This is a genomic window from Alteromonas sp. ABE4_545 (assembly GCF_056161325.1).
In genome coordinates this window covers 114,399-172,069 of the sequence record NZ_JBSWYY010000005.1, presented here as the reverse complement: position 1 = coordinate 172,069, position 57,671 = coordinate 114,399, and the positions used below count along the sequence as shown (strand labels likewise).

Genomic DNA, 57,671 nt, shown 5'->3' with positions numbered 1-57,671 from the left:
GTTTGGCGGTGAAATGCGCGCTGGATCATTGGCAATATCACGAACATGTTTTTCTAGAGACAGGCGCAGAGAAAATGCTCGCTGAAGTGAATCGAGCTATTCGATTATTGCTTCAGAGTTTCTCCTTGTACTTGCCTGTGCTTCAGTGCCCAGAAATGCTGCGTACCCATAAGTCATTGCTCGATTTTATGGAAAGCTGGATGTGGCAAGACGACCTGCAAAGCTTGCGATATCTCTTGTCTAAAAAGAGCTTGTTTGCAAAGTGTTTGTCGAAACAGCCCGCATTACAGAGTTATTTGCAGGGAAGAAAGGCCGGTCTATTGCAAGCCCACGATCCTGAAGGGGTGTTTTTCAACTCGGAATCGACAGCGCTGAAGCTGGGGATTAGCCAAATACTCAATACACAGCCTTGGCGTAAGCAAGTGAAGGGGTATGACTCACCGGTCATGGAGCATGCTAAAGGATGGATGTCTCAAGGCTGGCAAACCGTACAAACCAGTATGCCGCACAAGAAAACCATGCACGCGAGCAATTACATTGCGGTAGAAATGATGCTTCGACAAACCTTGTTTAACGGCTTTTTACTCGGCGAATTATTTGCGTCAACGCGGGGGCAATTTCGTGCGCCTTGGCTGGATATTCTCACTGGTATTGACGAGCTACGCGCTCAGGTGATGCTCAAAGAAACTCTCCACGAAGCCGAGGTAGAAGAGCAGGAGTCCATGTTGGAATGGATCAATGAGAAAACCCAAAACCTGTTAAAAGTGATGGAGCGCAGCAGACAAGTCGCGATGAATGCCGACGTGTACTGGTAAGCCATGATGTCGGTAGAGATTATTCTGCTCTCGGTTGTGGGCTTGTGGTTGGTGTTATTGATTGCCCTTGTTTCACATTTCAAAGAGTTAAATTCGCCACAAACGTTGTTCATTGCCTGGTTGATCACCCCTTTGCTGTGTTTAGACGAGTGGTTGGCGTTTTCAGGAACTCCTAATTCTGTTTTACAAGGGCAGTGGCATTATGTCTTGCCTTTGCTGTTTCTACTGTATCAGCAAGTGCTATCTCGCATGGTCGTGGTGAATACTAAGGGGCGACGCCGTTGGTATGGCGTGGCGGTTGGGTTAGTTTTCGCGAGTCAGTTACCACGATTATTTTTTGCCGACGTGCCTACAGCCCCGATTGGTCAGCCATTGTTGTACTGGATGGTTTATGCGCCTTATTTTTTAAATGGCGTCGCCATGTTGGGCATGGCTATTTTTATGACAGATGAGGTGCAGCAATATCACAATACTCTGCCCGAACAAGTGGTAGATGTGGGCTTTTTTAAATTGAAAGGGCTCACTACCGTTATGGGGCTAAACGTAGGTATTGCCTTTGTTAATGTGTGTATGTTGATAATAGTCGGGCTAGGTATAGTGAATTTTGCCCAGTGGCCTGCGGTGTTTCACTTGAGTGTTGTTATCAGTACTTTGTTAATTTTGGCCGCGTTTGTCAGGGTGAAGCGGTTTTCTCCATCGCCACTCAATCCCGCAAGAATGAAAGAGTTGGAAGCCAAGGAAAAAGTGTTGCAGGCAACATTGGAGCAAGCCGAGCATGCAATGATAAAGCTGAAAGCGTACAAAGTTATTGGCCTGACACTCGCCGACTTTGCCAAGCGCGCTAACATTGACGCCACAACATTAGCGGTTGCGACGAAAAAGTTACGCAAACGCAATTTTCGGGCATTTGTTTATCACTACCGCTTAGAGTATGCGAAAAAAGTGCTGCTGCGCACAGACACTAAAGTGTCTAAAGTGGCCAAGCGATTGGGGTTTGGCTCTGAAAAGTTTTTAAGTGGTGCGTTTGTGCAATATATGAACCAGATGCAGCAACAAGAGCGTCGTTAACACAGCAGGTTAACGAGGCTTTATCACTAACCGTGTAAGGCGACGAATTTTTCGGCCAACTGGTCGACCGTTTCGACACAGGCGGGGTCAGGTTTAATGCAGTCGATAGGGCACACAGGTACACAACTCGGGGTGTCGTAGTGTCCAACGCATTCTGTACACAGCGACGATGCGATGGTGTAAATATTGCTGCCCATCGAAATGGCTTCATTAGGACATTCAGGCTCACACATATCGCAGTTGATACAGCTGTCTAATATCTTTAATGCCACAGTACTCCTCACTTTACATGATTAATAAGCGTGAAATGTAGAGGGCTTTGCTTCTGACAGCAAGGGCTGTCTAAGCGGTAGTTGATATAACGCAAATAAATTCTTTAGAAGCTACACATGTTGAGTGAGCTAGCCCAAAAACGCGCGGCGCAATATATTACCGGTAAAGCGCTTGCGTAAATAAAACCCTCTTGGTCGCGTGCGAATACGTTCACCATTAACGCCAAGTGCGTCAGTGAGTACACTGCCATTGGCTGCTTTAGGGCGAATGTGAAGTGCTTGGCCTTGCTTTGATGTGATTGACTCAACATGACCCAATTGAATCATTTCAGTGAGTTCTTCCCAATCAGCTGCGAGTTCTTCATCTTCTTCTGCACTTGGCGACCATAATACTGGGCTGGCCACACGACGCTCAGGAATAGGAATACTACGCTCACCTTCTACAGGCATCCACAGTACCTGTTGCAATTTATTGCGCACATTAGACGTATGCCAGGTTAACCCCGGCTTGTTGAGCAGTGGAGCGTAACACACGTAAGTGGTTTCCAACGGCATGCCGTGTTGGTCAATGGGCAACGACTTGAGTTCGATACCGAGTTCAGGAAAGTCTTGCTGAGGCTTAGACCCTGCAGTGGCTCCCAGCCAGGTTTCCAGCAGTTGACCAGTCCAACCTTTGTGGCGTTGAAAGTTGGCGGGTATGGCAACACCGGCAATATCGGCGAGCTCACCAAGGGAAAACCCCGCAATAGCCTGCGCTCGGTTTAGTAGTTGGTCTGCACTTTCTGGGGCATGTTGAGGAACACTTATCACAATACGACTTCGCTTATTGTTGTCCAATGAATAATAGTACTTTGAAAGGGCTATAGTTTATGGAAGAATGCAAAGACATAAAAGTTTATCGTGCCCGGGAGTCTATGTGATTGATGCCGATGGATTCCGCGCGAATGTGGGCATAGTGATTTGCAACAAAATGGGTCAAGTATTTTGGGCAAGGCGTTATGGTCAACATTCATGGCAGTTTCCTCAAGGCGGAATTGACGAAGGGGAAACTGCAGAGCAGGCCATGTATCGAGAGCTTCACGAAGAAGTGGGGTTGCGTCCTAAAGACGTCAGTATTTTGAGTGTAACTCGAAATTGGGTGAGATACAGGCTGCCAAAGCGGCTGATTCGTCAGGGGACAAATCCGGTGTGTATTGGGCAAAAACAAAAGTGGTTTTTGTTGCAGCTGGATTGTAAGGAACATGAAGTCAATGTATTGAAGTCGGGCCATCCCGAGTTTGATGATTGGCGATGGGTGAGTTACTGGTACCCTATACGAAATGTCGTGTCTTTTAAGCGAGATGTATACCGTCGTGTGATGAAAGAGTTTTCTGGCGTAGCATTGCCTGCGCAAGCAAAACCGAACCCGCAAGGAAAGCGGAACCGTCGTCGCCGTCGCAGTTAGAGTCTGCAAGTTAGAGTAGGAGAGTTTTTGTCGTGAGTGATATAGCTGTGGCAAAAGGGACCATGCTGACCACCCTGAAGAGTATTGTTCAGGAAGTTAGTCAAATCCCTGTGTTGTCGAAGGCACTGTTTCGACTTACGTCATTGGTAAAAGAGACCATGGCGGTCGACTCCTGCTCTATTTATCTTGCTGATTATGACAACCAGTGTTTTGTACTTAAAGCTACCGATGGTCTTGCACCAGATGCGGTTGAGCAAGTGCGCATTGGCTTTTCTGAAGGCTTGATTGGCCTAGTGGGCCAAAGGGAAGAACCGCTCAATATTGAAAACGCTCATCAGCATCCGCGTTTTAAACACTATCCCGAAGTAAAAGAAGAAAACTACAACGCCTTTATTGGTACGCCGCTTATTCACCAGCGCAAAGTGGTGGGCGTACTCACCATGCAGCAAGCCGATATGCGCCGCTTTAGCGAAGACGAAGAAGCGTTTTTAGTAACGCTCGCGGCGCAAATAGCTCTTGAAATCACCCACGCTGAAATACGCGGGGCGTTAAGCCACCAAATTCACATTAACCCTGCGGGTAAGCAAAAGAATGTCAAAGGCGTGCCGGGGTCGCCGGGGCTTGCTGTGGGTAAAGGCTTCACGCCGCACATTAAAATGACCTTGAAGAACTGGGTGGCAAGGCATTCGTCAGATACGCAAAAAGAAATTCAACACTATCGCACCGCAGTTGATGTTACGCGCGGTCAAGTGGAGCATTTGTCGGGTTCATTAAGCGGTGAAATACCCGATGATGTGCGTTCTATTTTTCAGCTCTATCATCAACTGCTCGACGCCAATAGTTTGGGCCGAGAAGTTGAAGCCAAAATCAAAGAAGGCTGGGATGCCGCCTCTTCATTAAAGTTAGTGGTAGAGGCGTACGCGTCGCGTTTTCGCAGCATGTCAGACCCATACATGCAAGAGCGAGCAATTGATATTGTTGATCTGTCAGACCGTATATTGGTCAACATTTTAACCGAAGTGAAAGGCGAGAGTGTATCGCAACCAACCGCAACCGAAGCCAGCATACTGGTAGCCGAAGAAGTGTCGGCTCCCATGTTGGCTGAGTTTCCTCGTGAGCACCTAAAAGGGATTATTTCAATTCTAGGGTCTAACAACTCTCATGCTGCTATTTTGGCGCGAGCAATGGGCGTGCCTGCGGTGATGGGGTGCCAAAATGTGTCGCCCACCTTGTTAGAAGGTCGAGAAATCCTGCTCGACGGCTACTCGGGTGAAGTAATTGTTTCGCCAGAAAAAATGATTCGCGACGAGTTTGTGCAGCTTATTGAAGAAGAAGTGCAACTGGTTGAGCGAATAGAGTCTGAAGCCGGCCAACCCTGCGAAACCGAAGATGCATGTGGCATTGCGCTGCTGATCAACGCGGGGTTGTCTGCTGAATTGGAAATGGCCGCTCACGCTAATGAATGCGGCATTGGTTTGTACCGTACCGAAATCCCCTTTATGTTGCGCGAGCGCTTCCCGTCAGAACAGGAGCAAGTCGCGATTTATCGGCAAATCCTGCACAGTGTGCCCGGGCGTGAAATTACCATTCGTACTCTTGATGTGGGTGGCGATAAGCCCCTGTCTTATTTTCCCATTAACGAAGAAAACCCATTTTTAGGTTGGCGCGGTATCCGTTTAACACTCGATCATCCTGAGATTTTCCTTGTACAAGTTCGCGCCATGCTACGCGCCAGTATTGGTGATACGAAATTGGGGATTATGCTCCCTATGGTTTCGTCGGTGGGCGAAGTGAATGAGGCTCGCCGTCTTATCGACCAAGCCTTCTATGAGATTTGCGACGAAATCAAACACGAAGCAGTGTCTATTGCTAAGCCCAAGTTGGGGATCATGCTTGAAGTACCGTCGGTGCTTTATCAAATTCCTCAGTTGGCTCAACGGGTAGACTTTTTCTCGGTGGGAAGTAACGACTTAACGCAGTATTTGTTGGCCGTTGACCGCAATAATAGCCGCGTGGCCAGCTTGTATAGTAGTTATCATCCTGCGGTGTTGTCGGCCTTGAAAGACATTGTCACCCAAGCAAACAAATACGACGTGCCGGTGACAGTGTGTGGCGAGATTGCCGGAGAGCCGGGCGGTGCTGTACTGTTGGTTGGTATGGGATATCGCAAACTCAGTATGAACGCATTTAACCTACGTAAAATTAACTGGGTCGTGCGCAATATTAACGTACACGAATGTGAAGCTATCTTAGAAAAGGCGCTCGCTGCTGAAAGTTATGAAGAAGTACACGGTTACCTCAATCACTACCTTGAAAAGAAAGGACTAGGTGGGTTGGTACGTGCAGGTGCATAACTAAAAATCGCCATCCTTGGCTCCAGTGGAAACAGGTGAATAAACAAGGGAGGCTTATTTACCTACTGGACGGTTGAGGTTAAAAGTCAAAGCGGAATCCCGCTTGTACCTGGGTAAAGTCTTCACCTGAAGAGGTGGTTGGTTTACGGCCTTCGTCATTGTTAAACGCTTCAACGGCGGTCCACATTTTAAACTTGGTCGTAAAATGGTGGGCATATTCCACTTTTACTGAGTTTACATCGCCCGACGTATCACAGGCATCCACGGCATAGCGCGCATGAATTTGGTGAGGCCCCGTGCGGTAGCTTGCGTAAATAGCAGAGCTGCTTCGCGACTCTGTTCTACAGTGGTTTAATGCGTTTTGATTGCCTTCAATAGCGGCGTCGCGCAAGCGCACCGTACCGGTTAGGCTGCCCGCATAAATATCGTATTGGTCATCGGCATAGTGGTAAAACGCAGACAGAGTGATTTTATCTGTGACTTTCCACCAACCTCTAACTCCGTAAAGGTTTCCGGTGTTGTCACCACGGTTGTCTTTCGACCACGCGGCTTGCAATTTTACCGGCCCTTCTACCCATTGAGCGCCTAATTGGAATTGGTCGAGGGAGTCACCATCTTGGCCTTCCATTAGTACACTCGCACCGAAAGAAAGCTGGCCATGGTTGTAGTAGTACTGCAGCAAATCATCATCGCGGACAGAGCCCTGACGAATACTGTCTAGACCATCTGAAAAGTACGATGTTCTGAGGTAGCGGTGAAATACATTGGTTTGCGAGCCATAATAAAGCTCACCCCAATCGCCTTTCAAACCCACATACGCTAGGCGCAACGTAGGACCTTCGTTTTGTGTGAAGTCGACGATGTTTTCTTCGCGAATACCGTACTCTATCACACCCACAACATCTAAGCCGGGTTGCACCTTAGCTTGCGCTTTAATACCAACTCGGCTTAGGAAATCACGGCCGTTGGCACCGTCATCTGCGGTGCCAGCGTCAATGTAATCGGCACCTAAGCGAAGTGAACCATACACATCTACATTCGTGACTTCTGGCATGTCTGCATATGCTGATGTGGCATAGCTGGTGGCCAAAACACTGGTCACGATAGAGGCAATCTTACGCATTTTTTTATTCATGATTAGATCTCTGCTTGGTAGAGAGGTTAGCTTTACTCGTTGGCTTCAACGGCTGCGTTAATGACGTCTTTACCAATTTGACGCTCGAACTTCTTCCATACAGGCTTCATTGCTTGAACCCATGCTTGACGTTGTTCATCGGTCAGTTCCATTACTTTGGTTACGCCCGAATCTTCAATTAACTTGCGATCTTCGTTGGCTTTGTTTTTAGACATTTCGTTGCCATAGGCAATGGCATCGTCAAGCGCGCGTTTGATTTCAGTACGCAATTCATCAGGCAAACCCAACCAAAACTCGGCTGAGGTTACAACGAGGTAATCTAAAACACCGTGGTTAGAGGCAGTGATAAAAGGTTGCACCTCATAAAACTTCTTGGAGTAGGTGTTCGACCATGTGTTTTCCTGACCATCAATGGCGCGTGTTTGCAGCAGAGTAAATACTTCAGAGAAAGGCTTTTTCAGTGGGATGGCATCAACTTGTTCAAACTGTGCTTGCAGCACGTCAGAGGTCATGATGCGGAACTTCTTACCTTTGATCTGTTCTGGCGTCACAATGGGATCGTTCGACGACAACTGCTTCATGCCGTTGTGTAAATAACCCAAGCCAATCAAGCCGCGATTTTCAATTGAGCGCAGTAATGATTTGCCCGTTTCACTTTGTTGAAAGCGGTCTACCGCATCAATATCACGGAACAAAAAGGGCAAATCGAAAACTTGCAGCTTTTTGGTAAAGCTTTGAAATTTAGACAGCGACGGCGCGGCCATTTGCACATCGCCAAGTAGCATGGCTTCAAGTACTTTGTTGTCGTTAAACAATTGAGAATTTGGGTAAACACTCACGGTGACTTGGCCCGGCAAGCGTTGTTCAACCAATTCTTTGAATTTCATCGCCATGATCCCTTTTGGCGTATTTTCTGCAACAACGTGAGAAAATTTAATATCTACCGTACGCGCTATACTGGTAATAGGGGTGAATGCCGTAGCGGCTAATAAAAGTGAACCGATTAATTTGTTCAACATAGTGTTTTTTCCTCAACTCTGTGGTTTTTTGGTTATGGCTTTTAATTCACAGTTAAAAAAAAGCTGGCGATTAACATAAAATAAATGTTTCATTTACGACCTTGTGTAGAGCAGAGGTTATGCCAAAGTTGCTTTATGTATAACTATCATGGGGTTAGCTTTGTTTGTGGGTAAATGTTGAGAGTGAATGAGTCGAATGAGAAACATTAAAAAGCGCAGGATGGGTTGATTGTGAAACATCGCAGTGTTGATGATGTAGTCATCGGTTATGTCAACAAAGGTAATTTACTCGCACTGGGTGGGTTGATGTTGGTTTTTGCCGCGAGTGTGTTCTGGTATTTTTCTGGAAAGCAACACGGCGATCTATTACAAGTTCAAACTGACCAGACACAACGAGAAGTGTATTTGTGGATCCATCACTTTCAAGGGCTGCCACAAGTTATTGGTAAGTACCCTGAAGTCAGCGATTTACTGATGCACCCTACGCAAGAAAAGCAAGAATCGCTGAATTATTTTTTGCTGCAACTGACCGACACCATAGGGGTAAACTTTGCTTATATCTTCGACCGCAATGGCAAAGTGCTTGCTGCGAGCAATTTTTATAACGATTTAAATTTTATTGATGACGACTACAGTTTTCGACCTTATGTGCTGAGTGCCATGCGAGGAGACAATGGCAATTACATGGCGATAGGGATGAAAACCAAACAGCGCGGCTTTTATTTTTCAGCACCGGTGAGAGAAAACGGCGAGATTATTGGCGGTATCGCGTTAAAAGTGAACATTGACTTTCTGACCACGCTTAAAGCCGCCGATAATACCGACTTATTGTTCCTCGACGAGAAAAACATTGTGTTTCACTCAACCTCAGGGCGATTTGAGCGCAAAGCGCTGGTCAGGCTGTCGGAGCAAGATCAGCAAGCACTGATCGCAGAGAAGCGCTTCGACGGTCAACGTGTGCAGTCTATTGGTAATGGCTCAGTATTACCGCCGGGGATGAGTGAAGGCATGCAATTGCGAGTGGGGAATCACTACGGCTATTACACGGGATATAAACTGCCTATTCCGGGTATGAGTTGGTCGGTGATGAGCGTGTCTGGTTATGAGTATCGTATTAAACTCGTTGCAGAGTGGTGTGGCATATTTTTACTTATCTACACAGCTTTATCGGCGTTTTTATTAGTGTATAAAGGTCGTCGCCGGCACCATCGTGATATTGCTGCGCTAAATAGTTCTTTAGAACACCGCGTGCAGCAATTAGCTTCTAACCTCACGACTAAGAATGAAGAGTTAGAGCAGTCTTTGGCGCACTACAAACACACGCAAAAAGAGCTGGAAGCAACCCAGTCTGAATTAATCCAAACTGCTAAGTTAGCGGTACTCGGCGAGATGGCGGCAGGGTTAAACCACGAGTTGAATCAGCCTTTACAAGCCCTGATCGCTTATTCACAAAACGGCAAAAAGTTTATCGCTCGCAATAATATTGCGCTGGCTGAAAAGAACTTAGAAGAAATTGCGCTCATTGCGACTAATATGGCGGAAACGGTCGCTAAATTTAAAGTGTTTTCTCGAAAAGCCATGCCAGACAGTCGCAATTGTCGGATAGAGGAAATTCTCAACAATGTGTCGGCCATCGTCACGCCACAATTATTGCAAAACCACATTGAATACCACATTCAATTAGAATCTCACGATATGATGGTAAATTGTGAACCGGTTATGATTGGGCAAGTATTGGTTAATCTCGTTTCTAACGCCAGTCACGCATTGGCAGACACGGAGAATGGTAAGATTACCGTGTATGTAGCCGAACGCGGTGAGAGTGTGTCGATTGATGTGATCGATAATGGCTCGGGTATGAATGAAGAAGTGTTAAACAATATCTTTGAGCCTTTCTTTACGACCAAAGAAAAAGGCCTTGGCTTGGGACTCACCATTTCCCGAAGGATAGTTGAAGCCCAGAACGGCACGTTGAGTGCCAGAAACATGCAGCCTCACGGCACTGCATTCACCATTGTTCTTCCAAAATAAAAGGCGGTAGGGAGCAAGAATTTGAGCTTGTTAAAAGTTATGGTTGTCGACGACGAAAAACACGTTCGCGAATCGTTGCAACAAACATTATTACTCGAAGATTTTGACATTGAGGCCTGTGAAAGTGCTCAAGATGCCTTAACGCGTATTGAGCCTAATTGGGAAGGCATTGTGATCACCGACATCAATATGCCGGTGATGAACGGCGTTGAGCTCTTAGAGCGTATTCAGTCTATCGACCGCGATATTCCTGTTATTGTACTCACAGGCCATGGCAATGTGTCTTTGGCAGTCGAAGCTATGCGTTTAGGGGCGTATGACTTTCTTGAAAAACCCTTTTCAGTCGACGTATTGATTGAAACCGTGTCACGAGCGATGGAAAAACGCCGTCTGACGCTGGAAAACCGTAATCTACGTCGGGAATTAGCCGCGTCGGAACAACCCGGCCCACGCATTATTGGTCGCCACCCGTCTATTGTGCGGCTAAGGGGCTTGCTTGATAAGGTAAAAGACACGCCTGCTGATGTGCTGATCAACGGTGAAACCGGAACGGGCAAAGAATTAGTGGCGCGTTATTTACACCACCACAGCCAGCGTCGCCAAAAGCCTTTTGTTGCCATTAATTGCGGTGCCTTACCTGAAACGATTATTGAAAGTGAACTCTTCGGGCATGAACCCGGCGCGTTTACCGGGGCGAGTAAAAAGCGTATTGGTAAGTTTGAACATGCTAACGGTGGCACCTTGATGCTGGATGAAATTGAAAGCATGCCGCTGAATTTGCAAACCAAATTGCTGCGGGTTCTGGAAGAGCGCAAAGTGGAGCCGTTGGGATCTAATAAACAAGTGCCACTGGATATCCGCATTATTGCAGCGACCAAAGAAGATTTGCGAGAACTGGCGGACAAAGGTGAGTTTCGCTCCGATTTGTATTACCGCTTGAATGTGATCCAAGTGGATATTCCGGCCTTGCGTCATCGCAAGTCTGATATTCCTTTGTTGTTTGAACATTTTATGGCGATGGCGGCTTACCGCTATGGTTCAGAAACCCCAAGTTTATCTGACGCGCACGCTCAAGCTCTAACGAATAACGACTGGCCGGGTAATGTCAGAGAGCTGAGAAACGTTGCCGATTGTTTTACCTTGTTGGGTGAATCAAGAGCGTTTGGGCACGTGCCAGAAAATGCAGACTTCTCTGCTGGTGCACTTACATTGTCTGAGCAGATGGATCATTTTGAAGAATCAGTCATTCGCAACAGCCTGAATTGTCACAATGGGGTGCTAAAAGAAGTACAGGCAAGTTTGGGCATAGGGCGCAAAACACTGTATGAAAAAATGAAAAAGTTTAATATCGATAAATCGCACTTCAAACCCGAATAACCGATGTGCCCTTTGCCACACATTACCGATTAGTGATGTGTGGCAACCCACCCATATTTTACCTACCCAAAAAACGCATTTTAAAAAAGATCATACAAATCAGGTTGTTAACAAAATTTAACAATCTGGCATCGTGCTTGCCATAGCAGTGTTACTTTTCGTTAATGAGATAACAACAATGAGGCAAATAATTAACAGGGCCGAAGATGTCCTCATCGGCGTGCTCCTCGTGATGACAACGTTGCTTGTCTTCGTGGAAGTCGTGTTGAGATTTGGTTTCGACACGGGTTTGCATTGGTCACAAGAAGTGACTGCACTCTTGGTCGGCTGGATGGTTTTGCTCGGCGCGTCATGGGCTTTGCGCGAGAGAGCGCACATTGGGGTAGATTTTCTACTCGACAAATTTTCCAACAAGGTACGCCCAATCATTATTGCAGTAGGCTGCATTGCGAGTTTGGTGTATTGCGGTTTGCTAGGGTATGGCGGTTATGTGTACCTGAGCAAAATGAAGCTTATTGGCTTGGAACTAGACGACCTTCCAGTGAAAAAGTGGGTGGCATTTTCCGTGTTGGTTATTGGGTTTGTATTGCTCGGTTACCGCATTCTGGAAATTCTATTCAACGTGGTTCGCGGTAAACAAGACACTTTCCATGTGCACAAAGCCAACGAAGTGAGCAAAGCATTTGAAGATTCAGAAGAGGTGAAATCATGACCGCGCTAGCCCTATTTGCCTGTTTGTTTATTTTAATGCTGATAGGTGTGCCTGTTGCAATTGCTTTAGGCTTGTCGTCAGTGATCACGATTTTGTTTTTTACCAATGACTCTTTGGCATCGGTGTCGCTTAAAATGTTTGAAGCGGTATCGGAACACTACACGTTATTGGCAATCCCGTTTTTTATTCTGTCATCGTCATTTTTATCAACCGGTGGCGTGGCCCGTCGTTTGATTGATTTTGCTATTGCTTCTGTAGGGCATGTTCGAGGCGGATTGGCGATGGCATCGGTACTGGCTTGTATGTTGTTTGCTGCCGTATCTGGCTCGTCCCCTGCTACTGTTGCCGCTATTGGCTCAATTGTTTTGGTGGGCATGGCGCGCAGTGGCTATCCGTTGGATTTTGCCGCCGGTACTATTTCAACCGCAGGTACACTGGGGATTCTCATTCCCCCTTCTATCGTAATGCTTGTTTATGCATCAGCTACCGAAGTGTCAGCTGCGCGTATGTTTGAAGCAGGGGTGATACCCGGCCTATTAATGGGCTTGAGCTTGATGGTGGTGATATACATCGTCGCGATTAAGAAGAAGCTCCCTGCTGCGCCTTTCCCCGGCGTGCGCCGGTTGTGCAGCACAGGTGCTAAGGCAATGGGCGGGCTTATGCTCATTGTTTTAGTACTTGGGTCTATTTACGGTGGTATTGCTAGTCCAACCGAAGCGGCTGCCGTTGCTGCTGTGTATGCATATTTGGTGTGCATTTGGGTATATCGCGATGTTGGCCCGCTGAAGGGCGTTAAGTGGCGCAATGACAACGAGAACTTGCTGGTAGCTGTGGTGCGTAACGCAATTGCGTTGCCGGTAGCAATTGTTAAATCTGCGGTCGACAAAGACGTTGCCGGTATGGTGAAAGAGTCTGCACGTGTGAGCGTTGTGCTATTGTTCGTGATCGCCAATGCCATGTTGTTCGCATATGTATTAACCACCGAGCAAATCCCACACGGTATCGCAGCTACGCTTGTTGAGTGGGGCTTACCTGCATGGGCATTTTTGATCTTAGTTAACGTACTGCTATTGGTAGCCGGTAACTTTATGGAGCCGAGTGCCATCATTATGATCATGGCGCCTATATTATTCCCCATTGCGACACAGTTGGGTATCGACCCTATTCACTTCGGCATCATCATGGTGGTGAACATGGAACTGGGCATGCTAACGCCGCCAGTGGGGTTGAATCTGTTTGTCACATCGGGAATTACCGGCAAGAGTATGTTGTGGACCATTCGCGCCTGCTTGCCGTGGTTGGGGCTAATGCTGATTTTCTTGATGATGATCACCTACATTCCGGCCATTTCTTTGTTCTTACCTGAAATGCTGCACGCCAGCTAATGACCGACGGTGGTAGCGCCTCTTGTAAAGGCGTTACCACTCATTGAATTACAGTGTTAGGTAACCCTATGACAACCACAACAACTACCACTCCGACCAAGCGTTTATTTACGCATTATGCGGGTTTTAATTTGCTCGAAATTCCGTTGTTAAACAAGGGAACAGCATTTTCTGAACAAGAGCGTTGGGCATTTAATTTAACCGGTTTGATCCCCCCTCGATTCGAGTCGATCGAAGAGCAAGCGCGCCGCGCGTATATGCAGTATTCAAGCTTTACCGACCCAATTAACAAACACATCTATCTACGTGCTATTCAAGACAAGAATGAAACCTTGTTTTATGCGCTGTTAAATCAGTACTTAGATGAAATGATGCCGATTATTTACACCCCAACTGTGGGCGCGGCATGCGAGAAATTTTCTGATATCTATCGACACAATCGCGGACTGTTTTTGGCCTATAAAGACAAAGACCGTTTAGATGAAGTGTTGCGCAATGCGCCCAAGCGCAATGTGAAAGTTATCGTGATCACCGATGGCGAGCGTATTCTCGGCCTAGGCGATCAAGGTATTGGTGGCATGGGGATCCCAATTGGTAAGCTGTCATTGTATACCGCTTGCGGCGGGATCAGCCCAGCTTATACTTTGCCGATTACCCTTGATGTTGGTACTAACAACCAAAAATTGCTAGACGACCCGTTTTACATGGGCAATCGTCATACCCGTATTGCTCAAGATGAGTACGATGAATTTGTTGATTGTGCAATGCAAGCAATTGCCCGTCGTTGGCCCGATGCGCTGATTCAGTTTGAAGACTTTGCGCAGCCTAATGCAATGCCAATTTTGAACCGATATCGCGATGTGTATCGTTGTTTCAATGACGATATACAAGGTACCGCTGCGGTGACTTTGGGTACGCTTGTTGCGGCATGCTTCAGAAAGCAAGACTCGCTACTTAACCAGCGCATTGTTATTGCGGGGGCAGGAAGTGCGGGTTGCGGTATTGCAGAACAAATTATTCGGTATATGGTTGCTGGCGGTATGAGTGAAAAAGAAGCCCGCAGCCGTTTGTACATGGTTGATCGTTTTGGCTTGTTAACCGATGATTCTGAAGATCTGCGTGATTTTCAGCAAGCATTGGTTACTCGCAACGAAGACATGGCTGATTGGCAATACAGTGGCGATTTCCCGACCTTGATGGACGTAATTCACTGCGCTAAACCCACCATACTAATTGGCGTGTCGGGGCAATATAAACTGTTCAATGAACAGATCGTCTTGGCTATGAACAGCGCCACTGAACGGCCGATTATTTTTCCATTGAGTAACCCGATCTCTCAAGTAGAAGCTGAACCTACCGACATTCTCAAATGGACAAATGGCAATGCCATTATCGCCACGGGCAGTCCGTTCTCTGCACTTGAGTTCGAGGGCCGCAGCTATACTATTAGCCAGTGCAATAACGCGTATATTTTCCCTGGTATCGGCTTAGGTGTGGTGTCTGCCAATATTGAAAAGATCACTGACGATATGTTGTTAAGTGCCGCTGATACGTTGGCAGACTGGTCAACACGACACATTTCGTCCGCGTCTTTTGCGTTGCTTCCGTCGTTAAAACAATTGCCAGAACTCAGCAAAGAGATCGCGTTCAATGTAGCTAAAGTCGCGCAGCAGCAAGGGCTGTGTGGGCAATTCTCTGACGCGGCTTTACTGAAGGCTATTGACGATAACTTCTGGCGACCGGAATATCGCGAGTACTATAGAACAACGCCATAACAACACCCTCTGTACTCTACATAGTGCGTTGTCTGCGCCAACTCATTTTGAGTTGGCGCTTTTATTTGCGCCAAAATCCGTCGAGATTTCCCTTCATAGCGGGATAAATGACCTCTTAATGTCATTAAATTGTGATAAGGTACGCCCCCTTGAAGGAAAAGGAGTGGGCGTTTGGATCCCGTACTAATTATATTGTTGAGCTGTGTTGCGCTCGGACTCATTGTCGGCACATTAGCAGGCATGTTAGGGATCGGTGGTGGCCTATTAATCGTGCCAGCACTTGTGTTTTTGTTAACCCATTTTTTGAATATGGACCCCGCTCACGCGATGCCAGTTGCCGTGGCGACCTCCCTTTCTACCATTATTTTCACGGGCTTCTCATCGGCAAGGGCGCACCATAAACTCGGTAACCTCAATCAGCATATTATTATCTGGTGTGGGCTTGGCATCGCCATCGGGGCGACAGTGGGCGCACAGGTTGCGAGTTGGATGCCTGGCGATATTCTTAAACACGTTTTTGCAGTATTGGTTGCCTTGCTTGCTGTTCACATGATTTTTGGCAAACGCAAAGCGTCGCAACACACCGCTAATCAAGGCACTTTAATTGTGATTGGTGTGGTGGTCGGCATATTATCTGCGATTATGGGAATTGGTGGTGGTGCACTACTCGTTCCCGCTTTAGTATGGTTTCAAGTAAACATGCGTCAAGCGATAGGGTGCGCGGCTCTCAGCGGGTTGGTTATTGCCATTTTCGGGTCAGCCAGCTTTGTGTACGCGGGTTGGTCGTTAACGCATTTACCGCAATATTCATTGGGGTATGTATATTTACCTGCCACTATAGGCATTGTTAGCACCTCAGTTTTTACTGCGGGTATGGGCGCACGTCTTGGACAGCGCATGAACACCGATTTATTGAAAAAAGTGCTTGCTGGTCTGCTGGTGTTGATCAGTATTCGCATGATTATAGGAATGGAATAGTACATGACAGAGTCTGCTTATCTGGTCTTCCCGAACATTGACCCCGTGATCTTTAGCATAGGGCCACTCAGTGTTCGTTGGTATGGCATGATGTATTTAATTGGCTTTATTGCCGCTTATTTGTTGGCTAAAAAGCGTTTACCCAATACAGATTGGACCAAAGAGCAATTGAGTGATCTCTTGTTCTGGGGATTTGTGGGTGTGATTTTAGGCGGGCGTCTTGGTTACGTCTTTTTCTATCAATTCGAAATGTTTATCAATGACCCAACTTATTTGTTTAAGATCTGGCAAGGGGGTATGTCATTCCACGGTGGCCTGCTAGGCGTGATTGGGGCGATGTACTGGCAATCCAGAAAATTGGGTGCGTCGTTTTTGCAAGTTGGCGATTTTGTTGCACCGTTAGTGCCTATTGGTTTGGGTGCGGGCAGAGTGGGGAACTTTCTCAATGGCGAGCTATGGGGAAGAACCACAGATGTGCCTTGGGCTATCATCTTTCCGGGAGCTGGTGATGCGCCACGACACCCTTCTCAGCTTTATGAGTTTGCACTTGAAGGCGTACTGCTGTTTATTATTTTATGGCTCTATTCGGCAAAACCACGAGCGACAGGCGCAGTGAGCGGCGTCTTTTTATTAGGTTATGGTTGCTTCCGTTTTATTGTAGAATTCTTCCGTGAACCAGATAAACATCTGGGGCTTTACGAAATTGGTTTAAGTCAGGGACAATTGCTTTGCTTACCCATGATTATTTTGGGATTATGGCTCCTAGTACGAGCGCATAAAAGTCATTCTCCGGCACCGGCCGCACAAACAAAATAAAGAATTGGCATGAAAGAATATCTGCAACTAATGCGTCATGTGCGCGACAACGGCATTAAGAAAGAAGATCGCACAGGTACAGGCACCTTGAGCGTATTTGGTTATCAAATGCGGTTTGACCTGTCTGAAGGCTTCCCATTGGTGACCACCAAAAAATGTCACCTCCGCTCAATTATTCACGAGCTTCTGTGGTTTTTAAAAGGCGAAACTAACATCGCGTATCTGAAAGACAACGGTGTGTCTATTTGGGATGAATGGGCCACTGAAGACGGTGAGTTAGGGCCTGTTTACGGGCATCAATGGCGCAGCTGGCCAGGGCAAGACGGTGCGACCATCGATCAAATTGCCGATGTAGTTAACCAAATTAAAACCAACCCAGATTCGCGACGTTTGATCGTGAGTGCTTGGAACCCCACGGTGCTGCCAGACGCAGGTATTTCGCCAAAAGAAAACGCCGCGGCAGGGAAACAAGCCCTACCGCCTTGCCATACGCTGTTTCAGTTTTACGTGTTAGACGGCAAGTTGTCGTGTCAGTTGTATCAACGCAGTGGCGATATTTTCCTTGGCGTACCTTTCAACATAGCCAGTTATGCCTTGTTGACAATGATGGTAGCGCAAGTGTGCGACCTAGAAGTGGGTGACTTTATCCATACCCTTGGCGACGCCCATTTGTACCTAAACCATTTGGAGCAAACTGACACCCAACTGGCGCGCACGCCATACCCTCGCCCAACCATGCGTATTAACCCAGACGTGAAAGACATTTTTGGCTTTACGTTTGAAGACTTTGAATTAACGGATTACCAAGCCCACCCCCATATAAAGGCGCCTGTCGCTATATAATAAAAACTACAGGAAGTGGCATGACGACAAATATTTTAATTTGTGACGATTCTGGCTTTGCGCGAAGACAGATGGCAAGGAGCATTCCAGACAACTGGGACGTGTCTATTTCCTATGCCATTAATGGTGTAGAGGCTATCGATCTTATTCGCCAAGGAAAAGGCGACGTCATGTTTCTCGACCTGAACATGCCTGTTATGGATGGTTATCGTACCATGCAGATGATCAGAGAACAGGATTTGCCTTGTTTGGTCATTGTGGTTTCGGGGGATGTGCAGCCCGAAGCACGGTCGCGAATGATCGCCATGGGGGCGCTCGACTTTATTCGAAAACCCATTGATAACGCGAAGCTGGTTACCTTACTGCAACAGTACGGGATATACACGGGTGACGCTGCCTCAACGCAGCGCAAGCTCGACACGCAGTTAGACGATGACAGTGAAGACGACTGTTTAGATGCGTATCGTGAAATGGTGAATATTGCCATGGGCCGAGCTGGCGAAAGTTTAGCAACCGTACTTGATGAATTTGTTGAACTGCCTATTCCCAATGTGAATTTAATTGAAACCAATGAAATTCACATGGCAATTGCCGAAATCAACCAAAACGACAGTGTATCAGCGGTATCAAAAGGTTTTGTTAGCGCTGGTATTGCAGGCGAAGCACTGCTTATTTTCAATGACACCAACTTCGAAAACATCATCGACTTATTGCATTACCCGAATAAAAATAGCAGTGAGCAGCTTCAACTAGAGGCCTTGATGGATATTTCAAATATTTTGATAGGGGCGTGCCTCAATGCGTTGTCGGCGCAATTAAATGTGAACTTCAGCCACAGCCAGCCTATTTTGTTGGGGCAACATCGGGGGCTAGACGTACTGCTCGACGATAATATTTCTCGCTGGAACAAAGTCATGGCGATCGAAATTGCGTATGCCATAAAAAGTAAAAACATCAGTTTTGATTTGTTGCTACTGTTCCCCGACGCTTCAATGAATCGTATTTATACGCGCTTGGTCAACACACATGAGGACGATTGATTATGCGTGATGCGGTGAAAGAGTTATCCAGTCAACACTGGCAGCACGAATTGCTCAGCTCACTGGAAGTGGGCATTGTGGTAATGGACAAAGACTTTAATGTCGAAGTGTGGAACCAGTTTATGGAAAACCACAGTAATTTGTTACCACGACAAATTTGTGGCTCTCCTTTATTTGAGCATTTTGATGAAATTGATGAAGGGTGGTTGCGCTTAAAAACCGAGCCTGTGTTTAACTTGCGCACGCCGGTATTTATCATTTGGGAACAACGCCCTTATTTGTTCAGGTTTGGTGTTAATCGCCCCATTACGTCTGCCTCGGCGCGTATGTACCAGAACATCACTATTTTTCCACTGACAAATTTAAATGGTGAGGTAGACCGCATTTGTATGTTGGTTTATGACGTCACCGATCAAGCTTTAAGCAAGTTACAAATTGAAGGGTTGAATGCCGAACTCAGAACCATGAGTCGGGTGGATGGACTGACAGGTTTGTATAATCGTCGTTACTGGCAAGAGCGCTTTGACAGTAATTTTAAATTGGCGAAACGCCGAGAAAGCCCCGTCACTGCGATGATGCTGGATATTGACCACTTCAAAGCGGTGAACGATACCTTTGGGCATCAAGCCGGTGATAAAGTGATTCAAAAGCTGGCAGAAGTGATCCGAGAAAACTTGCGGGAAACTGATATTGCTGGGCGCTACGGCGGCGAAGAGTTTGCGATTGTTTTGGTTGATACAGACCAATCGAGCGCGAAATCTGTAGCTGAACGTATACGTGTTATGGCCAGCGAATGTGCGGTGGAACACGAAGGGCACACCATTGCCTTTACCGTTAGTGTGGGGTTAGCGGTGTTTTCAAATCAACACCGCTCTGCAATGCAGTGGCTAGAAATGGCAGACCAAGCGCTGTACGAAGCAAAGCAGTCTGGGCGCAACCGAGTTATTAGCTTTTAGCTTTACTTGACGGTGTAGCGGCAATTGCCAGCGTTAATGTGTTTTTCAGTTCTTGATAAGGAACTGGCTTAACCAGGTGATAGCGCACACCAGCGGCCCTGGATGCTGCTTTATCGGCTTCATAGGCATTACCTGTTACTGCAATTAGTGGCACGTTTGGCTGCTTAGATCGCATTCTTCTCGCTACCTCAAGGCCATTGAGGTCGGGTAAATTAATATCCAGCAGTACCACATCAAAAGCTTCCCGTTTAAACGCATCCAACGCGCTTTCGCCGTCTCTTGTTAATGTGCAACGATAACCTAAGTTTTCTACCATATTATTCACAATCTCCGCATTCATTGGCTCGTCTTCTACAATCAATACGTGTTTGTCTGCGGTAGAGAAGTTATTGAAATCTCGGTTGGTTGCCAGTTGATGTAAAGCATCAATAAAACGGGGTTTGTCGATGGGTTTTATAAAAACATGGGCGATATCGAGTGAGGATTGCGCGACCATATTTGCCATCTCAGGGGCGGCAGATACAATAATAAATGCAGGCGCTTTTTTGCCAAGCATCGCGTTTACACTGGTGGCAAGTTCCACGCCATCAAGCCCCGGCATGTAGTAGTCAGCCACTATTACGTCGAAGCTCGACAATCTGTCGCTTTCAGCCATTAACGCAACACCAGAGCGGAATAGCTCCACATGAAAGCCTTCATACTGAATAAGGCTGGCAATATGTAAGCGACTAATTTCGAGGTCGTCTACCACCGCCACTCGTAGCCGTTTTACAATCGGCGTTTTCGGTTTTGTGGTTTCGGCTCGTTCAAAGGGGATGAGTAAGCTAAAACTAGACCCAATATGCAGTTGACTGGCAATGTGAATTTCACCGCCTATTTGATGTAATTTTTCACGGCTTAACGTGAGCCCGACTCCTGTGCCGGGAATGCGGCGGTTAATCGCGTTTTCAAGCTGCACAAAGCGTTCAAATATAGTGCTTTCTTGATCAGCGGGAATACCTAAACCTGTGTCGGTGATTGTAATCTTTAAATAATTGTCGTCGGCACTCACAGTAACGCTCACCGAGCCTTTTTCGGTGTATTTAACGGCGTTGTCTAATACGCTGATAAATGCGAAGCGTATGCTCTCAGGGTAACTCAGAATGTTTTCTGGTAATGCTGTGGTGCAGGTAAATATTAAGTCGATGTTTTTGTCTCGGCACAAGCTTGCAAAGGGAGAATAGGCTTCATCAATAAGCTCATACAAATTAAAGCTCTGTTTATTACTGGTGTGTGACGCATTGTCATTACCTAATATATCAACCAAGTTAGAAACCAGATCGAGCAAGCGATAACAAGAACGCTCGGCGCGTTTAATTAGTACATCTTGCTTTTCTCGCATGTTGGGCAGCAACTCTAATGTGCCAATAATAGCGCTCACAGGGCTGCGGAATTCATGCCCCATTTTATGAAGAAATTGCACCTTCAATTGGTCGGCTTTAGTGGCGTGAGCGCGTTCCAAGCGCGCTTCAGCCTTGGCTTGTTTCGCTTGTTTGAATTGTTCTACTACTAGCTTTTCGAGTGGCTTAAAGAGAACAATAATCGAGCCGATCATCAGCGCTAATGACAGTAACCACGCCACCAACCTAGATTGCTGTTGATGGTCTAACTGTGCTGAGTAATACGACTCAAAAAGCGCAACCGCTTTATCGAGCCTGTCGAGAATATGCGATGCTTGATGTAACGAGATGGCGTATGGGGCTAATGGCGTGTCTTTGTTTGACTCTGCTAGCATTAAGGCATTCGATGCATAGCGCTTTACTTGCGTATCCAGCGCCTCTCCTTCCAGAAAATAAAGGCGTTTAAGCGTGGGGGGTAGCTTTACTAATTCGTCGTTAATCGGTTTGCGGCCAACCAGCTTTTCGTGACTCTCTGCAAATTCCAAGCTCACACCTTTGAGCTGCTCTTTGATGTACTGCTGTTCATTTACAGAATTCGAGTTGCGAATCATCTGATTCATTAGTGCAATTCTCTGAGATAGCATGCGCTGCTTTCCCGCAATGTTTATAACGGTGGGGCCAAGGGCGTTTTGCGTATAAGTGTAATGGGAGTAAAAGAAAGACGCTGTTGTTAATAACGCCAGTACCACAAGCGTTAACGCATAAGTTCTAAATATTCTCAAACGCAATGACTGACTTGTAATCATAGAATCCCTGAATGAGTTGCGCATGCCAAAGACGTGAAGGAGCGAAGGTTACACATTAAGGATAGTCGACCGGAATTCTAATCGTCAAATAAGATTACGCGATTCACGTGGTGCGACAGGAGCAATTTTGTTGGGGTGGGTTTTGATTTAAATATCCAATATCGCTAGGTTTTATTGTTTTCCAATTGGTAAATACGATGCTTTATCGAGCGCAGAAACAACAATGCGGGGATAACCATTAACGCGGTTAAAATAAAGAACAACGACCAATTTCCATTGAGCCAATCGACTAAATATCCGCTACTCGACGCAAGCAAAGTACGGCCTGACACACTCAGCGAAGCCATAAGCGCATACTGAGTGGCTGAAAACTGTTTATTACACAGTAACGAGATAAAGGCGACCATTGCTACCGCACTCCAAGAGGCGGTAAAGCCATCTACAATAACGGTAGCCGCAAATAACCATTTATTGGGTCCAACTTCGGCGATGATTGAGAACATTAAATTGCTCGCTGCCATAGCGATGCCTGCAATCATTAATCCGCGATAAATGCCGTAGCGAATATTCACTAAGCCGCCAACAATGGAAAACAAAATTGTTACCCACCAATTGAGCAACTTAGACAGCAACCCGATATCGCCATTAGAAAAACCAATTTCTTTGTAAAATACAATGCTCATTCTACCGAGAAACGCTTCGCCAATTTTGAACAAGAAGATGAAAAGTAAAATGGATAGTGCGAAGCGAACACCATTGCGGCTGAAAAAGTCTTGAAATGGCGCGATTAGCGTAGAATAAATCCAATCTCCTGCGCTTGTGTAACGCGCGGACGAGGCTTGTTCTAACGTGGTATTGGGCTCTTTGGCATACCAGGTGGCAACCATTAATATCGCCATCATCAGTGCCATTAAACCGTATATTTGCGGCCAAGGCCAACCTGCGCTATCAGCCACAAAAAAGGGAATCGCTCCTAAACCGCCATAGCCAGTCCACCAACCTGCGGTAGCTAAAGATGACGCCGCTGACAGTTTTTCTTTTTCATTGTCTGCGATAATGTCGATGCGGTAAGCGTCAATGGCAATATCTTGTGTAGCGGAAAACAGGGCAATAGCAAAACCAATAGCAGCCACGGCAAACAATTGCGTTTGGGCTTGGATCGTCGTCATTAACAAGCAGGCACCGACTACACCGCTTTGCATTAAAAAAATCCAGCTGCGCCGTCGCCCAAGCCCCGGCAGGCGTATTTTATCTATTAGCGGCGACCATAAAAAATTGAAAGAATAAACGGCAAATATTGCACCAAATAAGCCTATGGTTGAGCGAGATAGCCCCTCATCTTTGAGCCATGCAGACATAACAGAGCCGATCATGATCCAGGGTAGTCCACTGGCTATGCCGAATAAGAAAACGGTAACCAAACGGCGATCGCGAAAATGCTTAAGGTGCGAGAGTAACATACGGGCTCTACTAACAAATAAAACGCGTACATTGGATCACGAATGACGCCTAAGCGCAAGGTGGGATAGAGCGACTAGCGGGGTAATTATTCTTTGTGAATAATGTATTTAAGGGCGAATACCGACACAATCTTGAGGGCAAACCCCCGTGCCTTCCAAATAATAAAGGCAATCGTGTAGCTCTTCTTTAAGCAACAGGTTTTGTCTGAGGTCTTCTTCTGGCCAAAAATGCACTTGATGAAGCAAGTGCCAAAATACCCGTTCTCTTTGGGAGTAGTTGGCGTCAATCGCTGGCTCTAGTAGCCCCCATTCTTCCATGGTATCCCAAAAAAATAGGTCAAGCTCGGCATGTGGTAACTCACCCCGCCAAAAAGCACGGAGGTAATAACACAATTGCTTTGCCTTTTTTTCGACAAAGGAGAGTACTTGCATTTCTACGCCTAAATGAGAATGAATGTCTTTTCGATAGTATAGAAGTTTTTGAATTTATTTCATGGAAAATATCGCGGTTTATTCCAATTCGATGAAATTCAATGAAAAAAAGGTATATATAGTTAAACCTTTATTTTTTGTTTAATAAATGAACTGAAAACGGCGATTTATTGATATAAATATTTTTAGTGTGTGCAAAACATTGACCACGCCGAGAGCGCGTATTCACACAGGTGTAGCGGTATGTATCAGTATTTATTTACGCATTAAGCATAGCCGAGCGTATAAAAATTACCAACCCAAATATGTAAGCCAACTATACACCTCATTACCCAACCAACGCACTTCAGGCGAGAGCGCTTCAGCATAATGGCCTCCTACTGTGTAGGAATGGCTTGTATTGAGCATTCGTTGACGATAATGCATTTTTAGCCCAGTTGCTGCTGCGTATTTGCGCGCCTTCACTGTGCTCATTTGCCATTGATTTCCTTGAGGAAGTGTAAGATCCAACACGGGATAAGTAGACTGCGCAATGTGACTAGCAATACGCTTGTTTTCACTGCGATCAGGCCAGTAAGGGCTAATAGAAACCAGAGTGTCTGGGGCATTAAGTTGGCCTTTGTTGAACAGAGGCACCAACGCGGCTGCAGTCATCCCCTCCGCAATCACAAAGGTATAGCCTGAATATCGCTGTGCATACCCATAGAGTGCATTAACTTGTTGGGTTAATTGAGTTTCGGTTGTGGGGTAGTCTGCGTATAACGCGGTGTAAACTTGGTTGGGGTAAAGTGGGGGATTTGTGGTGTCATCGCTGGAGGCGGTGTCTGCGGTGGTGGTTTCAGCACTGTTAGAGGCATTGCTATTCGCTGGTGAGATGGGCACGTCCGACACCGCAGTCATTGCTGGCTGCAGTAGTGTACGCCAGCCCTTGCTGTTGAGGAAGCGGGCTAACGCTTGCGCCGATCCCAAAGACAAACCTTGATTTCCTGGTTCAACCAACACGATGGCGACACCTCTGGACAAAGGTAAATGTGAGGGGGAGTCAAATAAGGGGACTTCCTGTTCGCCAACGAGTAGGGGGGTAAACTCGTCATTGTGAAACTGGCGTGCAATGTCTTCCATTGCCAAGGCGTGAACAAAAGGGCACGACAGCAGGTATATAAACGCACACACCCATATGGCGAGTCGTTGATACGCTTTGCTCACTATAGCCCCTTTTGTATTTACACACCCATATCTTACTATCGGTCACAACCAAAAAAACTAAAGGGGAGCAGGAGAATATCGACTAAAAGGCAAAGGGGCGGTAAAACGCAGTTGAGTGTTATTGGTTGGATGCATGCAAATAAGACATTCGGCGTGCAGTTGTAAGCGCTCAGCCAGCGCCAAAGCTGTGGGGTGGGCGTATAGCCGATCGCCTAAAATAGGGTGGCCTAAGCTAAGCATATGCACGCGTAATTGGTGCGAACGCCCCGTAATTGGCGTTAACTCCACCAACGTACTCTCTGGCTCGTTTTCCACCACGCGATAGTGAGTGGTAGACGGTTTGCCACGGTCGTGGTCAACCATTTGTTTGGGGCGGTTTGGCCAATCACAAATTAACGGCAGATCCACCGTACCTTGCTGCTTCTCTGGAGTACCAAACACTCGCGCAAAATAACGTTTTTGGGTTTGGCGTTGTTCGAATTGTTTGGAAATATGGCGGTGAGCGGCCTTGTTCAAGGCCATGACTAAAACACCTGAGGTGGCCATATCGAGCCGATGAACAATACTTACCGTAGGAAATACCCTTGCTGCCCGTGTATAGGCAGAATCTTTGTGATGTTCAGCTTTACCCGGCACCGACAATAGCCCGCTGGGCTTATTGATCACTAGCAAATCGTCGTCTTGGTAGAGAATATCTAAATACGGCCGCATCGGCGGCCGGTATACAAAATCAGGGTTTGGCATAGAATTTACGGGTTATTGACCACAATGCGTATTGCTTCAAGCTCAACATCGGCTTGTTGCAAGACTTTATCTAACTCAGCAATCTGATTATCTATGAAACTGATTTCACTGTCACGAATGGCTGGGTTTTGTTGTTGTAAATCTTTCAAGCGCTGGCGCTCGTTCCCTAACTCTTCATGCATGTTCGCAATGGCGTCGTGCAAAATACGGTTGGCTTTGTTGTGGGCCAGTTTACTCGCTTTTTCCAATTGCTGAGTAATGGGTTGTTGTAATGCTTGCACCAACTGGTGGGCAATCTTTTTACCCACAGGGCGGTGTATATCAAACACGTGTGTCATTTCGTCGCCATTCGGGTTGATACACAAACGAATAGGCGTGGGCGGTAAAAAACGGCCAAGTTGCAATTCAGACGGAGCTTGCGCGGCTAGGGTATACATAATTTCTAACCAATATGCCCCTGTTGGTAGGCTCTTATCTTTGATAAAACCCATACTGCTTTTACCTAAAACATCGGTTAGCACTACATCTATAGCCGTGTGTACGAGCGGGTGGTCCCACGTAAGGAAGTGCACATGTTCTAGGGTTGTCGCCACACGGCGGCTGTAAGTCACTGTCATGCCTTCGGGATCTAATCCCGGCAAAGGGCTAACCATGGATTCCGTCGGCATTAAAATAAAGCAATCGTTGCCTTTTTCTTCTTGTTGCACACCAATGGCGTCTAACAAACGGCCCATAAACTGAGGAAGTGCATGAGCATTATCTTGTTCGATAATGTCTTCAATTAATCCGTCTACTTTTCCTGCGCCCGATGCGTTGAGTTCAAGCAAGCGGTCGCGGCCTTCATCAAGCTTGGCTTTTAACGTGGCATTGAGGGCAGCGCTTTGGGTAATTAACTCATCACACAAGTTTTCATCATCTGGTCGCAAGCAAGCACCCAGTAAGGTAGTTTTGACCTCTTCAAACACGCCTGCACCGGTAGGGCAAGTTTGTTCAAAGGCATTTAATCCTTTGTGATACCAGTCTGCTAATACTGCTTGCGCTGAGTTTTCCAACGCCGGAACATGAATGTCAATATCGTGCTGTTGACCAATGCGATCTAAGCGACCAATACGCTGTTCCAGCAAGTCTGGCGTTAGTGGTAAATCGAACAACACAAGGTGATGGGCAAATTGGAAGTTACGGCCTTCGCTGCCTATTTCGCTACACAACAGAATTTGTGCGCCTTCTTCCTCTTGCGCAAAATAGTGCGCGGCTTTGTCGCGTTCAACAATCGACATGCCCTCGTGGAATACGGCTTGGCGAATACCGGTTTTAACCCGAATAATTTCGGCGAGCTCTTGCGCGGTAGCGGCACTCGCACAGATCAGTAACACTTTCTCAGGCTTGATTGTGGGTAAGAAAGACAGTAGCCACTCAACACGCGGGTCTTCTTCCAGCCAGACCTGAGACAAGTGTGCTGCGCGTTCAGGGTATAGGGCCAACGTGAGGTCATCGCCTTGTACGACTGATTGATAGCAATCGGGCAGTGCAAGCGGGTATGCGTGATAGCTACGCTTCGGAAAGCCAGAAATACTCGCGCGACGGTTGCGAAACAGCACGCGACCTGTGCCGTGACAGTCAATTAATTGATGGAGTAATTGTTCTCGCGTTTCGGCTTCTGATAAATCACTGTGCTGAGCCATAATTTCTGGCGCTAAGATAGACAGTGTTTCAATTTGTTCCTGAGATGGCGCTTCCCCTTCAATAAGCGGTGCCACGGCCTCGGCTAACTCACTGTAGCGGCCCTCTTCGTTCAGAAATACTTCATAATTGTGGAAGCGAGCGGCGTCTAACAAACGTAAGCGAGCAAAGTGACTTTGATGACCGAGTTGATCAGGGGTTGCGGTGAGCAACAATACGCCTGGAATGGTATTGGCGAGTTGCTCAACCAATTGATAGGCTTCAGACGGTGCTTCTTCAGACCATGACAAGTGGTGTGCTTCATCTACAACCAATAAATCCCACCCTGCTTCAACCAACTGTTGTTGGCGTTTGGGCGAAGATTCTAGCCAGTTTAAACCACACAATACGAGTTGTTCTTGCTCGAACGGGTTGTCGTCTTCAATGGCGGCGCAACGGCTCTCATCGAAAATAGCGAAAGCCAGGTTTACCCGACGCAGCATTTCAACCAACCATTGATGTAGCAAGGTATCGGGCACCAAAATAAGGACACGAGAAGCGCGACCTGTCAGGATTTGCTGGTGGATGATCAGCGCTGCTTCAATGGTTTTTCCCAAACCCACTTCGTCGGCTAACAACACGCGAGGGGCATAACGTCGGCCAACTTCAGATGCAATGTGCAATTGATGAGGGATAAGCGCAATACGCGCCCCCACCATACCCAATGTGTTTGATTGTGCATGTTGGTGGCGGAATTGGTGCGCATCAAGACGCAGGTCAAACCATTTAGGATGGTCTAATTGCATACTGAACAGGCGTTGCTCGGGTTGGTTCAGTCGAATGTGATGGTCGAGAAACATCTCTGGTAGCGTAACGGGTTCTTTGGTGTCTTCTCTGAACCCCGCATAAATAAAAACACCTTGGCTTTCTTCAATGTGATCAACACTCATCGACCAGCCATCTTGGCTTTTTACTGTGTCACCAACAGAAAAGGTTAATCGCGTTAGTGGTGCATCTTGCTTAGTGTACGTTCGTGCTTCGCCCGTTGTGGGGAATAGGATTTCTATTGAGCGAAAGTCCACTTTCATGATTGCGCCTAAGCCAAGCTCTGTTTCTGTATTGCTGAGCCAGCGTTGTCCAACGGCGAACTGCTTTTCTGTTGTCATAATATTACCTTGCCATTTTCGGGGGGCGGTATTGTACTGACTCGCCCATCGACTGTCTTTAGCAAATCTTATAAAAAACGAAGTTTTGCGATGGCTTTGTTTGTGAATCTTTCAGTATGGCAGACACGTTCTCGGCCTGCATAATGGAGAGGACGTTTTCTGCACATTTTTTGGATTGTGCATTTAAATTGAGAAAACGAGTGCAACTCACAGAAAACTGGATTATGGTGAATATGTAGGTCGATGCGACACGGAGTGTGACGGTCAATCGACAACATCACTCCTCCAACATGTCTATAGCATGGTTGCTCGACACGGTTTAGCGCGTCAGCAGTATCGACGGGCTTAGTCATTATCGCCAGGAGTGACGGATGCCAAGAAAAACAAATACTGATACAAGAATTTACGTTTTAGATACTAACATTCTGCTACACGAACCCCTCGCATTTCTCTCCTTTAAAGAAAACGACGTCGTTGTTCCAATGACAGTTTTAGAAGAACTGGATTACATCAAAGACAGCAAAAAAGACGTCGCACGCGATGCCCGTGTATCAATTCGCGCAATGGAGGATTTACTGCATAACGCCACCCCAGAAGATATGCTTGCCGGTGTGTCGATGGAAGGCATGGGGGCGGGTGACAACGCGCCAACTGGGTCACTGTCTATTTATGCTGATCTCAACATGGTTGAGGCGCAGCAAATATTCACCAGTGACGAAAACGACAACCGAATCATTAACGTTGCGCTACACCTACAAAAGACCTTTGCACCACAGCAAGTGGTGTTGGTAACAAAAGATCTAAACATGCGCTTGAAGGCCAAAGGCGCTGGCTTAGCCCATGTTGAAGATTACCGCACAGACCAATTGATCAGCGACATTAAATATTTGTCGAAAGGTTATCACGAGTTTGAAGGCGACTTTTGGCAGCACGCCAATCTACTTGAAAGTCGCACCGAAGGGCGTGACACCATTCATACGGTTGCTAAATCGACGCTACCTAATGCCTACATTAATGAGTTTCTTTTGGATGACTCGGGGCATTTTGCAGGTTTGGTTGAGTCGATGACCTCAGACCAAATTGAAATACTCGACTTGGGCTACGAGCGCTTAATGGGGCGTCACGCGTGGGGAATTTCACCTAAAAATATTGGTCAGGCAATGGCCTTACACGCGTTGCTCGACCCTCATATTGATTTGGTGATTTTAACTGGTCCTGCGGGGAGTGGTAAAACTTTGCTCGCACTAGCTGCTGCCCTTGAAATGGTAGTAGAACGCAATATGTACGACAAGATCATTGTTACTAGAAGCACACCAGAAATTGCCGAGTCGATAGGTTTCCTTCCCGGCACCGAAGAGGAAAAAATGGCGCCATGGCTGGCAGCGATCACAGATTCGTTAGAGGTACTGCACAAAAACGATGTGAATGTGAAAGGCTCCATGAACTACATTATGGAAAAAGCCAACATTCAGTTTAAGTCGGTTAACTTTATGCGTGGGCGAAGTATTCAAAATTCCATAGTGATTTTGGATGAATCGCAAAACCTCACCGCTTCGCAATTGAAAACCATCATCACCCGTTGCGGTGAAGGGACTAAGTTGATAGTGGGTGGTAACTTGGCGCAAATCGACAGCAACTACTTAAGCGCTGTCACCTCAGGTTTGACCTACTTGGTTGAGAAATTTAAGAATTTCTCTGGCAGTGCTACGGTGAACCTCGATGGGGTCGTACGCTCACGACTGGCTGAGTTCGCTGAACAGCAGCTTTAACCTTACATACCGCATGCATGTACGAGAAGTGCAAACATGCATGTGGTATACCCTTATTCAGGAAAGACATTTTTGGGGGGGAGAGGCCGGTGGAGTAGTTTTTCTTCACTAAGCCCAACCTTTTTATGCTTACTAAAATATTCCCATGGTGTTAGATCATTCAACGCATCGTGGGGGAATTCTTCGTGATATTTAATACCCTATTTTACTTACCTTTGAATATATCAGAATTTTTTTGTTACGAAAAATGAACGGTTATTCGTCGAATTTGAATTGCTTGTATTAAAAATTGGGAGTAAATATCTGATTCTTGGGTGTTTCGATACTCAAATTTCCACACAAGTAAGAATAAAACTGTTTTTTAAATTTTATCAGTACTCAGTACGAAGGAATTATAATGAGCAAAAGGAATTTGAAGTTTTTAAGCAACACAAAGTTTTTATCTATTCGTCAAATTGGTATAAAACAACTAGTCTTTTTTGTTATTTCATTGTTTGCTTCAAGTCATGTATTTGGAGAAGAACTTAAACTAGATTCAAACACTTTTATCGTTAATGCGCTTGTTGGAGGACCTACAGATCCTGTTTTTCCTGGTCCAGGAGAAGGTAGTAGCCTACAAAATTACGTACCGCCTAAAACGTACACTTATAATTTCAATGAAATAAATAATGTAGAGACAAATGTTCCAACACTGACTACTGAGTTAATGGGGGACCATATAGATCCTGCCACTGGTTCCGTATCTTGGACTCAAACAGACGTGAATATTCCAGGCAATTTTGAACTTGAAGTTGCTATTAAACGAGAACTTCTTGATCCTGGTAGTTGGCCAAGAGCAACACGAGAATTTGGGAATTGGAGTTTAGCAATCCCACACATTCGCTCAAGCTATGTCACAAATACTAACGGTAGCTTCTCCAACATCCATGGTTCAGTTCTACCTGCGTGGTATAGAGGTGAAGCTTGCTCAGCTGGCCTCAACAGTAATCCTGATTTTCTAAAATCAATACAAGGTTCTCAGTTTAAACTAGACAAAGAGGACTATTGGCAGGGAGACACTATTAATATTCCGGGAATTGGGAGTACATCAATTCTTCAAGACGGCTCAACCAAAAAAACGGTAAACCAATGGAAAATTGAATGTGTCAATCTTAATAACCTCAGTGCATTTAAAGTAACACTGCCAAATGGAACTATTTATACATTTTCTGAACTTAAGAAAATACGCTCATTCAAAGACACTTTTTTAGGTTCGGTGGAAGAAGCATGTCTACAGCAATGTTCTTTTCCTATAATAGGTAACGAACGACCAGATGATAAGCTTCGCATGGCTGTCGTAAATGTATTTATGCAAGTAACGGAAGTGAGAGATCGGTTTGGCAATTGGGTGAAATACGATTACGACGACGACTCTAACTTAATTAAAATCTATTCTTCTGATAATCGTACCATTGATATTGAGTATACAGGGAGTGATGAACGCCGAATTAGTAAAGTCACAGCTAATAATAGAAATTGGATTTATACTTACCAATCAGCAAACGCAACGAGCGTGTCTGATATGTATTTGTTGACAAAAGCAACGTTACCAGATGGTAGAAAGTGGCAGTATAGTTATCCAACAAATTCAAATACAAAGTTTTGGTCAACTATTGCTTTGGGAGAGCATGACCAAGTAGATCCTTTCAATCCAGCTCAGTGTAACCCTGGAGATTCTGGGAGTTATATAGGCATGACTCATCCAAGTGGGGCTAGAGGTGACTTTGACATTTTAGGTAGATGTGCAGGACAAGCGGCTGTACCTAAACTGCAAAACTTTAACCGTTTTGGGCAAGGGGCGTCATTTCAGTCCTATGCTTTACCAATTTCGCATCAGCAATACTCAATATCCAATAAAAGTATCACCTTACAGGACAACACAGTATATAACTGGAACTACTCTTACAATAATAATCTAGGGTATTACTATAGTGATGATAATTGGCCATTTAATAGTAGCTTCAGTGTCTCAGGTTTGCCAAGTAATGCGGATATAAGCTTTATAGAGGAAGACTTAATTGATGTAAGTGCCACTTTGCTTGAATTACCCGACGGGAGTTATCAATTATCTATATCCGACCGTCGTTATGGTTTTCAAAATGGCAAACAGCTTTATTATGCAGTTTATGATGACAACTATAATTTAACTGGGTATACGAAATATAAATATAATGAAAGTACAATAAATTACGGTAGTACCAAACAACAAGTGCATGGGATAAGTGAATATATAGTTTATCCTATTCCTCCTGAATTTAATGGTCAGGTGTATTTTGATCAAGCTATTACATCGAGTAAACATATACGGCTTGTTAGCAGTGAATTTGTTTTAAAAGATGGGAATGTTTCAACTTCCTATAAAGAACAATTTAGTAATTTTAATAGCTATGAAAAAGCGCAACAAATTACACAAAATGGTCCGAGTGGTAATCGCAGAGTAAAGTTAGGTTTCTCGCATGACACTGGAACATGGGTACTTAATCAACCCACAACGGTTGATGTGAGTATCAATAATGAAAGCTATAAACGCTTATCTGAAAAAGTTTACTACAGCGCTACGCATAGCAATACGGCATACCGATTTAATTTAAAAGAAGAAAAGTATTTTGGGACTGTACGTAAGTCCTACCCGAATTATCAGACCGTTTCGAATGCTAGAGGGCAAATCAAAGATGTAGACTTGCACTTAAATACAACCGGCGGTAAAAGACGAATTACTTTTGATAATTATAAACGAGGTCAAGCTCAAACAATAAAAGTACCACAACGTTACTCTACTGGAACGATGTCAATGACAAAAGTTGTTGATAATAATGGGTGGGTATTATCGACTACGAATTTTAATGGTGTATCAACAAAATATACTTATACGCCAATGGGACTAATTAAATCAGTCAACTTAACACAGGATAATAACTATAGTTACGGTAACTGGAAAGATACACTTTTTAGTTATAGCTACCCGTCATCCGGAGGTTTAATAAGAACCATTAGCAAATGTGTTTTGAATAGCACTGGAACAGCTTGCGGAGGTTCTGTATCTCTTAAGACTACAGAAACTTACGATGCCCTATATCGTTTGATTAAAACACAAGCATCAGGCAGTAATCAAAACCGATATCAGTCGTTTGAGTATGATTTTAATAACAAGACCACTTTTGAATCATTCCTTAGTAGTAATAGTAATGAATCGAGGGGGACGTATATAACCTATGATCCTTTACAGCGAGTATTATCCAAAACAACGTCAGGCCTTGGAACTTCAACATTTAATTACTTAGCGGCCAACAAAGTTGAGGTTATTAATCCTAGAGGATTTGACACAGTAACAACGTACAGAGCTTTTTCATCTCCTTTATATCAATCCCCCTTATTGATCGAATCTCCAGCAGGTGTGAATACTCAGACGGTGTACGACACATTTGGTAACGTCATATCTATTACTCAAAGCGGAGGAGGGAAGAGTCAAACTGAGTCTAGATACTATGATAGCAATAATAATCTGTGTTTTATTAGTCGTAATGATATCGGTAAAATTCGACATCAGTTTAATCTATTGGGCGAGTTAGAATGGCAGGCTCATGGCAATGTAAATAGTTGTTCTACCAATAAGCCAAGTAATGCTGTAACAATGATTTATGACAATTTAGGTGATTTGAAAACTGTAAATTACCCAGATAGTACCCCTGATGTAAATTACACCTTGGATAAGTTGGGGAATGTAACCGCTCTGACTTCTGGTAGCGTCAATCAGTCATATATATATAACAATCAGAATGTGTTAGAGAGTGAAGTTTTAACAATTCCGGGACGAAGTGGAACATTAAATATCGACTATCGATATAACGCTGATCTGCATCAAACATCGATCGTCTATCCTGTTACAAATAATGAAATCAGTTTTTCTCCGAATGCATTTGGCGAACCTACAAAAGCGACTCGAATTGGCCAAACTTATGCAAGCAACGCCTCCTATCATCCTTCAGGAGTGATTAAAAGTTTCACATATGGTAATTCAGCAGTTCATCAAACTTTACTGTACAGTTTAAATAACCTTCCCTCCAGAACCTCAGATGTAAAAGGAAATACGCGCTTATCATGGTTTGACTATTCCTATGATGAAAACGCAAATATTATAAAAATCATAGATGGAACAGATAACGGTTACACAGTTAATTCTATGACTTATGATGGTCTGGACAGATTAATAGGTATATCAGCAAACAGCAAAGCAGGTAATTCGACTGTTAACTATGATGCGTTGGGTAATATCACTAAGCTAGTTACCAAAGATAGAGTATTAAATTATTCGTATAACGCCTCGAATAGACTAACCTCGGTCAGTTCTACTGGCAATAAGGCCAAAAATTATGGCTTCTTCAATTATGATTCTAGGGGAAATATAACTAACAATAGTCATTTTACCATGGCTTATAACTTGGCTAATCAGATTTCGTCAGCAAAAGGAAACAGTTACTCGTATGATGGTTATGGTCGACGAGTCAAAGCATCAGGTAATGGAAATACGAGTTATTATCTCTATAGCCAGTCAGGCAAGCTATTGTTTAGTGAAAGGAATGGAACTAGAACAAATTATATTTATCTGGGCCAGAAATTAATCGCTGAAGACTCAGCAGGAGCTGTAACTTTTATTCACTCAGATCTTCAAGGTAGTCCTGTCGCGAGATCTAATACCGCCGGAGCGTTACTTAGTAGGAAACACTATAAACCATTCGGCGATACATACGAAACCGATAGTTATGAAGTAGGTTATACTGGGCACCAGTTTGATAATGACCTGGGGTTAAGCTATATGCAGGCACGATACTATGATCCAGTTATCGGGCGTTTCTACTCAAATGATCCTGTTGGGTCAATTGAGCACCTAGGAGGGACTGGTAGTATTCACGGTTTCAATCGCTATGCATATGCAAATAATAACCCATACAAATACATTGATCTTGACGGAAGAGAAGTCACTGCTGTTTTCGATAAATCTACAGGCACTTTAACTGTAACTGATAATGATACTGGAAAAACTGCGTCAGCTAGTGCTTTTTCTGGTCAAGGACTTTATGTTGGTGCTCCAAATGGGACTTACACAATTAGCGATTTTCCTTGGGGAAGTGCTGGGCAAGATAATTATTTTGCTATTTTGAGAAATGATTCGTATCTTGATGACGTTGCTGACGGGTTTCAGAGTAACTACAATCCAGATGAGGATATGCAAAATCTGAGGCTTCATGAAGGAAGTGTCAGTCATGGTTGTGTGTCCGTTCCTGATGCTACTGAATGGGATGGTGTCCAACAAATTTTAGACAACACTAAGAAAGGTGATCCTGTCAAAATTCATGGTGAATCATTTCCAAATTTTGGGCAGCTAAAAATAGTGGGTGTTTCTGGTCGAATTGAATCACAAAAACTAGCAGAGCAGGATAACCAATAAAATGTTTAAAAGTTTATTAGTGATCACTTTATTTTTTAGTGCTTTATTAAACGTAGTTTTTGCCAGTTCGGATGAAGTTACTATATCCAAGGTTTCTGAATATGAATGTCAGAAATCGGTAGATGAACTAGTAGGAAGTTTAATTATAGCTAGGGAAGATGAGCGTTCTTATGAAAAAGGCTCTGATGCTTTTGGAGCAGGGCCTGCACTATCCAGATTGTTCAATGGTTATAACAGGATTCAAAACTGCATGTCCAAAGAACAAAAAACAGAGTTTTTCTGGGTTATGTTATGGCATTCAGATTTTGATGGTGAGATGAAATCTTATTTAGAATTCGTTGTGAAAGAAGTTGGTTCAGATTTTTTAAGTAAAGCCGTGAAATATAAAAACGCATTAGAAAAATATAGGCGCAGTGAAGGAAGGTTACACAAGATAAAGGTAGTTATATTAGATTTGGAAGATGTAATTAGTTAATTTTATTAATTTGAATCCAAAGCCTCGCACTCGCGGGGCTTTTTGTTTTTTGGCTATGTTATGTTGGTGGGTATCAAACGTGAGTTTCCAAAAAAATATAGCCCCGACCTCATAGGACGGGGCTTCTTTTTATATGGAGCTTGAGTATGCTCGTGAAGCCCTCGCTTCTATCTGAAATTAGATAAAATGGCTGGGATGCCCGGCAGTAGCCCGACAAGTGCCATTACTGTGGTGAGTACCGCAAACATAATACCGGGTACAATCCAGCGGCTCATTTTACTGAGTTCACGGCTGCGTGCTTTGCAGCCAATCAGGCCTAAATTATCGAGCAGCATAGTCAGCGACCATCCAAAAGCAGGGTTAACCAGAGCAGAAGAGAACACCACAATAGCGGCTGATTGAGTGGTTTTGCCTTCGCGGGTCATTTCCATGCCTGCTTCCAAAAGAGGGATAAATACACCGACGATCAAGGCTACACACAGTACAGGCTCCCAAATGGCTAAATCCATTGGATAACCCCAAATGCCTGCGATCACGCAAAATAGTGCGGTGAGCAAAGCGCCGGCCGGAATTGGGCGTTTGGCAATAGCCGCAGGTACGATATAAGTACCCCAAGACGACGTGAAGTTAGCGCCACCCATCACAGATCCCACCATTTGACGGGCTGACGCGCTGACCATGGTATCGTCGATATTCATTTGCACTTTCTCGGTTTTATCCGGATAGCTGATTTTTTGAAATACCTGATGACCGAGAAAATCCGGTGACCACATGGCCACGGCGAGTACGGCAAAGGGCAGTACAACAATAAAGCTCTCAATGGTGGGTAAACCTAGCATCCAGCCGGTGTTTTCTCCCCACCAGTAGGAAGGGCTCATATGGGGAAAGCCGGGAGCCGTGTTGAATTCAAAGGGAGCGCCTAACAGAAACGCGATACCGCCACCAAGTAAGCAACTCAGTGGCACGGCTAGCCAGCGCTTTTTCCAATGCTCCAATAACGCGTAAAGCACGATAGTACAGGCGATGACCACAAAAGCGATGTATGCCATCTCTATCCCTTGGGCCCAAGCAAACAGCTTTTTTACTTGGGAGGTGGTACCAATAAAGCCTAAATATAATAACAAGCCGCCGCACACGCCTTTACTGGTGAGACGCGCAAGCAAACTCCCTCCTTTACTGATTGCCAGCAAAAAGCCAAATACCCCGATAAGTAACCCAAACGCCATGGGGTGGCCGCCTGCTGCAACCACAATGGGAATAAGCGGAATTAACGGGCCATGAGTACCGGCTAGGTTGGCAGTAGGTAAAATAAACCCTGAAAAAATGACGATAAACAAAGCCACTATAAGTAACTCATAGCGCACGTTTTCTAAAATAAAGTCAGCGCCTAACCCTAGCGGCCCAGCAAAGGTCGCAGCAATGGCTCCCACCATTACCACTTTACCTATGGTGCCTGCCATAGCGGGAATAGTGTCTTCCCATTCAAAACGATAATCACGGAAGGGCAGGTTAGGACGCCAGCGTTTAGGCGACATAATTTGTAGTTCATGCTCAAGGTATTCATCTCGTGTAGAAAACGAAGCACTTGGCTTGTGTTGATCGGCATAGGAAGAGGAGGCTGAATTATGTAGTGGGGCCTCGGTACTGGCGTCTCGCTTTTCGTTTAAACTTGTGCGCGTACTCATCCGTATTGACTCCTGTGCAGGGTTTATTTGTTGGTGAGCGCATCGTAAAGTAAAAAAAATGCGTTATTTGTTAAATTTTATGGGTTTTATTTTCCTTGTGTTTACATTTGTGTTTGGTGGGTGGTTGAATTATGTACACAATTGTTGCTGTAACAAGTTCCATTGCCTGTAGTAGCAAGGTATTTTGCCTAGCGGCAAGATTTGAAAAAATGCCCATTTGAATTACAATTTTTTAACAATGGCGTATGCGCTATTAGTCTTATATGCCATAAATGGGATGGCAAAGGTGAGGCATTTCTTCGTGCATATTGGGAATGGTCACAAATAATCAATTAAATTTCAGGTAGTACTACTATCAATATAAACGGTGTGATAGGTTGAGATGTGCGCAAGCTTATATAACAAGAGTTGTAGTAGGATTGAATGAATAATGAGCTGATGCCAACTATTTTGTTGGTAGACGATGAGATTCTCAACATACAGATTTTGGCATCTGCGTTATCTGATGAGCATCGTATTCTGATGGCGCCTTCTGGTATGAAGGCAATTGAAATTGCCAAAGCGCAGTTGCCCGACATTATTGTTCTCGACATTAATATGCCTGATATTTCAGGCTATGAAGTGTGTAAGCGTTTAAAAGCAGATGATGCAACTCGCTCTATTCCTATCGTCTTCGCGACGGGAAGAGAAAGCGAAGAAGATGAGCTGTACGGCTTACAATTGGGCGCTATCGATTATCTGAAAAAGCCTTTCCGTGTGGCCTTGATTAAGGCCAGACTAAAAAACTTGGTCGACCTAAAGCGCAAAACAGATTTACTTGAATCGCTCGCCAGTATCGACGGCCTTACCGGTATTCCCAATCGTCGTAGTTTTGATGAAACCTACGACGCTGAATGGCGTTATGCGTGTCGAAAGGGCCGACAAATCAGCCTTATTCTTATTGATATCGACTTTTTCAAACAATACAACGACCATTTTGGCCATGCCCAAGGTGATGAATGTTTACGCAAAGTTGCTAAGTGTATTAAAAATACCGCTCAGCGTGCTACAGACTTTGTTGCGCGCTATGGCGGCGAAGAGTTTGTCGTTGTAATTCGAGAATCAGATGCATCACAAGCAATAGAACTCGCTGAAAAAATTCGCAGCGCGGTTGAAGCGTTGGAAATGGAACACCCTTCGTCGCCACTCAATCACAGAGTGACTGTGAGTTTGGGCGCGGCAACAGTGGGGCCGGTTATCGAGGAGCAGCCCGAAACTATGTTCGAGCTGGCCGACAAACGTTTATATCACGCTAAACAGCAAGGCCGAAACAAGGTTGTGTCGGATTAACAACAACGTATGGCATTAGCCAAACGAGAGGCGAACGGGTAGGCCTGAGGCTTCAGGCGTTACCTAGCTGGGATCGGCTCTATGGTGTAATAACCCGATTGCAACTTTTGCAGGCTCGATTCGGCGATATCGCCAAATGGTAATAATGCAGGCCCTGTTGGTTCCAACAAAACGTAGGGTACACCTTCTATCATCAAAGTTTTGTCGTCTGGTCGTTGACTAATTGCTACCCCTAAAAGTGCGTGATCTCGTAGTAAAATTAATGCCATGGGAACTTGAGGTAAAAAAGACCGAATGACTGCCGCACTCAATACCGATTTGCTATCACAATCGCCCTTATTACTATTGAGTAGATAAATGGGGGGCGCGAAGCCTGCACCATTACTGCTAACGCGGTTGTCCATTGCATCATAGGGAATAGACTGCACCCAACTCAGTAAAAAGTTCATGTACTCTCTGGCATCAGACTGTCGCGCTAATTTTTCATAAATAGCTTGAGACAAAGGCAATAGCGCCAGCGTACTTTCTTGGATATGCCTGATATGGTCTGGTTTGATGGCTTGGCGCAGCATCGGCGTGGTGTATCGCGTGAAGTAGCGCTCAGTTAAATATGTAGTAAACGCTTGCTCACGCAGAGTGGCGAATTCGTTTTGTAGCTGGGTTGCTGTTTCATTTGAGGGGCTTTCTATCTTTACGTTAACTGCGTCGCCCCGTTGTTTTACCAATATTTTGGCTTGGCGAGGGTCTACAGCTTTCGCTGCTTTGAGTAAGCTTACAGTGACATAGCGTTGAGCGAGCACCGGCTGAAATGTTGCCTGTTCTTCGGGTAGAGGTTCGATTTGTTCAAGTGACAGGGCAAACGTCAACTGTTGGGGCTGGCCTTGGGCATCTTCCCATTGGTACTGATATTGACGCTTGTCAGCTGTTTGCGTAATTGAAAAGGCTCGTTGCTCAGCGTGAGCGGTAAACGCCCACGATAGCAAGCCGCACATGAAACCGGCACGCCATTTGTCTCTGGTTGTTGTCACAATACACTACTGAAAGTAAACCCTTGCCGTTAAGCATAGCACAGCTTTTAAGGCTGCTAATTTTGGGTGAACCAATCTAGCTCTTTGTGCAATGACACTACACTGCCCACAATAATAAGTGTTGGTGGTTTCATGTTTGGCGTTTCTGGGTGCGCCATTATGGTGGCTAGTGTGGCAGTGACTACTTTTTGAGTATCCAGAGTAGCTTGTTGAATTAACCCAATTGGCGTGTCTGGAGACATGCCATGTTCAATTAGCTTTTGGCAGATAATGGGTAAACCTGTAAGCCCCATATAAAACACTATGGTTTGATTGGGTTGCGCTAACGAGGCGAAGTTCAAATCGATAGAGTCATCTTTGAGATGGCCAGTAGCAAACACAACAGACTGGGCATGATCGCGGTGGGTTAGCGGAATGCCAGCATAGGTAGCTGCACCACTGGCCGCAGTAATACCGGGCACAACCTGAAAATCGATACCTTCTTTAATTAAGGTTTGAATTTCTTCGCCGCCACGGCCAAAAATAAACGGGTCGCCACCTTTAAGACGAACCACACGGTTACCGGCTTTCGCTTCTTTAGCGATCAAAGCGTTAATTTCGTCTTGGGGCACTGAATGGTGGCTTTTGGCTTTACCAACATAAATCTTTTCGGCGTCACGGCGTACCAGCTCCAAAATAGCAGGAGACACCAAACGGTCGTATATCACCACATCAGCTTTCTGCATTAAGCGCAGCGCCCGAAAGGTCAATAGGTCGGGGTCGCCTGGGCCTGCGCCTACCAAGTATACTTGCCCTTCTACTGCTTTCTCTTCTTCCGCAGCATTAAGCGCGGCTAAGAATTTTTGTTCAGCAATATCGTCGTTCCCATTTACCACTTCTTCTGCAATATCACCTTCTAATACTGATTCCCAGAAATAGCGGCGTTGGGTCACATTGTCTAAACGGTTTTTGACTTTTTCACGGAATTTCTCAGAAAAAGAACCCAATCGACTTAAGCTTGCAGGGATAAGAGATTCAAGCTTTTGGCGTAAATATCTCAGCAATACAGGCGCATTGCCGCCACTACTCATCGCAATCACTAATGGCGAGCGATCAATAATAGACGGAGTGATAAATTCGCAAAGTGGTGTGTTATCGACCACATTAACCAAAATCTCTTTGGCTTTCGCTTTGGCGTGAATATCAGCGTTGAGGTGGTTGTCGCTGGTGGCCACAAACACCATCTTCTTACCTTCTAAATCTTCATCTTCGAATTTACGCTGGTGTAATGTGACCTGTGGGTGATCTTTATAATGGGCAACAGTGTTGCAAATATCGGGTGCAACAACCGTTACTGTCGCTTCAGATTTGAGAATGAGTTCTAACTTGCGCGCAGCCACTTCACCTGCACCTACAATTAAGCAGTGCATGTTTTGAGTATCAACAAAAACGGGGAAGTAACGCATACGAACTACACTCTAAGCATAAAAAAGAGGCCACTATAGTGACCTCTTTTTATTATTTAGGGAACAACCTAATTCGGTTTTTATATTCCTAAGAGTTATAGATAACTTATCTTTTATCTCTTTTGCTTTCGCGGTTGTCTTTGTTATCACGTTTACCCGCTGGGCGTTTATTGCCGCGAGGTGGAGGTGTATCCGACCATTCGCGAAGAGACAAACGCTGACCAGCAACACGTGTACCTTGAAGTACGTCGCGCGTTTCTTTTGGCATGCCTTGCGGTAAATCTACGGTACTGAAGTTGTCGTAAATTTCGATAGCGCCAATGTTTTTGCTGTTGATGTTTGCTTCGTTAGCAATCGCACCCACAATATTACCAGGCTTAGCACCGTGAACATGACCAACGTCAATACGGAAGCGCTGCATACCCGCTTCTGTTGGACGGTTGCCACGAGGAGCGCGTTGACGACGTTCGCGACCGTCACGGCCACCGCGACGATCATCACGACCACCGCGTGAATCACGAGGTTCACGTTTAGGTTTGCTGTGTAGATCTGGACGATCGCTTTCTTTAAGCAATAGTGGCTCGTCGCCTTGTGCGAGCTTAACCAATGCTGCTAACAAGGTTTCTGGCGATGCTTCGGTTTCTTCTTTCAACATTTCAACGATAGGCATTAAGCTTTCAATGCTGTCGTCGTTAGTGGCGTCTTTTACCGATTGCTTGAATTTGCTCAAACGCGTGTCATTCAATTCTGAAATCGACGGAATTGGCATGGCTTCAATTGGCTGACGCGTCGTCTTTTCAATCGACTGCAACATGCGTTTTTCACGGTGTGAGATAAATAGAATCGCTTCACCGCTACGACCAGCACGGCCTGTACGACCAATTCGGTGTACATAGCTTTCTGTATCGTAAGGAATATCGAAGTTCACTACGTGGCTAACGCGTTCAACGTCAAGACCACGTGCTACAACGTCAGTAGCAACCAAAATATCGATAGTGCCTTGTTTTAATTTATCAACCGTGCGCTCACGAGCATTCTGAGGAATATCACCGTTCAACGGCTCAACGTCGTAACCACGAGCAGCCAGTTTGTCTGCAAGTTCAACGGTCGCTGTTTTAGTGCGCACGAAAATGATCATGGCGTCGAAAGTTTCCACTTCCATGATACGCGTTAACGCTTCCAGCTTGTGATGACCGGCAACTTGACAGAAACGCTGGCGAATTGTGCTAGCAGTGCTGACTTTCGATGCGATCTTCACTTGCTTGGGATCGTTCAAATAACGTTGGCTGATCTTTTTGATCGGCGCTGGCATGGTTGCAGAGAACAATGCCGTTTGGCGCGATTCTGGCGCGTGGCTCAAGATCAATTCAACATCATCGATAAAGCCCATGCGTAGCATTTCATCGGCTTCGTCGAGCACAAGGAACTTAAGGTCATTAAGTTTTAATGTGCCGCGTTTGATATGGTCAATTACACGACCAGGTGTGCCAACAACAACTTGAACACCGCGTTTTAATTGGCGGATCTGGTTGTCGTAAGATTGGCCACCGTAGATCGGTAGTACTTTAATCTTTTCAGAAAAACTTGCATAAACCTGAAATGCCTCAGCCACTTGAATAGCCAACTCACGCGTTGGTGCTAAAACAAGTAACTGTGGGTCACGTGCGTTGGCGTCAATATTCGCCAACATCGGCAATGCAAATGCCGCTGTCTTACCTGTCCCCGTTTGAGCCTGTCCCAAAAGATCATGTCCCTGTAACAACAAAGGGATACTTTCCGCTTGAATTGGCGACGGTTTCTCGTAGCCAACTTTCTCTAAGGCTTGTAATATAGGTTCTGGTAGATTGAGGTCTTTAAATGTCAGTTCGACGGTTGTGGTCATTAATGATCCTGGGTACTCGGGATGGACAGCTAGAAAATCCAGCGTGTTATAACAAAACTAAAGTTATATTATAAGCTAATAATAGAAGCGTTACCATGTAATAAAGCGTTCGAAAGAGTTTTAATATAGTCTATTGCCATAGCCTCGTATTTACAGAATCACAGGGTAAGAATAAATGAAAGACAGGAAGCGAAATAAAAGTAAAGGCGTAATCACAGCGGTAGCCTTGGCAATTGGGTTGGTTGGACTAAGTGCGTGTAGTCAAAAAACCAGTGAAGAACATATATTTGCAGCTCGTCAGTACATTGCTGCTAACAACAATGAAGCGGCATTAGTTTCGTATCGAAACGCGATCCAGATGGATCCCAAATCGGCGCAAGCCCGATTTGAACTCGGTCGTTTATACATAGACATGCAAGAATTTGGTGGCGCAGAAAAAGAATTAAATCGCGCTTTAGAGCTCGGCTATGCCGAAAAAGACGTGATCCCACTGCTCGCCGTAGCTTATCAACGCACAGGAGCAGAGAATGCGTTAGCTAAACTCGACCACGAAGTGGCAGGGTTAACCCCAGCAGAATCAGTGAAAGTTGGCTTTTATAAAATTCAAGCCATGTTGCGTTTGGATAAGCAAGACGATGCCCGTGAATTGATCACAGCGTTAAAAGACATCGACACCCGATCTGAATATAAAATGATGATCGTTGCAACAGAGCAGGTGTTGGATCAAGACAGCGATGCTGCATTGGCAACACTAGCAGAAGCAAAAAATATTGCCCCCCTGAATAAAGACCTACTCTTGATGCAAGGGCGTTTGTTGTTAGCAAGTGGCCAAGCAGAGGAAGCGGTTGAGGTTTATCAGCAGTATGTGAAGAGCTTCCCGAAAGACGTTGAAAATAAGTTTGCACTGGCGGCGTTATTGGTTGATCAGCAACGTTTGAAAGAAGCCGAACCTTATGTTGATGACTTATTGAAAGTCAGTGAGACCAATGGCCTGCTTAACCAATTTAAAGGGATGATCCTTGCCAACGAAGGGAAATACGAACAAGCCCTGACCTTCTTAGAAAAAGCGGTACAAAATGGCCGTAATGATGCCATTGTTCGCTTAGTTGCAGGGTTTAGCGCTTATCAATTACAAGATTTTGAAGCCGCCGCACGCCATTTAACTATGGTGGCCACATCTTTGCCTGACAATCACCCCGGGCTACGAATGCTGGCCGACAGCTTATTGCAGTTGGGCGAAAACCAAGAAGCGAACGACGTGTTAACGCGCATTTCTGGTGACAGCCAAGCCGACGCCGCTTTGTTCACGAAAGCGGGCTATCAATTCGTTCGTTCGGGTAATGTGGTTGACGCGAAAGAAATGATCGAAAAGACCTCTGGCATATCTACGACGCCAGCAGATCTAACGCGCTTAGGTATTTTGAAATTGTCGGTAAACGATCTCAACGGGATCGTAAACCTCGAAGATGCGGCAACCCAAGCCCCAGATTCTGCGATCACGCAACAAGTGCTAGCCAGCGCTTACTTGCTGGAAGGCAAGTTAGAAGAAGCGAAAAACGTTGTCGCACAATGGAAAGAAGCACAACCTGATGCTGCCGCACCTTTCTTAACAGAAGCGCGTATAGCGATTCAAGAAAATGACTTCGCGTTAGCACAGCAAGCACTCTCTACAGCAGAGAAGAAATCACCAGACAACAGCAACGTGAAACTGGCACAAGTAAACCTATTGATGCGCCAGAATAAAACGGCTGAGGCCAAGCAAGTGCTAGATCAGGTGGTAGCCAAAGACCCAACCAATGTCACTGCGTTGGCTGTGAAGTATGCGATGGCAAAAGAAGCAGGTGATGCTTCACAAGTGATCAGTGAAGTTCAGTCAACGCTAAAAGCGAATCCTGATGACAACCGCGTGCGTATTTTAACCGCGCGTTTGCAGTTAATGGAAACGCAATACGATGCTGCATTGAAAACCTTAGCGCCGATTAAAACCGAGCGTACTTTGCCAGTGGCATATTGGGATACTAGAGGCCAAGCGTTAATTCGCGGCGGAAAAGTCGATGAAGCCGAAAAGCTCTATACTGAGTGGCTTAAATATTACCCGAACAATAAAAATGCGGCTTTGGGTAAGTTGCTGATTGACGATGTGAAAGCAAACTTCAAGTCGGCATTAGCCCTGTCTCAAAAATTCCAGGAAAAACGCCCCGATCAGCAAATGGCATTGTTGGAGTCTTACTTCCACGCTATGTTGCAACACGCAGATGAGGCGCAGGCTATTTTAGACAAAGCCAGTGATGAAGAAAAAGCCTTGCCGTTTGTGAAGGGCATTCAAGCGCGTGTTTATTTGTTGAAAGAAGAGCCTGCCAAAGCTGTACCATTGGCGCTGGCGGCATATGAAGAAAAAGCCAATTCACGCAATATGATGGTGGTGTACGTGGCGTATGAGCAGTCTGGACAATCAGACAAAGCCAAAGCCTTCTTGAATGAACACGTTGCAGCTCACCCTGAAGACTTACAAGCGCAGATGATGCAGTCGCAAAACTTGTTGTCATCAGACAAAAAGCAAGCGATTGAGAAGTACGAAGCGATTGTTAAGAAAACGCCAGACAACTTTGTGGCGTTAAACAACCTCGCATATTTGTACTACGAAGCAGGCAATCTGGAGCGGGCGAGCACATTGGCCGAAAAAGCCGTGAATTTGCAACCTAAGAGTACCGATACCATAGATACGCTAGCGCAAATTAATGTGGCTAAAGGCGATTTAAGCGAAGCCCGTAGACTTTATGAAACTGTGATTAATGATCAGGAAAGCAGCGAAGAAGTGTATTTGAATTACATTGAAGTACTACTGAAGCTAGACGCCCGTCCGTTGGCATTGCGTAAGATTTCATCGCGCCCAATGACAACAGACGCATCGCGTGAGCGCTTGAAGAGCCTGAGTGAGACTTACGGTTTCTAAATTCTTACTCATTGCATCAAATAAAAATGCCAGCGTTTTGCTGGCATTTTTTTTGGTGTCTTCTAATCGGCTTTAAGACCGGTTATTCAGGATCACTGCTTCATGTTATCTAGCTTCTTTGATAGCTCGGCGATTTGAACCGCTAAGTCTTTCATAGTGGGTTCGTTTTCAGCTTCGGCTTTTTCTCGTTTTACCTTGTCGTTTTCCTCTTCCATCACATTGACCACAATACCAATTACCATGTTGAGGAACGCAAAGGCAGTGAAGAAGATAAACGATAAATAGAACAGCCAACTCATGGGATAGACTTCCATGGTTTCGTACATCACGTCGGTCCAATCTTCAAAGGTCATCACACGGAAGAGTGTGAGTAATGAAATAGTGATATCTCCCCACAGCACCGGATTGATGTTTTCAAACAGAGTACTGCCGACAGCAGCGTAAATGTAGAAAATAATAAACATCAGTAACATCACGTAACCAAGTTGCGGCAGCGCTTTCACTAATGACACCAGCAAAATACGTAATTCAGGAATAATCGAGATCATTCTCAGTACGCGGAACACCCTAACGAGTCGCGCAATAAGGGCGAGATCCGTGTTATTCATAGGAATTAAACTCACTAACACGATGAGTGTGTCGAACCAATTCCAGAAGCTTTTGAAAAACTGGGTTTTCTTTTTCTCGGCAAGGAAACGAATGGTGATTTCGAACATAAAGAATGCACTGATCAGCCAGTCGAGTATTTCCGTAACATGGCCAATGGCCTTCGGCATATCGTAGGTTTTGGCTCCCACTAGTAGAGCCGAAAAGATGATTACCGAGATAACAAAAATTTCAAATAACTTGTTTGAGCGTACTTTTTCAAATTTCGCTTGTAATTCTGAAGCTTGCATACCGTTTTTGTAAACCGAAATAGATGTGTAATCGTTGTGAATATGGCATTATACTCGGCGAGTATTAAACCACGTTGAAATTGAGTTGTATCATGGATGACAATATAAATTCTTTGCAAGGGAAATTAGCCCGTGTCTGCGAGCAATTAGAGCAATTTTCTTCAGCGAGACCCACAAAACAAGACGCTGAGGCGTTAAAAAGCGAACTTGAGTCTGTCCTCAAGTCGTTAAACCGAGACGCGAGCGACGACGAAGCGCGCTAAGCCAGACTCAAAATAAACACTTTCCAATAAAAAAGGAGCGTATGGACGCTCCTTTTTGGCATTCTGTAAGATGGCGTTTAGTTTGCCGCCATCATGCCTCGGTTGATGTTTTCAACGTCGTCACTGGTCAATGTACCAGCCGCTTGTTTCAAGCTCACAATTGCCGCGATAAAGTCGTAGCGAGCGCCAGCCAAGTTACGGCGTGCATCAAACAAGTTTCGTGTACTGTCGAGCACGTCAACAATGGTACGAGTACCTACATCAAAGCCAGCTTCTGTAGCTTGCAATGCACTTTCAGCAGACACAACGGCCTGTTGTAAGGCGCGAATAGTAGAGATAGACGCCTTCACATCATTGTATGAACTGCGAACCGACTGAATGGTTTGACGATGTGACAATACCATGTCTTCACTGGTTGAAACGAATAATGCTTTTGCACGATCAACCTGCGCTGATACCGCGCCACCTTGATAAATTGGCACCGCAACGTTTACGCCAATGCTTTGGCTGTCTTGGTAAGGTGTGTCGTTGCTGAACAATGGCGACGAAACACTTGATTTGCTGCTGCCGTATGATGCGGTCAGGCCCACTGTTGGGTAATGGCCCGAAGTCGCAATGTCGATATCCATTTTCGCAATATCAAGCGCTAAACGTTGAGATAGCAAAGTGAGGTTAGACTCTTCTGCAATGCTCAACCATTCATCTACTGTTGATGGTGTAGGGGCAGTTGCAGAGAAACGCTCAGTGTTCAGAACAGAAACGTTACCGTGATACTTACCAGTGATCACTCGTAGTGCTTCACGAGCTAGTTCTAAATCGTTTTCGGCGACAATTTCTTGTGCCACTGTGCTGTCGTAGTTTGCTTGTGCTTCGTGCACATCCGTAATGGCAGTTAAGCCCACTTCAAAGCGTTGCTTGGTTTGTTCAAGCTGGCGCTCGATTGCACGTTTTTCCGCTTTTACAAATTCTACGTTGTCCAGAGCGCGCAGTACGTCTAGGTATGCGCTCACAGTGCGAACAATCAATTCTTGCGCCGCTGCCGCATAGGTTGCGTCGCTTTGTTCAGCTGTTAGTTCGGCTTGGTCTAGACCCAACCAGTTAGAGTGGTCGTAAATAGACATGCTAAGGTCTAAGCCCCAGCTTGTGGTGTCTCTGTCTACTTCTACATCAACAACAGTAAAGGTGGTGTCGCCGTTTTCATCTTCACCTTGAACCGTTTGCGTAGATTCGCTGGTTGATGTGGTATATCCGAGAGAGCCAGAAATTTGTGGTAGCAAGTTAGCCCGGCTAATCGGAATAGCTTGATACGCGGCGTCGCGCTGTGCTTTCGCTCGGTTAACTACAGGGTCGTTCGCCATAGCTTGTTGGTAAACTTCCAACAGGTTATCGGCCATGGCTGAGCTACTTAAACCCAAACCGATCATTAGCGACAAAAATGTCTTTTTCATGAGTGCGCCTTACTTTCTAATTCAATGTCTTTGTCCGATGGACAGGTAATAATGGTAAGTGTATGAAATTCAACCGCTATGCCAAAGAAAAATGTAGTAACATCTCGTCAGTAATTGTAACAGTTTATGTTACGCGTAAATCGAAATGTCTGTTTTGGGTCTTTGGCCGTCGGCGGTATACATCACCCGGAGCCTCGGCTAGCATGATATAGTACATCAAAACAGGACGGATGAGAGTGTAATGACCACAGAAATTCAACGTTTTAACTCAGATGATGTCAAGATAGAGTCAGTTACCCAACTATATCAAGGCTTTTTTAAGATGGTGGCTTACGAGTTTCGCCACAAGCTTTACAATGGTGGTTGGAGTGATGTGGTACGACGCGAAATTTTTGAACGTGGTCACGCTGTTGCGGTATTGCCTTATGATCCAATTCGTCAGGAATTTGTATTAATCGAACAGATCCGCGTGGGCGCATTGCCTACGTCGACAACCCCTTGGTTACTCGAAATCATTGCAGGCATTATCGACGAGGGCGAAACCGAAAATTCGGTTTGCCACCGCGAAGCGCAAGAGGAAGCCGGTATTACACTCAAGCATTTAACCAAGGCATTGAGTTACCTAGCCAGCCCAGGTGGCACTACTGAAAGGTTGCACATTTTTGTTGCGCAAACCGATAGCAGCGAGGCCGAAGGGGTACACGGGTTAGATTATGAGTCGGAAGACATTTTAGTGCACAGAGTGAAAGAGCAAGACGCTTATGACTGGTTGCAATCAGGGAAAATCGATAACGCGGCCTCGATTATTGCACTACAATGGTTTTTTATGCACAAACAAACATTATTGGAGCGCTGGCAAGTATCGTGACCATCAGTAGTAAAAAGTACGTCCCTAATTTGTCGTCATTACAAGCCACTTGTGAGCACAATTATTTGCACGTGCTTAAGTTGTTGCCCGATGTTGACACTGAAAGTCTGACCTATGATTTTAGCGCCGGAACAGGGTTGTCGTACCGAATAGAAATTATTGATTCTGCGCGTTACACCAGCACTATTGAAATCGCTCAAACTAGCAATCATGGCCCAGACTACCTCAAACCCGCCATGACAGTGCGTTTGTATCACGACGCGCGTATGGCAGAGGTGATCAGCAGTCAAAACGCTGGTGCACTTGCGCCCTCGTATAGCTACCCCAATTCAAAAATGCGTATGCGCAATGAAAAACACATGGTGAATGTGTTTTTGTCTGAGTGGTTGGTATTTTGTTTGAACCACCGCCATCAACCTACAGCGCAAGCTTAGTCAACCATTTACCCTCTTGTTACACCCCGCGAAACCAAGGAATTGTTATGCAAGCAGTGTTGTATCTTCACGGATTTTTAAGCTCGCCGTTGTCAGTGAAAGCGCAACAGGCCAAGGCCTATTTTGCTGAGTATTTTCCCGACACGCATTTTATCGTGCCGGAAATCTCTAACTACCCGAGTGAGCTGGCCGATCAACTTCGCAACGTGCTTACTCAGTACCCCGCGTTACTAGCAGATGGACTAAAGGTAATGGGTAGCTCAATGGGCGGCTTTTTATCTACTTGGCTAGTAGAGCAATATGGCGGTCGCGCGGTGTTGATCAATCCGGCTGTAAAGCCTTTTGAATTACTACAAGGCTATTTGGGGGATCACGTTAACCCTTACACAAATCAAGCGTTTACGTTAGTAGAGAACGACATTGCGTTGTTACGTCAGTTAGACATACCGGTGATCACAAACCCCAGCCGTTACAAAGTGTTATTGCAAACTGGTGATGAAACATTAGATTACCGCGAAGCTGAACAAAAATACGCAGGCAGTCAACTCGTAGTAGAGCAGGGGGGCGACCACAGCTTTGTGAATTTCGACCAGCACTTACACGCAATTGCCCAATTCCTCGGCGAGAAATAAAAGCACAGATTGCGAGCAACCCCGCGCCCTGATAACATCAATTGATACTCTGGCGGTGAAGTGTCGTTTTTGCTTCGCCGTTTGGCGATTTTCTCAGTCTATCCAACAATCATAATTATGACGAATCAATATAACTCAGATGCAATTGAGGTGTTGAACGGCCTAGAGCCGGTGAAACGCCGTCCAGGTATGTACACAGATACCCAGCGCCCGAACCACTTGGGCCAAGAGGTTATCGATAACAGTGTGGATGAGGCCCTTGCTGGTCACGCGTCTACGATTAAAATTATTCTGCATGAAGACCAATCCCTCGAAGTCGTGGATGACGGTCGAGGCATGCCGGTGGATATTCACCCTGAAGAGAAAATTTCAGGCGTTGAATTGATCATGACCAAGCTGCATGCCGGTGGTAAGTTCTCGAATAAGAACTACGAATTTTCCGGTGGTTTGCACGGGGTAGGGATCAGCGTTGTGAACGCCCTTTCCACTCGTGTTGAGGTGACGATTCGCCGCGACAGTCAGGTTTATCGCATTGTGTTTGCCAACGGCGACAAAATTGAAGACCTCTCAGTGGTAGATACCTGTGGTAAACGCAACACAGGTACTAGCGTACACTTCTGGCCAGACCCTCAATATTTTGATTCAGCGAAATTCTCGGTTTCACGCATGATGCACATATTACGTGCGAAAGCCGTATTGTGCCCAGGGCTGAGAATTCGTTTCGACAATAAAATCGCCAAAGAGTCCACTGAGTGGTATTTCGAAGACGGCTTGAAAGATTACCTTTATCAGTCGGTGAAAGAATTTGAAACCTTGCCCGAAGACGCGCCCTTTGTTGGTGCGTTTAGTGGTAACGGTGAAGCAGCCGATTGGGCGGTAATGTGGTTGCCTGAAGGCGGAGAAGCGGTCACTGAAAGTTACGTCAACCTTATTCCCACTGCCCAAGGCGGTACTCACGTGAATGGCTTGCGCCAAGGTTTATTGGAATCTATGCGCGAGTTTTGTGAGTTCCGCAATTTGCTACCACGTGGCGTAAAGCTCACGCCCGATGATATTTGGGACCGCTGCGCGTATATTCTTTCTACTAAGATGCAAGACCCGCAGTTTGCCGGCCAAACCAAAGAGCGTTTGTCTTCTCGTCAAGCCTCGGCGTTTGTTTCAGGTGTAGTGAAAGACGCCTTCAGTTTGTGGCTTAACTCGAATACCGATATTGCTGAAGCTATTGCTGAAATGTGTATTAGCAATGCTCAGCGTCGCTTGCGCCAAATTAAGAAGGTTGCCCGTAAAAAAGTGACTCAAGGCCCAGCGCTACCGGGCAAATTAACCGATTGTTCAACCCAAGATTCTGCGCAGTCTGAACTGTTCTTAGTGGAAGGTGACTCGGCGGGCGGTTCTGCCAAGCAGGCCCGTGATCGCGAATTCCAAGCCATTATGCCCTTGCGCGGTAAAATTCTTAACAGCTGGGAAGTCGACTCTTCGCAGGTGTTGTCGTCTAACGAAATACACGATATTTCAGTAGCCTTGGGTATCGACCCAGACTCTGACGATTTGTCAGGCCTGCGTTACGGTAAAATTTGTATTCTTGCCGACGCCGACTCAGATGGGCTGCACATTGCTACCTTGTTGTGTGCATTGTTTGTGCGCCACTTCCGCACTTTGGTAGACCACGGCCACGTGTATGTTGCAATGCCGCCATTGTTCCGTATTGATATTGGCAAAGAAGTCTATTACGCCTTGGATGAAGGTGAAAAGCAGGGCATTTTAGACCGCCTCGAAGCTGAGAAAAAGCGTGGCAAAGTGAACGTACAGCGCTTTAAAGGTTTGGGTGAAATGAACCCATTACAACTGCGCGAAACCACCATGGACCCAAATACTCGTCGCTTGGTACAGCTGACCATTGAAGACGCTGAAGATATGCTTGAGCTTATGGATATGTTGTTGGCGAAAAAACGGTCGGGCGACAGAAAACAATGGTTAGAAAGCAAAGGTAATTTGGCTGAAGTGGTGTAAAATACCCTCAAATTGCCTGCATCTACGCCTTAACGTGTAGAATTCCACGGAATAATAACACTACTAAAAACCAAGGAATGGGTTGACGTTGAAGGACAAGAACTCTCATGCCTGTCGTGAGTGTTCTGTTTTTATTGCTCAGTTATAGGAAGACCGTACGTGTTATTCAGCAAAGTTGTACGCCCGTGCATATTGGCATTGGGCGTGAGTCTTGTGGCTTTTTCTAGCCATGCTCAAGACTACGCAGAGCATTTCGAAAAGGCACTCAAGGCCTTTGAAGCGCAAGATTATCCCACCGCTATTATTCACCTCAAAAACAGTTTGGCGAAAGCGCCCAAGTACACGCCTTCTCGCTTGTTATTAGGGAAAATTTACCTTTATCAGGAAGACTTTCTTGATGCGGAAAATGCCCTCAGTGTGGCGTTGAGCGAAAATGCCGACGTGAAGGTGATTTTACCTTTGTTAGTTGAAAGCAAGATACAGCTGAACAAAACCCAAGAAGGAATAGCGTTACTCGAACAGTACGGCGTACATGACAACCCCGAGCTTATGACGCTGCGGGCAAGGTTGGCAGTACAGGAAGAAAACTTACCTGCCGCTAAAGCTTTGGTTGAACGGGCGTTAATGATTAAACCGGGGTTGGTTGCGGCCAAGTTAGTGCTTGCAGATGTGGCCAACCGACAGTTGCGCTACAACGATGCCATTGAGCTAACCAACGAGATATTGGCAACCGAACCCAGCGACATTCAAGCAAGGCTTATTAAAGCTCGCAGTTTGGAAGCGCAAGAACAACTCCAGCAAGCTTACGAGCAGTACTCCATTATATTAACGCAAGCTCCAGACAATACCATTGGCCTGTTTGGAGCGGCGTTGTTGTTAAAGAAAATGGGCCGAGCAGATGACGCTCTTGCAGCCAGTATTAGTCTGCGTGAAAAGCTCCCCGAGAACCCTTTCGCCAAATTGTTGTACGCCGTGATTTCTGGTTCCCAAGACATTAACAACAAAGAAGTTGAGCGCGCGTTAAAAGACATTAGCACCCAATTGTCATCAATTGATCTCGACAAAATACCGCCGTCTCAGGTGTATTTGTTGTCTGGGTACGTTAACTACCTGACTAAACGTTATGCCGAGGCGAACCGCAATTTTTACAAATACAAAGTGGCCGACGGCTCCGACATTGTGGTTTACAAGCTCATTGCAGATACAGAAGTGAAGCTGGGTAACCTCGACAATGCTTACGACTATTATCGCCAATATTTGTCTCGCCGCCCTGACGACGAAACCGAAACGGCAAACATGTTATCGGTTGCGAAAGCTCGTTTACCGCTAGCCTCTTATCAAGTTGCGCTGCGAGATGCGTTGAAGCGTTTCCCACATAACTTGTCGTTTAGGAATCATCTCGCGGCGACGTATATCGCCGACGGTAATATTGAAAAAGCACACGCCTTACTAAGCGCCGATTATCGGTCTGACGAATACTTACTCGACCTGCAACTAGCAAGACTGTTGATACGTATTCAAGCGTTCAGTGAAGCTGCAAAAGTTACCTCTGCGCTGCTTAGCAAACAGCCTTTAAACCCAGAAGGGCACAAGTTGGCAGGTGATTTAAGCTTAGTGGTTGGCGATCGCGACAAAGCGTTGATGTTTTTTAAACAAGCTATTCAATTACAGCCTCATTTTGTTCCTGCGCTGATGTCGTTGGCGAGCTTGGCATTGAACGATAAAAACTACCCAGACGCCGAGCGCTACCTCAAAAGTATTGAGCAAGACACCGACGCAGTAAAATTGCTCAAAGCGAGTTTGGCCATTGAACGACGCGCCTATGGCGAAGCAAAAGGTTTACTTGAAGCGGTGTACGAAAACGAACCCACGTTAGCAACCGCCAAGTCGTTAATTGAAGTGTACAGCCGCGTAGGCGCTTTTGGCGGCGCTCAGTCGTTATTAGACACCTGGCTACCCAAAAACAGGTTAGATGAAGACTTGCTGATGCTGTCGATTAACCTCGACCGCCAATTAGGTAAGCCTGTATCGAACAACCAGTTACACACGTTATACGCCATGTTTTACGATAAGCCGCCTAAATTGCTGGCATTATTTGAAATGGCGATGTGGTCGGAAGATGTAGCGTTAACAGAAAAAATTTACCAACGCTGCGAAGCGTTAGCCATGCCGAATACTCAACTTTTGTATTTAGCGACTCAGCTCGCCATGCTCAAGCAAGACTACGATAATGCATGGACACTGTTTACCCAGCTTGAAAGCGAGGCGGCCAATGTGACATCGGTAGCTGAATTGGGCTTTAACCTTGCCAATGTGTCGAATAAGGCCGACGAAGCTGAAACCCGCATTAAAAGCTTGTTTGAGAAAACTCGCTCGAAAAAGCACTTTAAAAGCTATGTTGGGGTACTGTTGAATGAGAAAAAGTGGCCGCAAGCCATTGAGCTAATGCAGTCTTGGATAGGGCAGTTTCCGCAAGATCTGAGCGCCATCTATTTGCTCGCCAGTACTTTTAAATCGGCCGGGCAGGTGAACAATAGCATTCGGGTGTTAGAAGACAGCTTAGCGTTTAGCGAAAACCCAGTCACCTTTCATAAACTGGCATATTTACTACAAAACACCGACCCCCAAAAAGCACGGATGATGGCTGATAAAGCGCTGGCGCTTAGCCCCAAAAACCCCGCTTTTAATGACACGGTGGGGTGGTTTTACTATCAAGACGGTGACTACCATAAAGCCTTGGAATACTTGCGTACCGCGCAAACATTCCACGCTAATGAACCGAGTTTAAATTACCATTTGGGCGCTACCTTACATCAATTGGGGCGGAGTAAAGAAGCGTACACTCTGGTACAAAAAGCCATGCTGTCATCGGCTGTATTTGCTGAACGGGCAGAGGCGAGGGCGCTGATGTTAACGTTAAAAACTATCGTTAATGAATAGACTAATGAATATAGTGGTAACGATTGTTGTTTGCTATTTAATCAATTAAAATGCACGCGTCTTTTTTGAGGTTATTGTCATGCGTCGTTTATTTCTGACACTTTTCTTTTTATTTTCGCTCCCAGCAACTGCATGGGACGTCGACCTCGGGGTTGCGGCCGACTACAACATTTTTGTCGAAAACGACTTCACTCACCAAGGGTGGTCCGATTCACAAGGTAAAATCGCCGTAGGCGGCAACGCTAATATTACCAACTACGATGTTGCGGTGAACTACGAGCCTGGCACGTCGCGTGAAGGTGTGCAATTTTGGCAAGAAAGCAGCGGTTATTCTGATGTATTGGTAGTAGAAGGCGACTTATACACCAGCCGTACTGACAACATTAAAGGTAATGTGGTTTTGGGCGGCGACCTTTACTACAACGGCACACTAACCTCAGAAACCAGCAACGACAACTACGCCATGGGTGAAGTAAACGACGATTACGCCGCAGACGGTATCGACTTTGATTCTGCGTTTGATTACCTCACTACACTGTCTGAGTCGTTGGCCGATATGACCGACACTGGCGAAATTGTAGCGGTGGGTAATGAGTGGTGGACGAGTACTCAGCAATTTATTTTTACACCTGACCAAACAGCTGTGGACGAAACTGGCGCGTTGATCTTGAGTATAGATGCTGACACATTGAAAAACGCCACTGACTTTTTCTCGTCAAACCTCGACCCTGACACGCCGATTATTGTGAATGTAAGCGGCACAAACGTAGATTTGGATTGGGTAACCTATTACGACGACCTAGCCCAGCAATACAGTGGTGATACGGCCTATGTGGGCGGTCAGAAAAACATGCCGAGTAACATCATTTATAACTTTTACGAAGCAGAAACCATTACGTTAAACAGTGGTTTCTACGGTAACATTTTAGCGCCTAACGCCGACTTTACTTTTGTGTCTGGTGATTTAAGTGGCCAAGTGATAGCAAAAAGCTGGACCAGTTACTCAGGGGCGCAAGCTAACTTATGGAATGGTTTGTACCCAGGTGTTGATGGCCCTGATACACCGGGAAGTGGTGATTCGGTGGTGGTGAGTGCACCAGCGAGTAGCGTACTGTTTTTCTTGGGCTTATGCTGGGTCGCGTTCAGGCCACTTCGCCATAAAATGCGCCTAGTACAGCAATTCGCATAATATTTTACGGTGGTAGGCTCTTCACCTACCACCTATCTTCTTCTCTAATTCGTTTCTGTTTCATTACT

The 57,671-nt window shown here is 45.5% G+C and carries 42 protein-coding genes (1 of these 42 only partly in view); 26 read left to right on the top strand and 16 right to left on the bottom strand.

The window, feature by feature from the left end; genetic code table 11:
* Together ACXAH6_RS07155 and ACXAH6_RS07150 are read left to right on the top strand one after the other, a co-directional pair.
* Window positions 1–815, top strand: partial view of a CYTH domain-containing protein gene (locus tag ACXAH6_RS07155; RefSeq protein WP_474875958.1) — the 3' portion only. It extends 691 nt beyond the left edge of the window; the window shows 815 of its 1,506 coding nt (coding positions 692–1,506); its start codon lies off the left edge, out of view; its stop codon occupies window positions 813–815.
* Window positions 816–818: 3 nt separating this feature from the next.
* The gene (locus tag ACXAH6_RS07150; RefSeq protein ID WP_474875957.1) at window positions 819–1,883 is read left to right on the top strand and encodes a helix-turn-helix transcriptional regulator; all 1,065 of its coding nucleotides are present in this window, start codon (window positions 819–821) and stop codon (window positions 1,881–1,883) included.
* Between the two features lie 26 nt (window positions 1,884–1,909).
* Here the strand turns inward: ACXAH6_RS07150 and ACXAH6_RS07145 are convergent, their stop codons facing one another.
* Both ACXAH6_RS07145 and mutH read right to left on the bottom strand, forming a co-directional pair.
* Entirely contained in the window at window positions 1,910–2,155 is a 246-nt protein-coding gene (locus tag ACXAH6_RS07145; protein WP_474875956.1) for a YfhL family 4Fe-4S dicluster ferredoxin, read from the bottom strand.
* A gap of 129 nt (window positions 2,156–2,284) precedes the next feature.
* Window positions 2,285–2,962 carry a DNA mismatch repair endonuclease MutH gene (gene mutH / locus ACXAH6_RS07140; protein ID WP_474876049.1) on the bottom strand — a complete coding sequence of 226 codons (678 nt, stop codon included), beginning with the start codon at window positions 2,960–2,962 and terminating at the stop codon, window positions 2,285–2,287.
* A gap of 109 nt (window positions 2,963–3,071) precedes the next feature.
* Here mutH and rppH point away from each other — a divergent pair, with 109 nt between their 5' ends.
* Together rppH and ptsP are read left to right on the top strand one after the other, a co-directional pair.
* Window positions 3,072–3,599, top strand: coding sequence for an RNA pyrophosphohydrolase (gene rppH / locus ACXAH6_RS07135; protein ID WP_474875955.1), 528 nt, complete (start codon window positions 3,072–3,074; stop codon window positions 3,597–3,599).
* 62 nt (window positions 3,600–3,661) lie between these two features.
* Entirely contained in the window at window positions 3,662–5,953 is a 2,292-nt protein-coding gene (ptsP, locus tag ACXAH6_RS07130; RefSeq protein WP_474876048.1) for a phosphoenolpyruvate--protein phosphotransferase, read from the top strand.
* 79 nt (window positions 5,954–6,032) lie between these two features.
* Here ptsP and ACXAH6_RS07125 read toward each other — a convergent pair whose 3' ends face one another.
* Together ACXAH6_RS07125 and ACXAH6_RS07120 are read right to left on the bottom strand one after the other, a co-directional pair.
* Window positions 6,033–7,088, bottom strand: a complete 1,056-nt coding sequence (locus ACXAH6_RS07125) for a porin (RefSeq protein WP_474875954.1) — start codon at window positions 7,086–7,088, stop codon at window positions 6,033–6,035.
* Between the two features lie 32 nt (window positions 7,089–7,120).
* Window positions 7,121–8,107 (bottom strand): TRAP transporter substrate-binding protein, encoded by a 987-nt coding sequence (locus ACXAH6_RS07120; protein ID WP_474875953.1) that lies wholly within the window; start codon window positions 8,105–8,107, stop codon window positions 7,121–7,123.
* 231 nt (window positions 8,108–8,338) lie between these two features.
* Here ACXAH6_RS07120 and ACXAH6_RS07115 point away from each other — a divergent pair, with 231 nt between their 5' ends.
* From ACXAH6_RS07115 to ACXAH6_RS07070, 10 genes are all read left to right on the top strand, one after another.
* A complete protein-coding gene (locus ACXAH6_RS07115; protein ID WP_474875952.1) occupies window positions 8,339–10,138 on the top strand; it encodes a sensor histidine kinase in 1,800 nt (599 codons plus the stop codon).
* A gap of 39 nt (window positions 10,139–10,177) precedes the next feature.
* A complete protein-coding gene (locus ACXAH6_RS07110; protein ID WP_474876047.1) occupies window positions 10,178–11,515 on the top strand; it encodes a sigma-54-dependent transcriptional regulator in 1,338 nt (445 codons plus the stop codon).
* 178 nt (window positions 11,516–11,693) lie between these two features.
* Window positions 11,694–12,227 (top strand): TRAP transporter small permease, encoded by a 534-nt coding sequence (locus tag ACXAH6_RS07105; protein ID WP_474875951.1) that lies wholly within the window; start codon window positions 11,694–11,696, stop codon window positions 12,225–12,227.
* Window positions 12,224–13,612 carry a TRAP transporter large permease gene (locus ACXAH6_RS07100; RefSeq protein WP_474875950.1) on the top strand — a complete coding sequence of 463 codons (1,389 nt, stop codon included), beginning with the start codon at window positions 12,224–12,226 and terminating at the stop codon, window positions 13,610–13,612. The genes ACXAH6_RS07105 and ACXAH6_RS07100 overlap by 4 nt, the downstream gene beginning before the upstream one ends.
* 68 nt (window positions 13,613–13,680) lie before the next feature.
* On the top strand, window positions 13,681–15,387 hold the full coding sequence (locus ACXAH6_RS07095; RefSeq protein WP_474875949.1) for an NAD-dependent malic enzyme: 1,707 nt from the start codon (window positions 13,681–13,683) through the stop codon (window positions 15,385–15,387).
* 171 nt (window positions 15,388–15,558) lie between these two features.
* Window positions 15,559–16,365, top strand: coding sequence for a sulfite exporter TauE/SafE family protein (locus tag ACXAH6_RS07090; protein ID WP_474875948.1), 807 nt, complete (start codon window positions 15,559–15,561; stop codon window positions 16,363–16,365).
* 3 nt (window positions 16,366–16,368) lie between these two features.
* Window positions 16,369–17,181 (top strand): prolipoprotein diacylglyceryl transferase, encoded by an 813-nt coding sequence (gene lgt / locus ACXAH6_RS07085; RefSeq protein ID WP_474875947.1) that lies wholly within the window; start codon window positions 16,369–16,371, stop codon window positions 17,179–17,181.
* A 9-nt stretch (window positions 17,182–17,190) separates the two neighbouring features.
* Window positions 17,191–18,024 (top strand): thymidylate synthase, encoded by an 834-nt coding sequence (locus ACXAH6_RS07080; RefSeq protein WP_474875946.1) that lies wholly within the window; start codon window positions 17,191–17,193, stop codon window positions 18,022–18,024.
* A 20-nt stretch (window positions 18,025–18,044) separates the two neighbouring features.
* Window positions 18,045–19,064: a response regulator gene (locus ACXAH6_RS07075; RefSeq protein ID WP_474875945.1), complete on the top strand. Its 1,020-nt coding sequence runs from the start codon at window positions 18,045–18,047 to the stop codon at window positions 19,062–19,064.
* Window positions 19,065–19,066: 2 nt separating this feature from the next.
* Window positions 19,067–20,020, top strand: a complete 954-nt coding sequence (locus ACXAH6_RS07070) for a sensor domain-containing diguanylate cyclase (RefSeq protein ID WP_474875944.1) — start codon at window positions 19,067–19,069, stop codon at window positions 20,018–20,020.
* On the opposite strand, the gene ACXAH6_RS07065 is transcribed toward ACXAH6_RS07070, so the two are convergent.
* The 6 genes from ACXAH6_RS07065 to rapA form a co-directional block, all read right to left on the bottom strand.
* Window positions 20,010–22,205 (bottom strand): response regulator, encoded by a 2,196-nt coding sequence (locus tag ACXAH6_RS07065; RefSeq protein ID WP_474875943.1) that lies wholly within the window; start codon window positions 22,203–22,205, stop codon window positions 20,010–20,012. The two genes, ACXAH6_RS07070 and ACXAH6_RS07065, sit on opposite strands and share 11 nt — an antisense overlap.
* 164 nt (window positions 22,206–22,369) lie before the next feature.
* The gene (locus ACXAH6_RS07060; protein WP_474875942.1) at window positions 22,370–23,665 is read right to left on the bottom strand and encodes an AmpG family muropeptide MFS transporter; all 1,296 of its coding nucleotides are present in this window, start codon (window positions 23,663–23,665) and stop codon (window positions 22,370–22,372) included.
* A gap of 108 nt (window positions 23,666–23,773) precedes the next feature.
* Window positions 23,774–24,097 carry a hypothetical protein gene (locus ACXAH6_RS07055; protein ID WP_474875941.1) on the bottom strand — a complete coding sequence of 108 codons (324 nt, stop codon included), beginning with the start codon at window positions 24,095–24,097 and terminating at the stop codon, window positions 23,774–23,776.
* A 291-nt stretch (window positions 24,098–24,388) separates the two neighbouring features.
* On the bottom strand, window positions 24,389–25,303 hold the full coding sequence (locus ACXAH6_RS07050) for a DUF3530 family protein (RefSeq protein WP_474875940.1): 915 nt from the start codon (window positions 25,301–25,303) through the stop codon (window positions 24,389–24,391).
* 57 nt (window positions 25,304–25,360) lie between these two features.
* The gene (gene rluA, locus ACXAH6_RS07045; RefSeq protein ID WP_474875939.1) at window positions 25,361–26,047 is read right to left on the bottom strand and encodes a bifunctional tRNA pseudouridine(32) synthase/23S rRNA pseudouridine(746) synthase RluA; all 687 of its coding nucleotides are present in this window, start codon (window positions 26,045–26,047) and stop codon (window positions 25,361–25,363) included.
* A 5-nt stretch (window positions 26,048–26,052) separates the two neighbouring features.
* Window positions 26,053–28,872 carry an RNA polymerase-associated protein RapA gene (rapA, locus tag ACXAH6_RS07040; protein WP_474875938.1) on the bottom strand — a complete coding sequence of 940 codons (2,820 nt, stop codon included), beginning with the start codon at window positions 28,870–28,872 and terminating at the stop codon, window positions 26,053–26,055.
* Between the two features lie 371 nt (window positions 28,873–29,243).
* Here rapA and ACXAH6_RS07035 point away from each other — a divergent pair, with 371 nt between their 5' ends.
* From ACXAH6_RS07035 to ACXAH6_RS07025, 3 genes are all read left to right on the top strand, one after another.
* A complete protein-coding gene (locus ACXAH6_RS07035; RefSeq protein WP_474875937.1) occupies window positions 29,244–30,641 on the top strand; it encodes a PhoH family protein in 1,398 nt (465 codons plus the stop codon).
* Between the two features lie 397 nt (window positions 30,642–31,038).
* On the top strand, window positions 31,039–36,126 hold the full coding sequence (locus ACXAH6_RS07030) for an RHS repeat-associated core domain-containing protein (RefSeq protein WP_474875936.1): 5,088 nt from the start codon (window positions 31,039–31,041) through the stop codon (window positions 36,124–36,126).
* A 1-nt stretch (window position 36,127) separates the two neighbouring features.
* The gene (locus ACXAH6_RS07025) at window positions 36,128–36,601 is read left to right on the top strand and encodes a hypothetical protein (RefSeq protein ID WP_474875935.1); all 474 of its coding nucleotides are present in this window, start codon (window positions 36,128–36,130) and stop codon (window positions 36,599–36,601) included.
* Between the two features lie 167 nt (window positions 36,602–36,768).
* On the opposite strand, the gene ACXAH6_RS07020 is transcribed toward ACXAH6_RS07025, so the two are convergent.
* Entirely contained in the window at window positions 36,769–38,286 is a 1,518-nt protein-coding gene (locus tag ACXAH6_RS07020; RefSeq protein WP_474875934.1) for a DUF3360 family protein, read from the bottom strand.
* A gap of 423 nt (window positions 38,287–38,709) precedes the next feature.
* Between ACXAH6_RS07020 and ACXAH6_RS07015 the strand changes: the two genes are divergently transcribed.
* On the top strand, window positions 38,710–39,615 hold the full coding sequence (locus tag ACXAH6_RS07015) for a GGDEF domain-containing response regulator (protein ID WP_474875933.1): 906 nt from the start codon (window positions 38,710–38,712) through the stop codon (window positions 39,613–39,615).
* A 59-nt stretch (window positions 39,616–39,674) separates the two neighbouring features.
* Here ACXAH6_RS07015 and ACXAH6_RS07010 read toward each other — a convergent pair whose 3' ends face one another.
* From ACXAH6_RS07010 to ACXAH6_RS07000, 3 genes are all read right to left on the bottom strand, one after another.
* The gene (locus ACXAH6_RS07010; RefSeq protein WP_474875932.1) at window positions 39,675–40,643 is read right to left on the bottom strand and encodes a hypothetical protein; all 969 of its coding nucleotides are present in this window, start codon (window positions 40,641–40,643) and stop codon (window positions 39,675–39,677) included.
* Between the two features lie 56 nt (window positions 40,644–40,699).
* Complete coding sequence (cysG, locus tag ACXAH6_RS07005; RefSeq protein WP_474875931.1) at window positions 40,700–42,088, bottom strand: siroheme synthase CysG; 1,389 nt, start codon at window positions 42,086–42,088, stop codon at window positions 40,700–40,702.
* Between the two features lie 106 nt (window positions 42,089–42,194).
* Window positions 42,195–43,970 carry a DEAD/DEAH box helicase gene (locus ACXAH6_RS07000; RefSeq protein WP_474875930.1) on the bottom strand — a complete coding sequence of 592 codons (1,776 nt, stop codon included), beginning with the start codon at window positions 43,968–43,970 and terminating at the stop codon, window positions 42,195–42,197.
* A gap of 175 nt (window positions 43,971–44,145) precedes the next feature.
* Here ACXAH6_RS07000 and prsT (ACXAH6_RS06995) point away from each other — a divergent pair, with 175 nt between their 5' ends.
* Entirely contained in the window at window positions 44,146–46,923 is a 2,778-nt protein-coding gene (prsT, locus tag ACXAH6_RS06995; RefSeq protein WP_474875929.1) for an XrtA/PEP-CTERM system TPR-repeat protein PrsT, read from the top strand.
* Between the two features lie 92 nt (window positions 46,924–47,015).
* On the opposite strand, the gene ACXAH6_RS06990 is transcribed toward prsT (ACXAH6_RS06995), so the two are convergent.
* Complete coding sequence (locus ACXAH6_RS06990; protein WP_474875928.1) at window positions 47,016–47,819, bottom strand: ion transporter; 804 nt, start codon at window positions 47,817–47,819, stop codon at window positions 47,016–47,018.
* Between the two features lie 92 nt (window positions 47,820–47,911).
* Between ACXAH6_RS06990 and ACXAH6_RS06985 the strand changes: the two genes are divergently transcribed.
* Entirely contained in the window at window positions 47,912–48,082 is a 171-nt protein-coding gene (locus tag ACXAH6_RS06985) for a hypothetical protein (RefSeq protein ID WP_474875927.1), read from the top strand.
* A 77-nt stretch (window positions 48,083–48,159) separates the two neighbouring features.
* On the opposite strand, the gene tolC is transcribed toward ACXAH6_RS06985, so the two are convergent.
* The gene (gene tolC / locus ACXAH6_RS06980) at window positions 48,160–49,530 is read right to left on the bottom strand and encodes an outer membrane channel protein TolC (RefSeq protein ID WP_474875926.1); all 1,371 of its coding nucleotides are present in this window, start codon (window positions 49,528–49,530) and stop codon (window positions 48,160–48,162) included.
* 241 nt (window positions 49,531–49,771) lie between these two features.
* On the opposite strand from tolC, the gene nudF reads away from it, so the two are divergent.
* From nudF to ACXAH6_RS06950, 6 genes are all read left to right on the top strand, one after another.
* Window positions 49,772–50,398, top strand: coding sequence for an ADP-ribose diphosphatase (nudF, locus tag ACXAH6_RS06975; RefSeq protein WP_474875925.1), 627 nt, complete (start codon window positions 49,772–49,774; stop codon window positions 50,396–50,398).
* Window positions 50,392–50,832, top strand: coding sequence for a DUF1249 domain-containing protein (locus ACXAH6_RS06970; RefSeq protein WP_474876046.1), 441 nt, complete (start codon window positions 50,392–50,394; stop codon window positions 50,830–50,832). Before nudF ends, ACXAH6_RS06970 begins: the two co-directional genes overlap by 7 nt.
* Before the next feature lie 47 nt (window positions 50,833–50,879).
* Window positions 50,880–51,464 (top strand): YqiA/YcfP family alpha/beta fold hydrolase, encoded by a 585-nt coding sequence (locus ACXAH6_RS06965; RefSeq protein ID WP_474875924.1) that lies wholly within the window; start codon window positions 50,880–50,882, stop codon window positions 51,462–51,464.
* 117 nt (window positions 51,465–51,581) lie between these two features.
* On the top strand, window positions 51,582–53,474 hold the full coding sequence (gene parE / locus ACXAH6_RS06960) for a DNA topoisomerase IV subunit B (RefSeq protein ID WP_474875923.1): 1,893 nt from the start codon (window positions 51,582–51,584) through the stop codon (window positions 53,472–53,474).
* 159 nt (window positions 53,475–53,633) lie between these two features.
* Complete coding sequence (gene prsT, locus ACXAH6_RS06955) at window positions 53,634–56,414, top strand: XrtA/PEP-CTERM system TPR-repeat protein PrsT (protein ID WP_474875922.1); 2,781 nt, start codon at window positions 53,634–53,636, stop codon at window positions 56,412–56,414.
* 79 nt (window positions 56,415–56,493) lie between these two features.
* A complete protein-coding gene (locus ACXAH6_RS06950; protein WP_474875921.1) occupies window positions 56,494–57,603 on the top strand; it encodes a collagen-binding domain-containing protein in 1,110 nt (369 codons plus the stop codon).
* The last annotated feature ends 68 nt before the right edge of the window (window positions 57,604–57,671 follow it).

Excerpts from the sequence above, each read along its gene's own strand:
- ACXAH6_RS07150 (WP_474875957.1), top strand. The coding sequence starts at position 819 with ATGATGTCGGTAGAGATTATTCTGCTCTCGGTTGTGGGCTTGTGGTTG.
- ptsP (WP_474876048.1), top strand. The coding sequence starts at position 3,662 with ATGCTGACCACCCTGAAGAGTATTGTTCAGGAAGTTAGTCAAATCCCT.
- ACXAH6_RS07125 (WP_474875954.1), bottom strand. The coding sequence starts at position 7,088 with ATGAATAAAAAAATGCGTAAGATTGCCTCTATCGTGACCAGTGTTTTG.
- ACXAH6_RS07120 (WP_474875953.1), bottom strand. The coding sequence starts at position 8,107 with ATGTTGAACAAATTAATCGGTTCACTTTTATTAGCCGCTACGGCATTC.
- ACXAH6_RS07110 (WP_474876047.1), top strand. The coding sequence starts at position 10,178 with ATGGTTGTCGACGACGAAAAACACGTTCGCGAATCGTTGCAACAAACA.
- ACXAH6_RS07105 (WP_474875951.1), top strand. The coding sequence starts at position 11,694 with ATGAGGCAAATAATTAACAGGGCCGAAGATGTCCTCATCGGCGTGCTC.
- ACXAH6_RS07100 (WP_474875950.1), top strand. The coding sequence starts at position 12,224 with ATGACCGCGCTAGCCCTATTTGCCTGTTTGTTTATTTTAATGCTGATA.
- ACXAH6_RS07095 (WP_474875949.1), top strand. The coding sequence starts at position 13,681 with ATGACAACCACAACAACTACCACTCCGACCAAGCGTTTATTTACGCAT.
- lgt (WP_474875947.1), top strand. The coding sequence starts at position 16,369 with ATGACAGAGTCTGCTTATCTGGTCTTCCCGAACATTGACCCCGTGATC.
- ACXAH6_RS07080 (WP_474875946.1), top strand. The coding sequence starts at position 17,191 with ATGAAAGAATATCTGCAACTAATGCGTCATGTGCGCGACAACGGCATT.
- ACXAH6_RS07075 (WP_474875945.1), top strand. The coding sequence starts at position 18,045 with ATGACGACAAATATTTTAATTTGTGACGATTCTGGCTTTGCGCGAAGA.
- ACXAH6_RS07070 (WP_474875944.1), top strand. The coding sequence starts at position 19,067 with ATGCGTGATGCGGTGAAAGAGTTATCCAGTCAACACTGGCAGCACGAA.
- ACXAH6_RS07065 (WP_474875943.1), bottom strand. The coding sequence starts at position 22,205 with ATGATTACAAGTCAGTCATTGCGTTTGAGAATATTTAGAACTTATGCG.
- ACXAH6_RS07060 (WP_474875942.1), bottom strand. The coding sequence starts at position 23,665 with ATGTTACTCTCGCACCTTAAGCATTTTCGCGATCGCCGTTTGGTTACC.
- ACXAH6_RS07055 (WP_474875941.1), bottom strand. The coding sequence starts at position 24,097 with ATGCAAGTACTCTCCTTTGTCGAAAAAAAGGCAAAGCAATTGTGTTAT.
- rluA (WP_474875939.1), bottom strand. The coding sequence starts at position 26,047 with ATGCCAAACCCTGATTTTGTATACCGGCCGCCGATGCGGCCGTATTTA.
- rapA (WP_474875938.1), bottom strand. The coding sequence starts at position 28,872 with ATGACAACAGAAAAGCAGTTCGCCGTTGGACAACGCTGGCTCAGCAAT.
- ACXAH6_RS07035 (WP_474875937.1), top strand. The coding sequence starts at position 29,244 with ATGCCAAGAAAAACAAATACTGATACAAGAATTTACGTTTTAGATACT.
- ACXAH6_RS07030 (WP_474875936.1), top strand. The coding sequence starts at position 31,039 with ATGAGCAAAAGGAATTTGAAGTTTTTAAGCAACACAAAGTTTTTATCT.
- ACXAH6_RS07025 (WP_474875935.1), top strand. The coding sequence starts at position 36,128 with ATGTTTAAAAGTTTATTAGTGATCACTTTATTTTTTAGTGCTTTATTA.
- ACXAH6_RS07020 (WP_474875934.1), bottom strand. The coding sequence starts at position 38,286 with ATGAGTACGCGCACAAGTTTAAACGAAAAGCGAGACGCCAGTACCGAG.
- ACXAH6_RS07015 (WP_474875933.1), top strand. The coding sequence starts at position 38,710 with ATGAATAATGAGCTGATGCCAACTATTTTGTTGGTAGACGATGAGATT.
- cysG (WP_474875931.1), bottom strand. The coding sequence starts at position 42,088 with ATGCGTTACTTCCCCGTTTTTGTTGATACTCAAAACATGCACTGCTTA.
- ACXAH6_RS07000 (WP_474875930.1), bottom strand. The coding sequence starts at position 43,970 with ATGACCACAACCGTCGAACTGACATTTAAAGACCTCAATCTACCAGAA.
- prsT (WP_474875929.1), top strand. The coding sequence starts at position 44,146 with ATGAAAGACAGGAAGCGAAATAAAAGTAAAGGCGTAATCACAGCGGTA.
- ACXAH6_RS06990 (WP_474875928.1), bottom strand. The coding sequence starts at position 47,819 with ATGCAAGCTTCAGAATTACAAGCGAAATTTGAAAAAGTACGCTCAAAC.
- ACXAH6_RS06985 (WP_474875927.1), top strand. The coding sequence starts at position 47,912 with ATGGATGACAATATAAATTCTTTGCAAGGGAAATTAGCCCGTGTCTGC.
- tolC (WP_474875926.1), bottom strand. The coding sequence starts at position 49,530 with ATGAAAAAGACATTTTTGTCGCTAATGATCGGTTTGGGTTTAAGTAGC.
- nudF (WP_474875925.1), top strand. The coding sequence starts at position 49,772 with ATGACCACAGAAATTCAACGTTTTAACTCAGATGATGTCAAGATAGAG.
- ACXAH6_RS06965 (WP_474875924.1), top strand. The coding sequence starts at position 50,880 with ATGCAAGCAGTGTTGTATCTTCACGGATTTTTAAGCTCGCCGTTGTCA.
- parE (WP_474875923.1), top strand. The coding sequence starts at position 51,582 with ATGACGAATCAATATAACTCAGATGCAATTGAGGTGTTGAACGGCCTA.
- ACXAH6_RS06950 (WP_474875921.1), top strand. The coding sequence starts at position 56,494 with ATGCGTCGTTTATTTCTGACACTTTTCTTTTTATTTTCGCTCCCAGCA.